Here is a 56,094-nt window from a genome sequence, read left to right as displayed (position 1 = left end):
GCCCAGCAGTGTGTAGTCCCCCAGTGCGTGGTCGAGGGTGTCCAGGGCCGCTTTGCGGTCAGGGCCCCAGGCAATGACCTTCGCGAGCATGGGATCGTAGTCGCCGGTGACGGAGAGTCCGGTCAGCATGGCCGAGTCGACACGGACGTGCGGATCGTTGCTCGCCCGTTCCCGGAGCGCCACGACCTCGCCGATGGATGGCATGAAACCGCGTGCGGGCACCTCCGCGTAGACGCGCGCCTCGACGGCGTGGCCGTCAAGCTCGACGTCGGACTGCGCCACCGTGAGGACCTCACCGGCGGCGATGCGCACTTGCCATTCGACAAGGTCGACGCCCGTCACCATTTCGGTGACAGGGTGCTCCACCTGGAGGCGGGTGTTCATCTCCATGAAGAAGAAGTGCTCCGGGTCCTCGTCCGAGACGAGGAACTCGACTGTGCCCGCACCGCTGTACTTGACGCTCCGGGCGGCTTGGCAGGCGGCCTCGCCGATCCGCGCCCGGACCTCGGCCCCGCTCGCCAGGGACTCCAGCAAGGGGGACGGCGCTTCCTCGATAACCTTTTGGTGGCGGCGCTGGAGGGAACATTCGCGCTCACCAAGGTGGATCACGTTGCCGTGGTTGTCGGCGAGGATCTGGACCTCGATATGCCGGGGCGACTGGATGAGCCGCTCCAGGAACAGGGTGTCATCGCCGAAGGCGCTCGCCGCTACGCGCCGGGCGGTGGCGAGCGTGGCCGCCATGTCCTCGAGCCGCTCCACGATGTGCATGCCTTTGCCGCCGCCCCCGGCCGAAGGCTTGATGAGCAAGGGGAAGCCGACGCCGGCCGCAGCCTCGATGAGTTCCGCGTCGCTGAGTCCCGGTTCGGCGATGCCCGGGACGCACGGAACGCCGTAGGACATGACGTGGTTCTTGGAACGGATCTTGTCGCCCATGATCTCGATGGCGTCAATGCCCGGACCGATGAACGCGATACCGGCCGCGTCCAGGGCCTTCGCGAACTCCACGTTCTCGGCGAGGAATCCGTAGCCCGGGTGGACGGCTTGGGCGCCGCTTTGCTGGCAAGCCTCGATGATCGCATCTATCCGCAGGTAGCTGTCCGCCGCCGCGGCTGTACCGATCCGGAGGGCATCGTCTGCTTCGCGCACGTGGCGGGCCCCGGCGTCGGCGTCTGAATATACCGCTACGGAACGGATGCCCATGGCCTTGAGGGTGCGGATGACGCGGCAGGCGATTTCTCCCCGGTTGGCGACGAGGACGGTATCGAAGGAGTTGATTGTCATGGGGTCACATCCGGAAGAGGCCGAAGGAGGTTTCCGGCAGGGGTTGGCGGGAGACGGTATCCAAGGCCATGCCCAGGACGCGCCGGGTGTCTGCGGGGTCGATGATGCCGTCGTCCCAGAGCCGGGCGGTGGAGTAGTAGGGGCTGCCTTGGTCCTCGTACTGCTGCTTGATGGGGGCTTTGAAGGCTTCCTCGTCTTCGGCGGACCATTCCTCGCCGCGGGCCTCGTACTGGTCACGTTTGACGGTGGCCAGCACGCTGGAGGCCTGGTTCCCGCCCATGACCGAAATCCTGCTTGCCGGCCACATCCACAGGAAGCGCGGGGAATACGCCCGGCCGCACATCGAGTAGTTTCCGGCGCCGAAGGAACCGCCGATCACCACGGTCAGCTTCGGTACGCGGGCAGTGGCCACGGCGGTGACCATCTTGGCGCCGTTCTTGGCGATGCCGCCGTGCTCGTAATCCTTGCCGACCATGAAGCCGGAGAGGTTCTGCAGGAAGACCAGCGGAATGCCTCGTTGGTCGCACAGCTCGATGAAGTGCGCGCCTTTGAGGGCGGACTCGCTGAAGAGCACCCCGTTGTTCGCCACGATGCCCACGGGGTGGCCGTGCAGCTTCGCGAATCCGGTCACCAAGGTGCTGCCGTAGTTCTTCTTGAACTCGTGGAACTTCGAGCCGTCCACGAGCCGGGCGATGACTTCGCGGACGTCGTATTGCGCGTTGACGTCGGTGGGAACGGCGCCATAGATTCCGCGCGGATCAACCACGGGCTCGACGACGGTGTCCACTTCCCACGCGGGGGCCGCAGGCCCGGGCAGGGTGGCGACGATGTCGCGGACAATTTGCAGGGCGTGCTCGTCGTTTTCTGCGAGGTGGTCCGTCACCCCGGAAATCCGGGAGTGGACGTCACCGCCGCCGAGTTCCTCGGCCGTGACGATCTCACCGATGGCGGCCTTCACGAGGGGCGGTCCGCCCAGGAATATGGTGCCTTGGTTGCGGACAATGACGGTTTCGTCGCTCATGGCCGGCACGTAGGCGCCACCGGCCGTGCAGGATCCCATGACCGAGGCGATCTGCGGGATCTTCGCTGCGGACATCTTCGCCTGGTTGAAGAAGATCCTGCCAAAGTGCTCCTTGTCCGGGAAAACCTCGTCCTGCTTGGGGAGGAACGCTCCCCCGGAATCCACGAGGTAGACGCACGGCAGCTTGTTCTCAAGGGCGATTTCCTGGGCCCGGAGGTGCTTTTTCACCGTCATCGGGTAGTAGGTGCCGCCCTTGACCGTGGCGTCGTTGGAAACCACCATCACCTGGCGTCCGTGGACCAAGCCGATGCCCGCGATCACGCCGGCCCCCGGCGAATCATCGTTGTACATTCCGTTGGCCGCCAAGGGGGCGATCTCCAGGAACGGGCTGCCCTCGTCCAGCAAATAGTTGATGCGCTCGCGCGGCAACAACTTGCCCCGCGAGACATGCCGCTCACGCGACTTCTCCGGGCCACCGAGGGCGGCCACGGCAAGTCGCTTCTTCAGCTCGTGCACCAGTGACAGCTGCGCTTCCTCGTTGGCCGCGAACTGATCGCTGCTGCTGTCCAGCTGGCTGGCGAGTGTCTCCATCGACTGTGTCCCATCCCGGCCCGTGGCCATCTCAGTTAGTACCGCATAACTGGAATTTAGGTTAGTCTCTATTAACTGTGTTGTCCATCACCCCGGCACTGGGCCCGCCCCGGAACCGGCGCTGAACCGGACGCGTGCAAAAGGAGGAATTGTGGTCACCTTCCAGCGGAGCTCCCAGCAGGACGGCCCCACCCCGCGGAGCCCCAAGCAAGAGAGCCCGACCCAGCGAAGCCAGGCCAAGGAAACCCGGCGCAAGGCCCTCCTGACTGCTGCAGCCGGGTTGTTCGCCGCCGACGGTTTCAACCGCGTGTCCCTTGAGGACCTCGGGGCCGCGGCCGGAGTCAGCGGCCCTGCGGTGTACCGGCATTTCCCGGGGAAACAAGCCGTGCTGGCCGAACTGCTGTTGAGCGTGAGCCGGAACCTGCTCGACGGCGGCCGCACCGTGGCGTCCGAATCCGCCGATGCCGAAACTGCGTTGCGTGGACTGGTGGAGTTCCACGTCGACTTCGCCCTCAGCAATCCCGATGTCATCCGGGTCCAGGACCGCGACTTCAGCAACCTCAGCGACTCCGACCAGGCCGAAGTCCGCACCCTGCAGCGGAACTACGTGGAGCTGTGGGTTGGAGTGCTCGGAGAACTACATCCCGACACGGATCCTGCCGAGTTGCGGGTCCGTGCCCACGCAGCCTTCGGCCTCATCAACTCAACGCCCCACTCGGTCCGGCACCACGGCCGGCGCATGGCGGTCAAAAGCGCCCGGCCCATCCTCGAACGCATGGCCCTCGCGGCCCTGACGGTGGAATGAGCTCAGCGGGCGCCCGTTTCGACGGTTCCCCGCACACTCGATGTTCGCGAACACCGTATGCGCAGGGAACCGTCTAAACGGCGGGAAGCCTTAGATCATCGTCATGACCATTGCCGGATCGGACAGGATCGCGCCCAGATCGGCCAGGAATTTCGAGCCTTGCTCGCCGTCCACCAGCCGGTGGTCGAAGGACAGGCTCAGTGACATGACCTGGCGCACCGCGAGTTCGTCGTTGTGCACCCACGGAGCTTTACGCACCGATCCCAGCGCGACGATGGCAGCTTCGCCCGGATTCAAGATGGGGGTTCCGGCGTCGATCCCGAACACGCCGATGTTCGTGATCGAGATGGTCCCGCCGGTCAGATCCGCCGGGGAGGTCTTGCCTGAACGCGCCGTGTCCGTGAGTGCGGACAGGGCCGTGGACAATTCCAGAAGCGTCATCCTGTCGGCATCTTTGATATTGGGAACAGTCAGTCCCCTGGGCGTGGCGGCCGCGATACCCAGGTTGACGTAATTGAACTGCACGATCTCCTGTGCGCGGTCATCCCAGCGGGAGTTCAGTGTCGGGTTCCTGCGCAGGGCAATCAACACCGCTTTGGCCGCGATGGTCAACGGCGTGAGCTTGTAGCCGGCAAACTCGCGCCTGGCTTTGAGCCGCGTCAACAGTTCCATGGTGGGAGTGACGTCGACGGTCAGGAACTCCGTCACATGCGGCGCCGTGAATGCACTTTGCACCATGGCGGCGGCCGTGAACTTCCGGACACCCTTGATCGGCGTGCGCGTCTCACGTTCGCCGGAGGCCCCGACGGCGGCCGCGGCGTGGACCTCGGACCCAGCGCCTTGCGCCTGTGGCCCGGCCGCGAAGTCCTGGACGTCCGAACGGGTAATGAGTCCCCTTGGCCCGGTTCCCTTGACCATCTCGAGGTCGATTCCAAGGTCGCGTGCCAGCTTGCGGACCGGCGGCGTGGAGCGTGGACGCTCCTTTTCCGCGGTCCTCTCGCCTTGAGCCGCGAACGGTGCCATGGACTCGACGGCGGGGAGGGCTTCCGCGGCGGAAACAGGTTCGACGGCGGCCTCGACGGCGGGCTCGACGGTGGCCTCGCGTTCGGCGACGCCTCCGGCAAAGGTGCGCTGGCGCCGGGCCGGACGCCCGGACCTTTCGACGACGGCACCGTAGCCTACGAGGTTCGGTTCACGCTTCGCCGCGGTCTCCGCCGGGTTTTCCGCGGAAGCGCCTTCACTGGTAGCGCCCGCACCGGTACCGCCAACACCGGAAGGTGAGGCTCCGGCGTCGTCGACTTCGAAGGAAACGATCGGCTTGCCGACCTCCACAACCGAACCAGCCTGTTCATGCAAGGCGGCGACGGTTCCGGCGAAGGGCGAAGGCAACTCAACCACGGCCTTGGCCGTCTCGACCTCGGCAATGACCTGGTTCAGGGTCACGGTGTCCCCCACCGCGACCTTCCAACTGAGAATTTCCGACTCGGTGAGTCCTTCGCCGAGGTCGGGGAGCCTGAATTCCTTGATCATGGTGGCGCTCATCCTTCCAACCCGCTCAGGGAGTTGCCGCGGCCGAGTGCGCGGTCCACGCCGTCAAGGATCCTGTCGAGATCCGGCAAGTGGTGCATCTCGAGCTTTGAGTACGGGTACGGGATGTCGAATCCGGTGATCCGGACCGGCGCCGATTCGAGGTAGTTGAAGCAGCGTTCGGTGATGCTGGCCGCGATTTCGGCGCCGAGCCCGCCGGACTGCGCGGCCTCATGGGTGATGACGAGCCTGCCGGTCTTGCGGACGGACGCCTCCACTGCCGCGAAGTCGATCGGAGCGAGCGAGCGCAGGTCGATCACCTCCACCGAGACTCCTTCGTCGGCCGCGGCCATCGCGGCGTCGCTCGCGGTCTTCACCAGCGGGCCGTAGCTTACCAAGGTGACGTCGCTGCCCGGGGTGACCACCTTGGCCTTCTCCATGGATAACGCGGTGGAAAGATCTGCGCCCTCATCCACTTCGCCCTTGTCGTGGTAGCGGCGCTTTGGTTCGAAGTACAGCACCGGATCGTCCGAGGCGATGGCCTGCTGGATCATGGTGTAGGCATCCTGCGGGTTGGAGACGCTGATGACGCGCAGGCCCGAGGTGTGGGTGAAATAGGCCTCCGGGGACTCGGAATGGTGCTCGGGTGAGCCGATCCCGCCGCCGAAGGGAACGCGGATGGTGATGGGCATCTTGACGCGGCCCTGCGTCCGGTAGTGCATCTTGGCGACTTGGCTGACGATCTGGTCGAATGCCGGGTAGATGAAGCCATCGAATTGGATTTCGCAGACCGGCCGGTAGCCGCGATAGGCCAAGCCTACGGCGGTACCGATAATCGCGGATTCAGCCAAGGGGGTGTCAACCACGCGGTGTTTGCCGAAGTCCTTTTGGAGACCGTCCGTGACCCGGAACACGCCGCCGAGCGCCCCGATGTCCTCACCCATGAGGACAACTTTGGGATCGTTTTCGAGGGACTTGCGCAGGCCGGCGTTGATGGCACGGGCGAAGGTCAGCTTGCTCATCAGAGTGCACCTTCCTGGGTTGATCCGCTGAAGCTTTCCAGATAGCGGGAGTAGTGGTCCTTCTGGCGTTCGATCCAGGAGTTGGGCGTGCTGTAGACATGCTTGAAGAGGTCCAGCGGGGCGGGATCGGGCATATTGATGACTCCGGCGCGCAGGCTCCTGGCCACCTCGTCCGCTTTGGCCTGGGTCTTGGCTTCGACCTCTTCGGTCAGGAGGCCCTTGGTGCGAAGCAGCGCCTTGAGCCGGGCAATCGGGTCCTTGGCCGCCCAGTCCTCAAGCTCGTTGGCGTCGCGGTATCGGGTGGGATCATCCGCCGTCGTGTGCGGGCCCATCCGGTAGGTCACCGCTTCAATGAAGGTGGGTCCTCCGCCCTTGCGGGCCCGGTCCAGCGCAATCCGGGTGGCCGCCAGGACGGCCAGGACGTCGTTCCCGTCGACCCGCGTGCTGGGGATACCGAAACCCGAAGCACGGTCGGCGATCTGGATGTGGGACTGAATCCGCACGGGTTCGGAGATGGCCCAGTGGTTGTTCTGGCAGATGAAGACCACGGGCACTTGGAAGCTCGCCGCGAAGACCATTGCCTCGTTGACATCGCCTTCGCTCGTAGCGCCATCGCCGAAGAGGCCCACTGCGACGGAGTCCGATCCGTCGTACTGGATGCCCATCGCGTAGCCGGTTGCGTGCAGCGACTGCGAGCCGATGATGATCTGCTGGGTGGCGATGTTGTAGCGGTACGGGTCCCAGCCCGCCGAGGCGTTGCCGCGCCACGCGCGGACCAAGTCGGTTGGCTCCACACCGCGGCAGTAGGCAACGCCGTTGTCCCGGTAGCTCGGGAAGACAAAGTCGTCATCCCGGAGGGCCCGGCCCGAACCGATCTGGGATGCTTCCTGGCCCAGCAGCGGCGGCCACAATGCCAACTCGCCCTGGCGCTGCAAGGCTGTAGCTTCGGCGTCGATGCGGCGGATGACCGTCATGTCCTCGTAAAGCGAGCAGAGCTGCTCATCGGTGACATCGCTGACCCAGAGATCGAACTCCGGGTGGCTGATGCGTTCCCCCTCGGGGGAAATCAATTGGACCAGGTCCCCGCCGGTCCTGCGCGGGCTTACTGCACTGATTCCGGGATTCGATGCCTGGTAGGCGTCCTGGCCGGGTTTGTCCGTCAACACAGTTGATCGCACCTTTCAGCTCGTGCTCGCAAGCCTTTGGAGGGACTTGTGATCCGCCCGCGGGCCAGCGTCCGGGCCTCGTCGCCTGGACTAATTGTGACCCTACTCACAATGCTCATTGGGTACAACCACCGTTGAAGATTCTGCGCATTCTGCCCTATCCGGGCGGTGCGCACCGTGCTAACGTTGCGCATTATGCAAGCTTTGGATGGCACCGACACCCGCCTGCTTTCGGCCATGGCGAAGGATCCACGCGGCACGGTTGTGGCCTTGGCGCAGAAGCTGGGACTGTCGCGGAACACGGTCCAGGCGCGGATGGCCCAGCTGGAAAAGAAGCATGCGTTCCTTTCCTTCGAACGGCGCATCAACCCGGCCGCACTTGGCTATCCCCTCATGGCATTCATCTCCGTGCACGTGCAGCAGCAAAAGCTCGGACAGCTTGCCTTGGACCTCGCCGAAATCCCGGAAATCCTGGAAGGGTACGGACTCACCGGATCGGCCGACCTCTTGCTGCGGGTGGTGGCGCTCGACGCCGAGGACCTGTTCCGGGTCAACGGAAAGATCCTTGCGTGTGACGGCGTGGAACGAACCGACACCGCCATGTCGATGGGCGAATTGATTCCTTTCCGGGTGCAGCCGTTGCTGAACCGGAATACCAAGAAAGCGCTCCGCGCCGGCTAAGCCGGACAAGCTGGCAAAAAATTCGTCCCATCGGACCCATCCGTAGCCGCGGGTGGTCCGAATCTCTGGTTGAGAACCCCGTCCGGGGTTACGAACACAGGCCGGATATACCACCGGCCATACCGGAAGGTTTGGACCATGCGCACTTCGCCCAACCGCCTGATCGCCACCATCTTTGGAGCCGTCTACCTGCTCGTGGGTGTCGTTGGATTCTTCGTCACCTCGGGAATTGGATTCTTCGCCACCGAGGGTGCCAATCTGATCATCTTTGCGGTAAACCCCTTGCACAACATCATCCACCTCGCCATCGGCGCCGCGCTGCTCTACTCAGGCATGAACAGCACCGTGCTGTCCAAGACGGTCAACACCACGGTCGGTGCCGTCTACCTGCTGGTCGGCATCCTCGGACTGTTCCTCGTGGGCTCCGCCCTGAACATCATCGCCCTTAACGGCGCAGACAACGTCCTGCACTTGGCCAGCGCCGTGGTGCTTCTCGGCGTCGGCCTCTCGCAGGACAAGGTTCAGGCCAATACCGCCCGGGCCCACGCCTAGAAGCCCCCAAAACCGGGAAGGAGCCGTCCGTGTCAGCTCAAGCAGCGACGTCCGTTGGACCCACCACCGGTGCTTCCGTCACCCTGTTCTCGTGTTTCGCGGGAATGGGGGCGGCCCTTGTGGAGCTTTCCATCGCCTCGAGCTACATCTCGGGCCGGGGACCTCTTGCGTGGACGGGCGGCATCTTCGCGGCATGGGGCCTGGCGCTGCTCGCCAGCTCGGTTGCCAGCCTCCAACGGGGGCGGCTCCGGTTCCGTAAGCCAACAACCATAGGCCTCCTCGCGGCAGCGCTGGTCCACGTTGGATTGCTGATGGCCGGTATGACCCAAAGGGTGCTCGACGGCGGCCACCTGGCCGCCCTTTTCCTGGTGCTCATGGCGCTGGGATCCTCCGCTTGGCTCGACCGACGATACCCCGACGACGGTGGAACCACGGTGGCTGCCCCAAGGGCCGGCGCGCTTTTGGCGGCCACCTTCGCCGCCGCCGTCGTCGTCGCAGCAATCACGACGCCGGGGCTCGCCGCCTCGGTGGCCGGAGCGCACGCTGTCCCGCATGGAGAGCACTCCCTGCCGGGCGGCCACAACCACTAAGCCAACAGAATCCCGCCACCAAGCAGCAATCCCTCCCACACTCAGTGCGGGAGGGATTGCTGCTTAATGGGCTTGATAGCAGGAAAGCGTGGAACCGAAGCGATCCCCCAGCTGCCTGGTCCAGTCAGTCGATGGCTGCCATGAGTTCGACCACGCGGTCGAGGAAGGCATCAACCTGCGCCTCATCGTAGCCGTCGCGTCCCCGGGCCTCGGAGAAAGCGGCCCTGCGCACGTTGTCGACACTCAGCGGTTTGTCGTTTTCCAGGTAACCGATCAAGGAGACGCACAAGGCATCGACCTCTGCGATGTTGTAGCTGCGCGCACGCTTCTTGTCCGGCCGGCGGAAACGTTGGCCATCAGGCCTGTGCAAACGGCCGCGCAACACTCCGGAGAGTTTGCCGATCTTCAGCAACCAGGCGTCCTCGCCTTCAGCCGCTATCAGCTCGTCACGTTCACGGCGGGCGAAGGCGTCTTCGAGGCGGTCCAATGCGGCGTCCACCGTGGTGGCGTCGTAGCCGCCTTTGACAGGATCAAATGAAACCGCACGTACATCGCTGCTGCCGATTTTTTCGGCGGGCTCGGCCCTGTTTTCGAACGACTTCCGGGCGCGCTGGAAAAACTGGTCCACTTGCTTTGCGTTGTAGCCGTATTTGCTGTGCGCCACGCGCTCAAACGCTGCGGGTATCTGGCGACGAATGTCCACTGCCACTGCTTTCCTTCTGGGTGGTTGTCAGGCGCCGCTCAACAGCGCGTAAAGAATAAATGCTGCCGGAGCCGCGAAGACGATCGAATCAAGGCGGTCCATGACCCCGCCGTGCCCCGGCAGGATGCTGCTCATGTCCTTGACGCCAAGTTCGCGTTTGACCATGGATTCCGCGAGGTCGCCGGCAGTAGCCGCGGCAACCATGCCCACGGCAAGCACCGCGCCGACCCACCACGGCCTGTCCAGGACGAAGATGCTGGCAAGGATCCCGACCACCATGGCACCTGCCACCGAGCCGGCGAATCCTTCCCAGGTCTTTTTGGGGCTGATCTTGGGAGCCATCGGATGCTTGCCGAACAGCGAGCCCACGAGGTACCCGAACGTATCGTTGGACACCACCAGCAACAACATCACGGCGATCTGCCAGGCACCCGCCGGAACCTGACCGGAGGGCCAGGGACCCGCCGTCGTCGCTCCCCCGCCTGCATGGAGGGGCAAGATGGCAAAGCTGATCAGGAAAGGCACCCAGGCAAGCGTGAAGATCCCGGCGAATACGCTTCGCGGAGCTCCCGCAGCGCTTTCGAGGGAACGCCAGAGCAGGACGGCCGTGCTGCTCAGCACCATCGCGAAGAGCAGGCTTTCGGTGCCGCCGAAGTAGGCCGCCAGCGGCATCGCCACCGTACCCGTCAACACGGGGATGATCGGCATCCGGGTGCCTTGGCCTTCGAGCGCACGGAAAATTTCCCATACACCGAGGACAGCGAACGCCGTCGTCAGGAGAACGAACCCCAGCGGCAGGAACAGCAGCCCGCCGAGAACCGCGAAGAGCATGGCGAGCCCGACGCCGATGGCGGCCGGAAGATTCCGGCCCGCCTTGGGCATCGGGTTGCCTGGTTGGCGCCTGGCGCGTGAGGGAATACCCTGCGCGGGCGCCGGCTCAGCCTCGCTCATCAGACCTCGAGCAGCTCGGCTTCCTTGCGCTTGAGGAGCTCGTCGATACCATCGACGTGTGCCTTGGTGATGGCGTCGAGCTCCCTCTCGCCACGGGCACCCTCGTCTTCTCCGGCTTCGCCGTCCTTGACGAGCTTGTCCAGGGAATCCTTGGCCTTGCGCCGGATGCTTCGGATGGTGACCTTTGCGTCTTCACCCTTGCCCTTGACGATCTTGACGTATTCCTTGCGGCGTTCCTGGGTCAGCTCGGGAATGGTGATCCGGATGACGTTACCGTCGTTGGACGGGTTTGCCCCGACCTCGGAGTCGCTCAGGGCCCTTTCGATGTCGCGCATGGCGGTCTTGTCATAGGGCGTGATGAGGATGGTCCGGGCATCCGGAATAGCGAAAGAGGCCAGTTGCTGGAGCGGGGTGGGGGTGCCGTAGTATTCCACGATCACCTTGTTGTACAACCCGGGGTTCGCACGGCCCGTACGGATGGTCGCGAAATCCTCTTTGGCTACCTCGACCGCCTTGTCCATCTTTTCCCCGGCTTCGAGCAAGGTTTCTTCGATCACGGTTTCTCCTCAGAAATAGTCGCGCCCCGGTCCGCGGGCCGCAATGCACAATAAATTTCCGCCCCTGGGGGCGGAAGACTCCTAGAAATATCCTAGCCCTTGCTACGGGGTGACCAGGGTGCCCAGCTTTTCGCCGAGGATGGCCCGGGTGACGTTCCCTTCGCCTTCCATGCCGAAGACAACCATGGACAAATCGTTGTCCTTGCACATGGTCATGGCGGTCTGGTCCATGACGCGGATGTCACGGCGCAGGGCATCGTCGTAGCTGAGTATTTCGAGCTTCTCGGCCGTGGGGTCCTTCTTGGGGTCCGCGGTGTACACGCCGTCCACACCGCTCTTGGCCATGAGCACCACGTCGGCATGCACTTCGAGTGCGCGCTGGGCGGCCACGGTGTCGGTGGAGAAGTACGGAAGACCTGCGCCTGCACCGAAGATGACTACGCGGCCCTTTTCCATGTGGCGGATGGCACGGCGCGGAATATAGGCCTCGGCCACCTGGCCCATGGTGATGGCGCTCTGAACGCGGGTCTCGACTCCCGCCTGTTCCAGGAAATCCTGCAATGCGAGGCAGTTCATGACGGTGCCGAGCATTCCCATGTAGTCGGCGCGGGAGCGGTCCATGCCGCTCTGGGACAGTTCGGCGCCGCGGAAGAAGTTACCGCCGCCGACGACGATTGCCACCTCGACCTCGGAAACAGCGGCGGCGATTTGCTTGGCGATGGCGCGGACGGTTTCCGGGTCCACACCAAGCTTTCCGCCGCCGATGACCTCGCCGGAGAGCTTCAGCAGCACACGACGACGGGTCTTCTCCGGATGGATTGCAGTGTTCTCGGTTTCCATGGTGCCTTCCCGTTTGTGGACTCTGGCTAGATTATCTTGCTGGGGGCCGGGCAGAAAGCTGCCGGCGGTGGAGGCAACCGGTACGGGCCTTCCGTTGCATGAAAAAGGGGCGGCCACCGAAGTGACCACCCCTTTTTTATGTCTGACTAGTTTCCGACGCGGAAACGTGCAACTGCGGTTGCCTTGACGCCGGCCTCTTCGAGAACCTGCCCAACAGTCTTCTTGGAGTCCTTGGCGAATGCCTGGTCCAAGAGAACTTCGCCCTTGTAGAAGCCCGTCACGCGGCCTTCGACGATCTTGGCGAGAGCGGCTTCCGGCTTGCCTTCGGCCTTGGCGGTCTCTTCGGCAATGCGGCGCTCGGACTCGACCAGTTCGGCCGGGACGTCTTCGCGGCTCAGGTAGTTCGGGGCCATTGCTGCAACGTGGACGGCAACGTCGTGTGCTGCGGTTGCAGCGGCGTCGCCCTCGCCCTCAACGGCGAACAGGACGCCGACCTGGGCGGGGAGGTCCTTGGAGGTCTTGTGCAGGTAAGCGTCAACCGTGCCGCCTTCAATGCGGGCGATGCGGCGGACAACAACCTTTTCGCCGAGAACTGCGCCTTCTTCGACGACGACCTCGGAAAGGGGCTTGCCGTCGACGTCGATGGCCAGCAGGGTCTCGAGGTCGGCAGCGCCGGACTCGACGGCTACGGCCAGGACCTTGTCGGCCAGCTGGATGAACTTGTCAGCCTTGGCGACGAAGTCGGTCTCGCAGTTGACCTCGATCATTACGCCAACGCCGTCGGTGACCTTGGCTGCAACCAGGCCTTCGGCCGTTGAGCGGCCTTCACGCTTGGTAGCGCCCTTGAGGCCCTTGATGCGGATGATCTCGATGGCCTTCTCGGCGTCGCCGTTGGCCTCGTCGAGAGCCTTCTTGACGTCCATCATGCCGGCGCCGGTGCGCTCGCGCAGGGCCTTGATGTCAGCAGCAGTGTAGTTCGCCATGTGAACCCCTCTGTCTAGAAATTTTTGTGTTTACGGACTGACAGGACGGCAGCCCACTGCGTGGGCCGCCATCCTGTCAGTAACTCCCCGCACCGAAATTGGTCCGGGAAAGGTCCGGATTTACTTGTCTGCTTCGGCTTCGCCGGCAGCAGCTTCGGTAGCCTCGGCGGCCGGGGCTTCGGCAGCTTCCGCAGCCGGAGCTTCAGCAGCTTCGGCCTTGCTGCCTTCGAGAAGCTCGCGCTCCCACTCAGCCAGCGGCTCTTCCGGAGCCTCTGCGGCACCGGTTGCGCGCTGGTTACGGGCGATGAGGCCCTCAGCAACGGCGTCGGCGACCACGCGGGTCAGCAGGTTTACGGAGCGGATGGCGTCGTCGTTACCCGGGATCGGGAAGTCAACTTCATCGGGGTCGCAGTTGGTGTCCAGGATGGCAACAACCGGGATGTTCAGCTTCTTGGCCTCGTCAACAGCCAGGTGTTCCTTCTTCGTGTCGACAACCCACAGAACGGAAGGAGCCTTGGTCAGGTTGCGGATACCACCGAGGTTGGTTTCCAGCTTGGTGAGTTCACGGTTGAGGAGCAGGAGCTCCTTCTTGGTGTAACCCGAGCCTGCGACGTCCTCGAAGTTGATCTCTTCGAGTTCCTTCATGCGCTGGATACGCTTGGCAACGGTCTGGAAGTTGGTGAGCATACCGCCCAACCAACGCTGGTTGACGTACGGCTGGCCAACACGGGTAGCCTGCTCAGCAATTGCTTCCTGGGCCTGCTTCTTGGTGCCGACGAACAGGACGGTGCCGCCGTGGGCGACAGTAGCCTTGACGAACTCGAAGGCGCGGTCGATGTAGGACAGCGACTGCTGAAGGTCAATGATGTAGATGCCGTTGCGCTCCGTGAAGATGAATCGCTTCATCTTCGGGTTCCAACGACGGGTCTGGTGTCCAAAGTGGACGCCGCTGTCAAGCAGCTGGCGCATGGTTACGACGGGCATGCCGACGCTCCTTCCGGCAGGTCATTCATGAGAGAGCCACACGGGCGCTCTTACCCTGCCAATAGTTGACGGTTAGTTAGCCGGACCCGAACGGGCCTTGGCTCCTGGCATCCATTGCACCTCTCATCCGGCCAATGACTCGCCGGACCGCAAGAGGCACAATCCTTCGCAGCACTGAATCCATGAGGATTCGCATTGGAGGGTTGGATACGCGTAGTCAGCCTGGGACCCCCGCGCAACTGAATGAGAAGCGCTCCTGAATTAGCCTGAGGGCACAGCAAACTGCTCCACCAAGTGTACTACAGCGCCTTGAGCCTCATGACCGCAAACACCCGGGGTCCGGCGTCCATCGCGCAGCAAATTTCGCGCGGCTTTTCCACATAGCCGAGCTTTCCACATAGCCGAACTGGGAACTTTCGGGACCTGCAGCGCCAGCCAAGGCTTGTTCCATGGGAACCGCACATCTTCTGGCTTGCATTCTTTTGCTCGTCGCCCCTATTGCTCCCCCTGCCGTCGCATCGACGTCGGACACGGGCGCCCCGCCCGTCACCCACCCGGGCTGGACGTGGCCCCTCTCCCCCAAGCCAGCGGTTCTGCGTGGTTTCGACCCACCGGAAAGGCCGTGGTTGAGCGGGCACCGCGGCGTGGATCTACAAGCAGCCGACGACGGCGTCCCGGTCGCCGCCCCCGCCGGCGGCACCGTGGGCTTCGCGGGCGTCGTGGTGGGCCGGCCGGTGATCACCATCGACCACGGGGACGGACTACGGAGCAGCTTTGAGCCCGTGGACAGCGACCTCGCAGAGGGGGCCACAGTGAACAAGGGCCAATCCATCGGCGTAGTCAGCACCGGCCACTGCGCGGAATCACCATGCCTGCACTGGGGAATGCGGCAGGGTGCGGACTACGTCAATCCGCTTGCCTTCGTCACGGATCTCAGGCCATCCGTGTTGCTGCCGCTAGACGATGGCGGAAATCCCCGTGATGGCCCGCCCCGTGACAAGGGTGTTGATTTCATGGGTGCCTTCGTAGGAATAGATCGCCTCGGCGTCAGCGAAGATCTTGGCCATCTCGTAGTCAGTGACAATGCCGTTGCCGCCCAGGATGCCACGACCCAAGGCAACGCTTTCGCGCATGCGGGCTGTCGTGAAGGCCTTCGCCAGCGCGGATTGTTCATCCTTGGCCGCGCCGGCGTCTTCAAGCTGCGCGAGACGAACCATCATGCCCATGGAACTGACCGTGTTGCCCAGGATCTGCACGAGCTGTTGCTGCACCAATTGGAACGATGCCACGGGCCTGCCGAACTGCATCCGTTCAACCGCGTAGCGGCGGGCAACGTCGAACGCCGCAAGCTGCTGACCCACAGCCTGCCATGCGACTGACAGCCGCGTGACTTTGAGGACCTTGTTGGTGTCCCTGAAGCTGTTGGCATTGGCCAGTTTGAAGAAGTCCGGGACCACCACGTTTTCAAGGGTGATGTCGGCATTCTGGACGGTCCGCAGGGAAATCTTGTTCTCGATCTTGCTGGCCTTGAATCCGGGGAGGCTCGTGTCCACAAGAAAGCCCTTGACCTGATTGTCATCGAGGTCGCGGGCGAAGACCACAACCCAGTCGGAGAAGGTGGCGTTTCCGATCCAGCGCTTGGCCCCGTTCAGGATCCAGTTTCCACCTTCCCGGCGCGCAGTGGTCCGGGTGCCGCCTGCGACGTCCGAGCCGCCCAATGGCTCGGTCAGTCCAAAGGCGCCGATTTTCTTGAGCGAGTAAATGTCCGGCAGCCAGGCGTCCCGCTGTTCTTGAGATGCCAGCGCTTCGATGGAACCCGTGAACAAGCCGTCGTGAACGCCCATGAACGTGGCAATCGAGGCATCGGCGCGGGTTGCCTCTGCGTGGACAAGGCCAGCGAACACGTTTGAAAAGCCTTGCCGCCTTACTGGGCTGACCAGGTCGATCTCAGCCAGCTTGGGGATCAGGTCCATCGGAAATTCTCCGCGGTTCCAGCAGTCGACCGCAATCGGCTTGACCTCACGGGCCAGGAAAGCCCGGATCTCAGCGAGCCGGTCCCGTTCCTTGCCCGTGAGCAACTGCTCAAAGCCATAAAAGTCTCCGTCAGCGTACGGGAGATTCTCGAGGTCTATAGCCGCCTTGGACATGGCACTCCTTCACGTAAGTTACTGATGAGTAACTTATCGCAATGACAGTTCTCCGCACAAGCACCTCCACACAAGCTCCTCCACACAAGCAGGTGGGTGCACGACGGATGGCAAAAGGCGTCCCGGAGGCCATCGCCAGAAGCCCGAAACAGCCACCGTTAACCCCAGGGTCTTCGGATGTTTGCCCTTTGCACGGTTCGTTCCCAGCCCGCCTCCATAGTTTGGCAGGGACATCGTTTCCCCAATCAAAGGACGATCTTCAATGCCTGTTTCACCCAACAAGCTCAAGCGGACCTCGATGGCAATGGTGGGCGCAGCCGTTGCTGCCGCCAGCCTTGCCTCCGTTGGCTTGCCGGCATCCGCGGCTGAGGAACGCGAAGAACACGCCGCGGGCGCCGGATTCACCGTGACGACCTTTGCCCCGGTCGGCACCGAGTCGGCACGAGCTTCTCGACCCTCAGCCCGGACCAGGCGAAGCCGCTGACCACATACACGTATTCGGGCCTCACCCACGGTGGTGGCACCGACGCCGTGTCTGTCGTGAACGGCAAGATCCTCGTCAGCGTTTCAGCACCGGTTGATACATCGGGCCCGGCCGCCTATTCCGTCGCATTGGAAGGCACCATCGCCAAACTGCCGCCCCTCTTCGGCGACAGCGCTACGGCTACCGCAGCCAATGGTCCCCAGGCCGGGAAGCCGACCACGCTTGGCCTCACGGACCCGGACTCGAACACCCAGGTTCCCGCCGCTGCCCCGCGGTTCAAGAACTCCTTCATGCTTGACGCCCAGGCAGACCAACAGTTGATCTTCGCCTCCAACCCCGGCACCGCCAAGCAAGCTCTCCAGGTGCTGTCAGTCGGCCAACCCCTGGATGACACCGTGTTCGCGGCCCACTCCAACCAGGCTCTCCTGGTCACGGACCCGACGGACAACAAGGTGTTCTCCATCAGCGGCCCGTTCAAAGCCGGCGAAGCCTTCTCCACCGTGGTACCCGACGCGGGGCCCGCCTACCTGGCAAACCTGGACCTGGGCACGGGCAGCCTCACCCCGGTCAAGGAACTTGCCTCCATCCACCCCAAGGGCTTGATGTTCACCGGCGGCGCCGGAGAGAACTGAAGCGCGGCCAACTCACACGACGGCAAGCGCTTTGAGTAGCGGCCACCGCTGAAAGAGCCCCTGACCGCGCGCTTCCGCGCGTCAGGGGCTCCTTCTGTTCCTGGCCGAAATTCAGCCTGCCGGGCCCAACTGCGTCCGAAGCCATGCGTCGATGTGCCCGAGCGCGGCCCTCGCCATCGGCGTCGCGTGTCCGGTAAACCCGTGGGGGGAGGCGGGATAAATACGCAGATCAACCTCGACGCCGGCGTCCGACAACCGGGTGGCCATGGCGAGATTGTCTTCCAGGAGGATGTCATCGGTGCCGATCACGATCAGGATCGGCGGTAGGCCCGCGAGGTCGGCGAAGAGAGGCGAGAGGTCGGGATGGGTACGGTCCGGCGTGGCCCCAGCGTAGGCCTCAAGAAAATACTCGTCGGCGATCAGGCGTCCGGCCTGCGTCTTCGCGGCAAGGTCATAAGTGCCGAACTGCAGCACGCCGCCTCTGAAGGCCGGGATCCCGCGATCCCGCAGCCGCACAAGCGTGGATACCGCCAGCGTCGCACCGGCAGAGAAGCCGCTGATGGCTAGTTTCCCCGTGCCAAAGCGGGCTCCGGCTTGCTCGACCAGCCACAGTGCGGCCGTCTCGCAGTCCTCGGGCGCGGACGGCCATGGGTCTTCGGGTGCGAGCCGGTAATCCACGCTGACCACCGCAACGCCCAGCGCGTCCGCAAGCCGCCTGTTGCGAACGTCGCTCCCCGCGGCCGAGCCCATGTAGAAGCCGCCGCCGTGGATTTCCAGCAACACGCCCGCCGCCCGAGTTCTGACCGGCATGTGGATCCGCACCGGAACGGTCCGGCCAAGCGCGCTTGCCAGCTCGGCGATTGGGTGTGGATGACACGGTGCGGGTTCTGCCGCTCGCGCTCGGAATGCGAGCAGCTCCTCCCGATTGCGGGGCCCGCGGCCGGACGCCCGGCCGGAGTAGAAAGCGCGGGATTCATCGACGAGCGACCACAGTCCCGGATCGATCAGCGACGGCAATTCGGAACTCACAGGACAACTCTAGGCTGCGCATCGGGCGAGCGGACAAGGCCGCCCGCCGTGGCGCGTTCGGTACGGGAGGAGCAGTATGGAGGGATGAACGCTCCCGGCGCCGATAGTCCGGCGCAGGGTGGCTCCGTTGGTTCCGGGGTCGGCCTGCACCCGTGGAGCCGTTATGTGGCCCTGGGTGATTCGTTCACCGAAGGGGTAGGAGATCCGGAGCCCCGCAGCCCGGGAGGCCTGCGAGGCTGGGCGGACCGGGTCGCGGAAGAACTGAGCGCCGGTCACCAGGATTTTGCTTATGCGAATCTGGCGGTCCGTGGACGGTTGCTCCATCAGATCCTGGACGAGCAGGTAGGTCCAGCCCTGGCCCTGCAGCCGGATCTGATCACCCTCAATGCCGGCGGAAATGACCTGATCTTCCGCAGGAGCGATCCCGACAAACTTGCCGTCCGGATGGACGCCGGCGTTCAGCTCCTGGCCTCCACCGGCGCAACGATCGTATTGTTCGCCGGCCCGGACTGGGGCGCTACGCCCGTGCTGGGACGGACCCGCGCCAAGGTGGCGATCTTCAACGAGAACCTGCGCACCATCGCCGCCCGCCACGATGCGGTAATTGCCGACCTCTGGGCGTTGCGTCAACTCACCCACCCACGCATGTGGGATCCGGACCGTCTGCACTTCTCCCCCCTGGGTCAGCACACCATCGCCATCATGGTGCTCGATACCCTGAATGTCCCCCACACCTTGGAACCGATGGCACCGAAAGATTTGCCCGGACGCAGTTGGCGCGAGGCAAGGGCCGACGACATCATCTGGGCACGCGAGCATTTGTTCCCGTGGGTCCTGCACCGTCTCAAACAAGGAATCTCCGACGACGGACGGCACGCGAAGCGGCCGGATCCGGGCCCCGTGTTTGGCGCGTGGATGCCGCCAGGGACGCTCCTGGGAAACGATCCACCAAACTAGGCGGACACGGAAAAGGCCGGATGCTGTTTCCAGCACCCGGCCCCTCAGCAGGACAAACCGCCGATCATGCCGGCGTTCTGGCCTGTTGCGTTTGGATCCCTACACTCGTGACCTGCCACGGATGAAGTGGAAGATCAGAACGATGACGGCAACCACCAGAAGCAGGTGGATGAGACCGCCGCCGATACCGCCGAGCAAGCCGAGAAGCCAGAGAACGGCAATGATGATGGCTATCCAAAGCAACATGTGAGTCTCCCTTATTTGTTTGCGTGCCCTGGCCGGCGGCCTGGGCATTCGTTCGTAAGTATACTTACTAACGGAGGTAAGCGTGTGATTCAGTGTGGTTTTTCCATCTGGAAGCCGCACCTGCACCTCAGTACCCGGCTGCGGAGGTAGGCGCCAAGGAAGTCCGCTGGCCGCGGCTGGGTCGAGAGCGGTATTAGTGAGTTTCTCAGGTCCGGGTCGCTCAGGGTCATGGGTTCCCCGCAATGGATGTACTCGGCTCCCAGATGGAGGACGTCATTATTGTTGCTCGACCGGGCAAGGACTGCGGCGACGAAGCCAGCAGTAGTGGACAGGACACGCGAGCCCCCGCATCCGGCACAGCTGAAGGCCACGGCGAGCGTGTCGCTAATGCGGTCCATGATGGCGATGGAGTCCACGACGAGGTGCAGATCAGTGTCGCAAGTCGCGCACCAAGGCTGCTTCCCCCGGGGCTGCTGCGCATCCCGGGGGAAGTAGGTGCTCGAGATGGTGCTCAACGGATCAGCCCATGCCCGGGTAGCTTGCCAGGATATAGTCGGCGGCGGCCGGGCCCGTCATGGCCAGCCCGCTGCCATCGGGATGGATGCCCTTGGTCCTCACCGCCGCCCAAAATACGTTCTCGGGCAGCGGCACGGACCGGTTCAGCAAACACCAGCTCGTGTACAGGCCGTAAAAGCAATCCCGTCCGAGAGTGGATCGGTCGTGGGTGGTGATGGTGGCTTCTTCAAGGAATTGGTCGAATTGGATACTAGCCGTATTAGCCATGGGGGGACCTTTTTGCAGGTGCGTCGTGTGCTGCCATGTGGCTATAGCAGCGGAGCCCAGATGCGTGCACACGGCACCGGAGCGTTCGCCCGGTTCTGTGGAACTCTGCGGCTCGGGCGGTCCATGCGTTGTGCGCAGTCACGGTCTTCTGAAACGGAACGCACGGCCCGCGGCCGTGCGCGGAAATCCACTTCGTCAAACCTGTGTAGAAGCTTGTCTACGATGTAGACTTTACGCGTAGACTACAAAGTACGCAAGGTTTTCCCAAGAACCAAACCAGCGATGACGCGATCAGATCAGGATGGAAACCGTGCCGCCCCCAAAAAATCCGATCAATTCTTCCCCAGCCGGGGAGAAGCCACGGCTGAGCCGCGACCTTGTATTGACCACTGCGCTCGCCCTGGTGGACGCAGAAGGACTCGACGCGCTCACCATGCGGCGCTTGGGGCAGGAATTGGGCCGGGATCCGATGAGTCTCTACCGGTACGCCGCCAATCGTGCCGCGCTCTTGGACGGAGTGACGGAACTGGTTTTGAAAGAGCTTTCCATTTCCCCGGGACTCCCCGATTGGCAGGCACAGCTCCGGCAGATGGCCCATGGACTCCGGCTGTTGGCGCTGCGGCACCCGAACGTCGTGCCATTGCTTGTGACCCGCCCGCTGTCCACGCCCTTGGGATTACGCCCGCTCGGCACCCTGCGCCCGCTTGAGCAGATCCTGGCGTTGCTGATCGACGCCGGTTTCTCGCCGTCGGATGCGCTGCACGTCTACCGGGCCTACTACGGGTTCCTGTACGGCCACATCCTTAATGAACTGCAAGAGTTCGTCGTGGATCCGGAAGAAAACGAAGCGCTCCTCCGCCTTGGCCTGCACCGCCTTCCCGCGAAGGAATTTCCCCGCCTCCGCGCCCTCGGCCCGGTCCTCGCGGACTATGACGGCGCGGCCGAGCTGGATCAGGGCATCACCATCCTGCTCAACGGACTCGCAGTCCCCCTCGTGCACGAAGAAGCCGCTCCAAAACACTGACCAGGACACGGGCGGGGAGCAAAAACGAGGGTGCCCCATCACTACGATTCCGCAGTTCAGGGGCACTTTTCGGGTAGGGCTACTCGGACTTGAACCGAGGACCTTAGGAAAGAGATTTCGCGCTTTTCGTCAGTTTCCGGTGGATGCCAAAAATGCCTAGATTCTGCGGCAGAATGGCCCAAATCGGGTGACTGACATGTCATTATTTGCCGTCACGCGCCGTTGTTTCCGGTGGTTAAGCGGTGGACGACATGCGTTATGAGGTTCAAGCTCGGGCCTACCGTCATGCCGGTTGGTTGCTCCGTTCCCATGAATGGAAATAAAGCCGGTTCCCCTTCCCGGGCCGCGCGATCAACCACAGAGTCGATGGAGACACTCATGACAACAAGGCCAGAAGCCAACAGCACAACGGGGGCTACCGAGGAACAGTGGCTGACCCCGAAAGAGATTTGCACCCGGTTGCAGATTCCGGAGCAGACGTTCTACCAATGGCGGGTCAAGCACATCGGCCCCCGCGCTTACCGAATCGGCCGGCATCTCCGGATCAGCCGGAGCGACTTCAACGCGTGGTTGTCCTCGCGCCTAGAAACATAGAGGACACCGCTTGCCCGGATGTCGGGGAATTGAAACGGATTTTTGGGGCCCAAATGGCTTCCACGGGAGCCAAAAACCCCGGAAAATCAAGGATCCTGCCACGGAACTGCCGACTAAAAACCGCTTCGAAGAGGCAAAGTGTTGACTTTGTCGACAAGGGGTTCGCCCACTGAAGGTCGGTCCGGCCGCGGCTGGACTCCCTTCGCGGCCTCCCATGTATTCTCCGCCTACGTCTGCAGGCTTGTACACAGCCCGTCCTCTCCCCTGCACAAACCGAACCGGCAGACATCTCCGGATCAGCCTAAGCGCCTTCAACCCCTGGTTGCTCCTCGCCGCTCGGAAACAAGGAGGACACCGCATCCCGGCCCAAAATGTTTGCCGGCCCCGACGCTCAGTCAAGGGCGCGTTCGCGTCACTTACGTGATGGGCCTACGGCCCACCCCTGACGGAGCGTCACGGACGGACACGACGGCCGTTATCGAGATGCGGGCAAGACTGACTCCAGACGCAGCAACCGCGGAACCACCGGGCGGAAAATCAGCGGTGCAGCTTCCTTCAAATCGATGTTGCAGGCGGCGATCCCAACCACCAGATTGAATCCCTCGTCGGTGGTGAAGTCGTGCCGGTACTCGTTGCACCACAGCAAGAGCACCATGAGAGTCCACCCCGTGCGCTAGTTGCCATCACTCAGCGGACGAAACCGGGCCACAGACTCCCGCAGCGAAGCGGCCTTCATCGGCAAGTCCGGTAGGCGTCCGCGCCCTTGACCGTCGTAGCCGGCCTGATCAGGGCCGCGGCGAGCATGCCGACATCCCGGACATGGAATCCGTAACGGGCAACTACCTGGAGCGCGTCCTCGATGTCCAGGTACGCGGTCACGCGTCCTCACGACGAGTGACCAGCTCCGCATCATGGCTCATCACAAAATCCAGACCCTCGCTGAGTTCACGCCGACGCGCATGACGCTGCAGAACCAGCTCAGCCCACTGAAGCAAGAGAGCAGACTTGGACGTGTGTTTCTCGACTGCAAGCTGCTCAAGCCCCCGCGGTATGCCTGGCGCAGTCCGGCCCAAGACAACGCGTGCCGCTTGGAATGGGCTGGACTGGTACGCGACTTTCGGCATCGACGATGGCTAACACTCTCTGGACGACAGTCAGCGCGTCGAAGTGCTGATCTCCACCAGTTTTTCGACGAGTGGAACATGGCTGAGGTCTGGGTGGGTGCCCAAGAGGACGATCACCAAAGCGATTAGAACGAGTCGAATGAACTTGCTCGCAGCGCTCCGAAGCCAGCTGGGAATGTGGAGTTCGAACCAGATGTTCTCTTACCGGTCGTGCCTACTCCGCGCCAAGGATACTCCTCTGCCTGCATTGGGAACTGACAAACACTGCCGTTCGACTTCCTCTATGCGTCCCGATCGCCGGCGGGCGCGTCCACACTTGATCCGGGGCAAGTCCGCCTTGGCGGCCGGTAATAGGTACCACAACAGCCTGAAAGTCGACTAGTGACGAGAAGTGCCGGGGTTGACGGCGGGAAGAAGGCCGAGGAGCAACGCTGGGATCTACGCTCATGGGCTACCATTCCCGCCCATCGTCGGGCGCATCCTCCGCCAGTTCATAGGCAATGTCCCGCTCGGCTGACTTGGCCATTTCGCTATAGAACCGTTCCTCAAGAGATCCGGCGGGTAGATGCTCCGCCATCCTCCGAGAGCGATCCCGCTGTTCGATCGTTTCGGGATACGGTTCACCGGGCGTGCCTGAACGAAGTCCCGAAACGGTGGCGCTCCACAGCGCGCCCGTCATCTCACAACGAACCTTTTCTCCGAGTCGCTGAGCCGCGTGCAGCGCCGTTCGTACGAAGTCAGGCTGATCCCAGATAAAGGTTCGAGGCGCTTCGTGGAGCACGGCAGACACGGCTCGCGTCATCTCCTCGGAGCCAAACGCCAACGCTGTGCTCAAGACGTCGGCCACATGGCTGTCATAGCTGACCGCGACAGCTGCGAAGACCTCTGCGCCCATCCGTCGCCGGATCCAAGAGTCCAGGCCATCCGCGATCCAAACTAGGATGCCGTTCAAACTGGCGACCAACCCGGCGGTCTCGCGGATGCGGAGTCGGTTGTCCCAATGGAACGGTGTCGCCCGATAGCCATCAAGGCATTTAAGTTTCTCTGCGCGTTCGACGCGAGCTTGCATTAACCGGATGACCCACTCGGGTTCTGACGCAGACCTTGTAGCGAGGGCTTCGCTGACTGAATACCCACCGATGTCTGCCAGCGCTAACAGGTCTTTACGGATCACCTCTAGTTGGCCTTCGGAAAAATCGCTCCACGAGATCCCGAGTTGGGACCGGAAGCACATGAAGATGTCCTCGGCCAAGTCCCCAGAGTCCGCGAATCGGACGGCGGCGATGAGACGGGTGACTTCACCGGTATGCCCCGAGGCCAGCATCTGGGCCGCTCGAGCGACACAACGTCGGATGCCCTGGTCCGGGTCGGACGCCAGCTGAAGTAAAAGGTCGATTTCCTCGGTGCGAGGTTCTCGGGTACCGCGATTCCAGCTGAGTGCCTCGGCAACGGCCCGACGGCGCTCGACCGGCCCGCCGGCTAGGAGATCTCGGGCGGCGTCCAAGGCCGCCCTAGGGTCATCCTCGGCAAGCGAGGCAAGTACAACCGGCAGCACGGGATCGAGATCCGCAGGCCACGCTGTTGTTCGAATGTGTTCTAAGAGCGCATGCGCCAGACCTTGCCGAGCCTGGATCAAGCTGGCCACGACAGGGCCCGGCTGCCCTACCGTCGGACGGTTGACCTCGTGGTCCGATCGAAGTCGAGCGACAAGCAGTTCAACGATTTGGCCGTCGGTGTACAAGGACAATCCGGTGACGACCTCCTTCATGAGCTCGAGGCGCTTGGCCTCCATCACTTGATAGTCGTCATCAGGGTCGCGAAGCAGATGGCCCCAGCCATCATGGACTACAAGAGCAAGCAGAGACTCCACTCCGCGAGGGAGCGACTGCACGGCATGTTCTGCCGCCGTCCGGGTAGCTGAGTCCGAGTAGTTCTCGTGCCAGAAAAGTGCGTCTCGGATTGCGACGAGAACCGCCGGATCAAGAGCCCCTTTCGCAGCTGTCGCACCAAGCCGCTCGATCGTGTCGACAAATCCAGGGGTCCACCCTTGCCGCTCATCCGTCGAGACCGGACGGCCAAAGGTGCCCACCGGGTAATGCAACGCCGACTTCAGGAACCTGACCGCGGCGCCTGCACGCCCAAGATCGGTTGAGCTGAGCTCGTCGAAGGCCAGATCAATTACTTGCTTTCGGACCTGGATCACGCTTGATGGATTCAACGAGTAGGGCCGGAAGGTGATTGTGTGGCCGTGAGAGCTCGACTCATCGCCTTCGGTCGCAAGGAGCGGTTCCAGAACCTCGAACGGCGAAATGCGCAGACCCTCAGCAAACCAAGTGGAGACAATGTCAACGATCCTAGAGTTGAAAGCGATGGGCTTCGCCCGATCTAATTCCGCTAGTTCGCGAAGGATCCGCACCGCGTGCTGGGGATGCTGGTTAGTCGGACGTTCATCGATGCACGCGAGTTCCCATAACTGCCCAAGGGCATCAGGAAGGGTGTCCAGGCTCAGCGCAGCGAACTTGAGCGCCGGCGCTAATGCGTGAAGGACTTCGGTGTAGCCGGGTGAGACATGGCCTCTCCAAACGGCGTTCCCATCGCCAATATGCTCAGTCGGATTGTCAATTAGCCAACGAGTAAGCACTAGCGCGCGCTCAGGCTGGAAGTAGGCCACCTTCGCCAGAAGGCCGACCAAGTCACGCCGGCCGATCAGATCAGCGTCCTCTATTCTCTTCTGAAACACAGCCCAAAGTGAGTCGGCAAGGCTTGGTGCCTCCGGCCGCTTGTTGCGGACCTGCCAGTCCACCCGGTTGACGTTCACGAACAGGTGTTCGGCGCTGGTGCCATCGGCCAACGGTTCGATGCGGGCCAGGTACCCAGTTCCATGGACGTCGGATTCGCCGAAAGCCGCATCAGCCAGGATCACGTCACCGAGCAAGTCAGGCACAATCCGAAGTGATTCGCCGCGGCGCCTGAGGATGCCTGCGTTCTCAAGGCTGCGCAGGTGCTTGTGCAACTCGTCGTAGGGCTTTCCAACTATCTTGCTGAGTGAGTCGCGTGCGCTCGCATCGTTGGTGCGAACCGGCTGCAGAGCCGCGACTGCGTCGAGAACGGCGTCGCGCGTAGGTGGATCGTCAGCGAGCGGGTCCTTCACGAGTGCGTCACGAAATCCGCGCATGATCTGGTCCCGCACGTTGTCGTCCTGCTCCAGCGCTCCGGGGTCAAGCTGGCCCCGGCTGATCAGGATGCCGCCAATGACGGTGGCGAGAGGCGAGTCAGCTGTCAGCACGGCCAGCCGCCGCGCGACCGTCTCTGAAACGTCGTCACCAAGGGCTTCCCGAGCAAGGGTCGCTGCGTCCTCGAAGCTAAGCTCACGAAGCTCAACCACCTTCCTGTCCGCCGGGAGAAGCCCTGCTCGTGCCAGCCCATCCCTCAGAGACCTCAGGCCGTAAGGCCTGGTGGCGAGTACGATCTTTGCGTCGCGGTTGTGGCGCCATATGCCAGCGACCACAGAGGCAATCCCTGTGAGCTCGTGGGCGTCGTCAATGATGAGAGTCAGCCCTCCTTGATGTGGAAGTCGTTCGAAATCTGCACCGGCGACTTGGGCGTCACCCGGAAGGACGCGGACGGGATAGAGTTGCGATGGTGCCGCGTCCGCCAGCGCTTTCAGCATGCGGGTCTTGCCGACGCCGCCAGCGCCGACAAGGAAGACGAGGTTCGCGGACGGCTGGTACGCGGCAGCCACTAACGCGTCCAACTCCTCCCGTCGGCCGGAGAGAGTCCACTCGTGGTTGAACATTGTGCTGCGACTAGCATCAAAGTGCTCTTCAGGGGGAAGCCACGGACTTGGCGATGCTACTCCGAGAAACGACTCCCGGTGCCCCGGGAAATAGGTGTCAACGATGCGGACTGCTCGATCGCTGGGCAAGTTTCGAACGTATCGCGAGATGTCTTCGCCGTCCCAGAGCTCCCAGTCGGAGTGCTCTGCGGCCGCCAGTCGAGCATCAGGAGTGGCGATCAGCCGTGACAGGAACAGGTAGTTCTTTCCCGCCGCGACCGTAACCTCCCCGATCGCCTTGCGTACGGCTGTTGGCCCGAACTCGCGGTGCCGCTTGCACTGCCCGGTCGCAAGATTCCTTCCGCTTTCTGTAACAAGAATGTCGATCCCATACTGTTTGTGACCTCGACCTCCGAACCGGCTGGCGTGGCCATCTGGAAACATAGATGCCATCACGTCCGCGATGAAATCCTCGAACCGGTCTTCGGGAAGTTCATCCATGGGAAGGGCGCGAGTCAACGGTTGGAGCGGGCTCCGAACAGTCGATGCGGACGACCGATACCCGCCAGCATCTATGAACGCATTTTCGTCGGCAGAGAGCACTTTTGCCAGGTGCGTGAGCATTGCGCGCCGTGGGCGCGACCGGCCGCGCTCCCACCCGCTGACTGCCTGTTGACCGATATCGAGCAGCGCCGCGAGTGCGGCCTGGTCGAGCCCGAGCGCCTCGCGGCGCTCCCGAATCACCCGTCCAAGTTCAGTGAACATGAAGTTCATCATACGCAGCAACTACGTGCGACGAAAATTTCGCACGCATTAACTACGTTTGCAGATGTGTTTCTCGGGTTGGGCGAAAATATCGACCCACCATTACTGTCAGTTTTCGGAATCGTCTGCGCGAATGATCGAAGTCCTTTACACAGACCTCCATCCGAGATGGAAGCCGCCCAATTGGAGATCCCTTCGCTTGGGCGACGGGCACCGAAGTTCATTGCATGCGAACGTTACACGCCCCGGCGGGGGTACGTGACGGGGACGTGGCCGTCGGCCGAATGATGGGCCGCGGCGCCCCGCCGCGACCGCTCATCTGGCCGATGGGTCTCCGCGCTCGGTTAGTGCCTTGCGGGCCGCGGTCAGGGCTTTCTCGGATATCGGGAAGCCGGATGTGGCTCGCGCGATCACGAGTGCGCCGAGCATGGTGGCGAATCGGACGATGCCGTCGTCGGCGCCGGTGTCGAACCAGGCTGCGGTCTCCTGGACCCGTTCGGCAAAGACTCGGCGAGTCTCGTCGTCGCCGTGACCGCGGGCGATATCGACACCAAGCCCGGCGATGGGACAGCCGCCCGCCGGGTTGTCCCGGTGCTCGGTGGACAGGTAGGCGTCGATGAACGTGTGCTGGGCACCATCCCGACCGGCGGAGTGCTCCAGAGCGGCCTCACGTAGCCGGGCGTCCTCGGCGAAGGCGTGGACGGTGGCCTCCCTGATGAGTGCTTCCTTCGACGCGAACTGCTTGTAGAAGCCCCCGTGCGTGAGGCCGACCGCCTTCATGAGGTCGGAGACGCTGACATTGGTGCCCTGTTCACGGAAGAGCCGGGAGGAAGTATCGAGAACCCGTCTGCGGTTTTCCTGCGCTTGCGCCTGTGACACGCGACCCATGGGGATCCCTTCTTGATGTCGATCATCATCTATTCTACACTCGGCAATAGATTATTGTCGTAATCTATCCAGCGGGCCCGGAACCGGGCAAGAGAAAAGGAGACATACATGGAACTGAACGGCGCTATCGCGGTTGTCACCGGAGCGAACCGAGGCCTGGGCCGCCATCTGGCGACCCAATTGCTGGAGCGTGGCGCTTCGGTCTACGCGGCGGTCCGGCGACCTGACGAGCTGGACCTGCCCGGCGTGACGCCACTCCGACTCGATGTGACCGACCACGAGTCGATCCAGGTCGCCGCCGAGATCGCCACTGATGCGACCCTGCTCATCAACAACGCCGGCATCTCCACCTACGTGCCCTTGCTCGGCGGCGATATCGACGTCGTACGCCAGGAATTGGAGACGAACTTCTTCGGGCCGCTCGCCGTTACCCGGGCCTTCGCCCCGCTCATCGCAGCCAACGGCGGCGGCGCGGTACTCAACATCCTTTCGGTGATCTCGTGGATGCACCCGGCACAGGCCGGTGCTTACGCGGCAGCCAAGGCTGCCGCGTGGGCGCTGACCGACGCCGCGCGCGAAGAGCTTGAACCACAGGGCATCACGGTTTCCGGGCTCCATGTCGGCTTCATGGACACCGACATGACCGCCCAGCTCACCGATGTACCCAAGGCAGATCCCGCTGACGTCGCCACTCAAGCGCTGAACGGGATCGTCAACGGCGCCCAAGAAATCCTGGCCGACGACATCACCCGTCAGGTCCGCCAGGGCCTGGCGCACGGTCCCATCCCCACCCGTCTCGCCTGATCTTCGATGCACCAACCCAGACAGGAGATCACCGTGAACCCACCCGAAGCACCCACGACCCGCCCGTCCCCGTCGTACCAGAACGCGCCAACCCAGTCTGTGCGCGTGGCCAGCGACGACTTCGTCTACCGGGAGCTCGGCCCGCGCGGCGGAGTGCCGCTGGTCATGCTGCACCACTTCGCCGCCAACCTGGATGACTGGGACCCGCGCGTCGTCGACGGTCTCGCCGCCAACCGGCACACGATCGCCTTCGACAACCGCGGCGTCGGTGCATCGACCGGCACCACACCTGACACCGTCGAGGAAATGGCCGCCGACGCGATTGCGTTCATCCGAGCGCTCGGGCACGACCAGGTCGACCTGCTCGGCTTCTCCCTGGGCGGTTTCGTCACCCAAGCCATCGCTCAGACCGACCCCGGGCTTATCCGCCGGATCATCCTTGCGGGCACGGCCCCGGCCGGCGGGTCCGGCATCGCCAAGATCCGCCGAAGCAGCGTTCTCCCTACCATCAAGGGCATCCTGCGCCGTAGGCACCCGAAGTACTACCTGTTCTTCACCGGGACCACGAACGGAAGGCGAGCCGCGCAGGCGTACCTCGACCACCTGACCGCGCGCCGCAAAGACCGCGACCAGCCCGTTGCATCCTCGGCATTCAACGCGCAACTGAAGGCCATCCTCCGATGGGGCAGGCAATCGCCGCAGGACTTGGCCGGTGTCAGGCATCCGGTCCTGGTCGCCAACGGCGAAACCGATGTCATGGTGCCCAGTCAGAACACCCTAGACCTCGCCGAACGCCTACCGAACGGCGAACTAGTCCCGCTCTACCGCGACGCCGGCCACGGCGCCATCTTCCAGTACCACGGCGAGTTCGTCGCGTCAGCGCTGGCGTTCCTCGAACGAACGAACTGACTCCGGGCACCTGCACGGGGTGGACGGTCATGCAGCGGGCCGGCCACGCAACACCCCTGCACAGAGCCGGTAGCCTGGCCGATGATGGGGTCCTCGCTCTGCGTGGGGGGTGCTTGTTAGATGCTGCGGTTCGTCCGTTCGAACAGCTTCTTTCCATCTGAGCGGAGTTCGCCGGTCGGTGAGATGTGGCGGTAGAGGGTTTGCCGGGTGATGCCGAGCTCTTCGCAGAGGTCTCCGACGCGGGTTTCGGGTTTGCCCATTGAGGCCATGGCGAGGCGGAGCTTGGCTGGGGTCATTTTGGGTGGTCTTCCTCCGACGCGGCCACGGGCCCGTGCGGAGGCCAGACCAGCGATAGTGCGTTCTCTGATGAGCTCGCGCTCGTACTCGGCCAAGGCTGCGAAAATGCCGAAAACGAGCTTCCCCGTGGCGGTGGTGGTATCAATGGAGGCACCTTGGCCGGTGAGGACCTTTAAGCCGACACCGCGCTCAGTGAGTTCATGAACAATGTTGACCAAGTGTCTGAGGTCACGGCCGAGCCGGTCAATCTTCCAGACCACCAGCACGTCGTCAGCTCGAAGAGCCTTGAGACAGGCGGCAAGCTCGGGCCTGTCTTCCCGTTTGCCTGACGCTTTGTCCTCATACAAGGATTCCGACCCGACACCCGCGGCCAAGAGCGCGTCGCGCTGCAGATCGGTCGTTTGTGATCCGTCAGCCTTGGACACCCGGGCATACCCGACGAGCATGGTTTTCCTCCGTCACTTATACGGCCGATTGCGTGACAACCGGTTCTCCAGCGGGGATCGCCCGATGATTGTCACTTTACCCGTTACTTATTCTACGTAGTGTAAACGTTGTAAGTCCCCTTATGTGATGGACTGGAGCTTTATGGTCTCCGGTCGTCGGAGTCTTCGGGGTCGGGCGGGAGGTTGTGTACGGGGATCCCCAGCATGATGAGGTCCTCTCGCACGCTGCCGAACCTCTTCGAACCAGGGTTCGGAGCCAGAAGTGCCAACAGCCTGTGCGCTTCGAGGGGGTCAGCCCTGGCGGCCGCGAGAGCGTCCTCGAGAGCATGTACTAATTCGGCGGCCCGGACGGTCTCGGGCTTCCTCCCATCAGGCACAGGCTTGTGCGGCTCAATGGTCAACAGCGAGGCCAGGGAGCCCTCGGTTGTGATCTCGCGCGTCTCGATGAGGTGGAGGGCTGCGGCTGCTGCTTCGAGGGCGGCCTGCTGGCGTGGCCAGGGGAGGCTTTCGTACGTTCGCCAGGCTACGCTGACGCCGGCGCGCGGCCTGTGCCCGGCGGCGTCCCAGATGCGTACCACGGCGCGTTGGGCTCGCCGCGTCAATTTCGAAGGAGGAATGGAGATCTCGTCGATGAGGGTGCGGAGCAGGCGGAACCAGACTCCGGCATGCACGGCCCGTCGGGGCAGGGTCACGACCCCAGTGCGCAGCGCAGCGTGAGTGAGCCGGTCCATGGGCACCACGGAGGACGGCACCGCGGCCGACACCGTTCCGGACTTCTCCCAGGCAAAGTACGCTCCGGGCGCGCCGAACGCGGGCTCGAGCCTGCACCGATGGCCGGGGCAGCTGAGCGTCAGCGGCAGCTGGGAGACCAGGGTGAAGCCTCGAAGGGCTGGCGGGGCGACTCGGATGCAAATCGGGCAGGCTCGGCGCATCGGCGCCTGCTTGGGGTCCATGGGCAGCCATGGCCGCCAGCCGGGCACGCTGCGGCGCCAGCTTGTTGTCCTTCGGCCCCAGCAGGACGGAGTGCTGCCCGACGAAGTTCTCGAACGCCGCGCCGGGCTCGCCCTCCGGCTCGGCGGGCTCAATGACCCATGGCTCCCAGCCCGCCAGGGTCATCCGGCGAATGCGATCGTGGGGCACTGCGGTGCGTTCGGCCAGCATCCGCAGCAGACCTTCGTCCGGGGCCAGGTCAATGTTCGCCCCCGCCACCGCCGCAGCAGCGCATACACGTGCCGCCGTCCAACGCCCAGAGCAGCAGCGGCCGCATCCACCGCAGCGTGGCCGACCTGCTCGGCCTCGGCAAGTGAGCCGATCACCTCAGCGCGACGGACCGCCTCAGCCCACACCGACTCAGACGCCGACACGAGGCCCCGTTCACGCACCCTTCCGGCATCGACGATCTCCTCGTCCATAGCACCATGAAACGACGACCGGTCGTGCACACGAGTTCGGACACGCCGCATGACCAAAGTCGACGGCACCCGAGCGAGTGTTCACAGGTCGGTGCGCAGACGACTTCGAACATTGACAATTACCAGGCGCGCCAAGACCGCGAAGGCAGGCCGACCCCGGGCAGAGGGATGCTTGCCCGCCCCCTCAAGATAGTAACCATGTGGCGGGAAATCAGCGATGCAGCACCATTCAGTTCAATCTCTCCCGCGGCAACGCCAACGGCCACGGCGAATCCCTCGTCGGTGGTGAAGTCGTGCCGGTAACCGTTGATCCACAGCAAAAGCACCATGAGGGTCCACGCCGCGGTTCTCACTTCGACCACCAACGCGTCCTATGTGGATCCAAAACTGATCAACCCGCGTGCGAAGCGTCTCGTGAAGACGTTCAAGGACGCCATGATCCGCATGCGGGATGAGGACGGACTGACCATTGAAGACCTCGACAAGACCGCATCCGTGTTGATGAGGGTGCAGCAGGCCACGGGCGTGCCATTGTCTCTCGCCGCCATGCATGTTCTTCGGATCAGCGTCCGCCTATCCAGGAAGGCTCGCGCAAGTACGGGCCTGACTCGCCCGAGTGACGGTGGGCCGAGCACTGATCTGCATTGCCGCTAATCCCGGTTTGTCGTTGCTGTCAGATGCTGCGTGGGGACGCGGTCGCGATCATAGGTGACCTCGGTGTAGCCATGTGGTTCCGGCTTACCGGCCGAGTCGACGTTGACGAAGATGATCTGTTCGATAGTGAGGATGCTCTGGCGGGTGACCATATTGCGCACCTCAGCGCGCATGGTCATCGAGGTGCGGCCGAAGCGCGTTGCCGTTAAACCCATCTCAATCAGGTCACCCTGCACGGCCGAGCTTACGAAGTTAATCTCGGAGATGTACTTGGTAACGGCCCTTCCATTCCCCAACTGCAGGATGGCATAAATGGCAGCCTCCTCGTCAATCCACTTCAGCAGACTGCCGCCAAACAGCGTGCCGTTCGCGTTGAGGTCCTCGGGCCGCACCCATTTGCGGGTACGAAAAGTGATGTTAGTTGTTTCCATGGGGCCCTTCCGGCATCGATGAAAGGGTTCCGGCGCTCCCGGATCGGAACCCATACCCACAAAAACATTCGTACTGGCGTTAGCCCGGATGCTAGACCGCCCCTCCCCGTGCTATGTCGGCGCAATCAAAAACACCCAAACACTTCGCCTAGATTCATAGTAGATACACTGACCTGTGGTGCGGCCATTTGGCCAATGATATTGAGTGATACATATATCAGCGCGCCTCATGCCCTACTTATGCATGCAATTGATCCGTACATCACGTACAATCATTTGTTGTTTATTACACGACACCTAATAATAGGGCTCAACACAGTCCGAATTGAGTCCAATTCGACCTAACCAATCGCGGCACCACCCAATGGACGCCAAAGGACATGGCCGACTATTACACGGACAACACAGTAGATCTATTCACGGACTTGCCTCATAACCACGTGTCCCCAAAGACGGGAAAATCCAGATTCTGTCCACCGGTTGAGATTACGAAAACTCGCTCGGTATCACCGAAAGGAACAACTCGTGTCAGGCAGTCTCGACGGCAAGGTGGCGATCATTACTGGTGCAGCTAAAGGGCAGGGATTATCCGCCGCACGAATCTTCGCCGAAGAGGGTGCTCGCGTGGCGATGCTGGACGTCGATGACGCTGCGCTGGCCGCGGCTACGGCGCAGATCGGATCCCCACGCGTTCGCGTTTTCGCGTGCAACGTCGCCTATGCCGACAGTGTTCAAACAGTGGTTAAGGCTGTCGCTGATCAGTTCGGCCAGATCGACGTCCTTTACAAAAACGCGGGAACGAACTTCCGATGTTTCGGCCCTCGGGATGATTCTCAGGACGGCGGGACTCACGAGGTGACCGAGCAGCTCTGGGACCTCTCAACCCGCGTGAATCGGAAGAGCGTATTCCTGATCGGTAAGCACGTACTGCCATACATCCTTGAGCGTCGCCAAGGCTCAATTATCAACGTTTCCTCGGTGGCAGGACCGTTCACCGGCGCGCCGAACCATGTCTATGCCACCGCGAAAGCCGGCATCGTGGGGCTTACGAAAGCGCTTGCCCAGACCTATGGCCCGGACGGAGTGCGGGCTAATGTGATCGCTCCGGGGGTCGTTGCGACGACGATGATGGATCGAGTTTTGAACGATCCAGCGGCGAAGGAGAGCGTGGAGAACCGGAATCCCTTGAGGCGACTCGGCGAACCTGAGGACATTGCGCGGGTAGCACTGTTTCTGGCGGCAGATGATTCGGCATACGTGACCGGATCGACCATTGTCGCCGACGGTGGCTACTTGGTCTTTTGACAAACCAGACATAATCCTTGGAGGGAAGTGGTATGAACGACGGCACCGAGTTGTCTGACGCAGCTAATGTTGGAATGAGGTTCGCGGAGCTCGCGGCAAAAGTCGAGTTTGACCATCTGCCTGGTAAAGCTGTCGAAGCCGCCAAGAAGACGTTGCTGGACTCATTGGGCGTGATGCTGGCGGCAAGCGGAACCGAACCGTCGGTGCGACCTGTGGTCGATTTGGTGCGGGAGGGCGCCGGGCGGGAGGAGGCATCCGTTCTTGGGTTCGGTTTCAAGGTACCCGCGACGTCTGCCGCATTCGCGAACGGCGCGATGTCACACAGCCTCAACTATGACGACTATCTTCCATGGGGCCAACATTGCTCATTGTCCCTCGTGCCCACCGTATTGGCCGTCACTGAATATAAGCAGGGGGTTTCGGGTAAGGATCTCATCGCCGCAGTAGCGGTCGGTCAGGACATTTTCACCCGGCTGCGTTGCAATGTGGACTGGAAGAAGGACTGGAATGTATCCACGGTGCTGGGCGTTTTCGAGGCTGCTGGACGGGTGCTAGGACTCAGTGCACATCAGATCAACCAAGCATTTGCCATCGCAAGTGGCGAGGCCAGTGGAGTGATGGATGTTGTCTCCGGAGCGGGCAGCGAATTGGGGGCCATCTATGGCGCCTTTCCCGCAAGAGGCGCCACGACCGCGGCGCTCCTTGCGGCGAAGGGAGTGGTTGGAGTCGACACGGTTTTCGAATCCAAGACAGGAGTCTTCGACACCTACTTCAATGGGGAATACGACAGGGCGGCCATGCTCGCAGACCTTGGTGTGGACTATCAAGGATCGACGACTCTCTACAAGCCCTGGCCGGCAATCGGCACCGCTCACAGCCACATCCACGCGACAATCGGACTCGTCACCGACCACGAGCTCGATGTCGCAGACATCGCAGAACTTCGGGTGTTCGTGGGCGATGCTCACGAAATCCTTTGTGTGCCGCCAGAGATCCGCAAAGCACCGAGCACGCTCCTGGAGGCCCGGTTCGGCTTACCTTTCCTTGTCGCACTTGCGGCAGCCAAACGCTCGCTGTCTGCAACGGCATTGACGATCGAGGCATTGAACGATCCACAAGTTCTGGACCTGGCGCGAAAGGTCGTTGCTATCCGGGATCCCGATCTCGACTGGAAGTTCGAGTTACCGAACGGCATAGTCGAGATCGTGATGGGGGACGGCCGGAAATACGTTCGTGTCGGCGAAAACACCCCAGGAAGCGCTGATGCGCCGATGACGTGGAATGAACTCGGCCAGAAGTTCAAGGAATGTGCCGCAGCCGCGGCGATCCCGGTTCCAGGAGAAGGCGCGCGACGAGCTCAGGACCTCATCGCTAACCTCGAGCTCATCGATGACGCAGCTGACGTGTTGGAGTCGGTTTCAGGTGAGCTTTGACCTTGACCGACTGAATGAATGAATGAATTTTACGTAGTTTGCGATCCGAGCAGACCAACGATCAACTAAGTGTTGAAGAGGGAAAATCTGTGGCACGCCAGAAAGTGAGACGAGAGGGCTGGGTTACATCAGCGTGGAAGACGCAGGCGCGCCGCAGTTGGGCGCCGATAAATGAGGATCGGAAGCCTTGACATCCTGCCAATCGTCGACGGCACAGCCCGCGAGCCTATAGAGGCAGCGGTCTCGCATCCTGACGGCAAGGTCTGGGATTGCGCAGATCATCCCGCCGATGAACACGGCCGTCTACAGTTCGATATTGGTGCATTTCTGATTCGATTTGACCAGCGAACGGTTCTAGTCGACGCCGGAGGCGGGGTGTTCTCCGATGAGCGAGCCACGACGGGGCAGCTACTAAATAATTTGCGTCCAGCCGGCGTTGAGCCCGGTGATGTCACCGACGTTCTCTTCACGCACATGCATTGGGACCACATCGGGTGGTCCACAACGGACGGGAAAGCCACATTTGAGAACGCGACGGTTCGCGTCCATCAGGATGATTGGGACTATTTCATGACGGGTCCCACAGCGTACCCGTCGTTCGGGAAGTAGTTTATCCTCTTGCTGACCGTGTCAAGACGTTCAACGCAGAACTGGAGTTGCTTCCTGGGATCATTGCCCGGCCGGCACCGGGTCACACTCCAGGCAGCACGGTTTATCTGATCCACAGTGAGGGCAAACGTGCACTCTTGCTGGGAGATACCGTGCATACCATAGGCCAGTTGACGGAGCCCGAGTGGATCGGCATGTGGGACATCGATCCTGTTGCGGCCAGCGCAATGCGGATCGAATTGCCAAGGAACTGGCCGAATCGGCTGATGTCTTCGCCCCGGCTCACTTTCGCGGGCTCTCCTTCGGCAGATTGGTGACTGCTGACCGAATGCGCCAATTCCGCTGGGTTTCATAGGCGTCTCGTTGAGCGGAGCCGCTGGCGTTTTCCCCGGTTTCGGTCAGTATGGACCACGGCAAATTGTTCCGATTCCGCGTCCACAGCGTAGAGCTTCCGCCCGCCGCTGCTGATTTTGATGACGTCGTATCCGGCCTGGACGAGGCGTGGCAGGACGAATGTATCCGTGGGACCGCTGGCATGGAGGATGGCGTCAGCGATTGCGGCGGTGATTGAATCTGCGGAGCACGACGGCCGAACAGGCCTGCCGCTGCGAACCCGAGGACCCCGGTGGCGGTCGCGCCGGCACCGAGGGTTGTGGCGGCCGTAACCGCCGAGAGGAGCATCGGACCGCAGGTGGACCCGGCGTCTGCCATGAACCGCCAGAGGCCCAAAAACTGCCCACGGCCCCGGTCCGGCGAGAAGTCGGCACCCAGCGTCATCACCAGGCCGGAACTGATCCCGTTGCCGAAGCCGATCAGCAGCGCCACAAGCAGCAGGCTGGTAAACCCCGCGGTAAGCGGGATGAACTCCAGCGCCGCGCCCATGATCACCGAGGAGGGAATCGCCACCCATTGCCGCCCGCGCCGGTCCATCACCCTGCCCGCCGGATAGAAGACCAGCATGTCGATTGCCCCAGAGAGTCCATAAACCAACGAAGCATGCGTCGGATCCAGGCCCAAGTGGCCGGCCCACAGCGGAATGACCACCTGACGGGATGCGCGTAGGGCGCTCAACAGCAGAATGCCCGCGCCCGCCGTCAGGAAAACGCCGGAATGCGAGACAAGCACGGCGCGGAGGGTGGGCTCCGGACCGGTCTTGCACTCGGACCCCTCCCCCAGCACCGGGTCCGGGACGCTCGCCGCCAGCACGCCGGCAGCCGACATCCCTGCCACACCCACCCAGTACGCGCCGCTGGTGCCGACGAGAGTAATGACTGCGGCGCCGATGAATGGCCCGATAAACGTGCCGATACGAATCACGCCCCCCAGCGTGGACATGGCGCGGCCTCGGAACTCCACCGGCACCGCCTCGGTGAGGTACTTCTGCCGGGCCAGAGTGAAGACGGCGGTAGCCATCCCGACGCCGGTCATCGCCACCGCCAACAACCAGAGCCCGCCAATATACGACGACACAGCGGCAGCCACCATGGCAAGCGCTCCGGCGGCGGCCGCACTGACAATGGACCAGCGTTCACCGAACTTCAGGGTGATCATGGACGCCGGTAGGTTGAAAACCCACGAGCCCAGGCCAATCAGGGTGACGATTACAGCCGCCATCGCAACGGAAGCCCCAAGTTGGAGGGCAGACAGCGCCACCACCGGCAGGATCGCGCCCTGTCCAAGACTGAACAGGAGGCCGGGGCCGAACGCCGGAACAGCAATGCCACGGATGTTAAAGAGCGGCGCACTGTTCGGAGGAGTCAGTCCCTTCCTGTTCCGCCATGGTCGGACGGCCTCCCTGGAAACGACGGCAGGATCACAAACCTCGTGGGCCACAACGCTGCCGTTCCGACCTCGACTTTGGCGGAACGAAACTACGGCAACCTGTTCTTGGGAGCCTTTTCGCCCGGCCATTCATCCGGCAGCGGCAGTGTACAGACGGCCGTCGCAATTTCACGCCGTTGCATTCCTCCCGTTACGCACGATCAAAGTTGCATGTAGACACTCTTGGTGTACAGGTAGGTGTCCATATGTGCAGCGGTGCCCTTGTAGCCGTACCCGCTTAGCTTGGTTCCGCTGAAGCCGACCAGAGGATCGATGTAGCCGTAGCAGTTCACCCACATCGTGCCTGTGTGCACTCCCTGGACCACCCGTAATGCAGTGGAAAGACTTTGTGACCACACTGCTCCCCCCAGGCCGTATTCACTGTCATTTGCGATAGCAATGGCCTCGTCCACGTCGTCGAAAGGCATAATCGACAAAACAGGGCCGAAGATCTCTTCGCGGGCGATCCGCATCTCGTTGGTCACACCACCAAAAACGCTCGGCTGCATGAAGTATCCGCTGCCGAGTTCCCCCTCCAGCCGCTGGCCGCCGCAGAGCAACTCAGCCCCTTCGTTCTGGCCGATATCGATGTAGGACAGCACCGTGTCCAACTGGGATTGGGAGATAACCGGGCCCAATGTCGTGGCGGCGTCCAAGCTACGCCCGACCCGCAGGGTCTCCATGTATGCCAGCAGCCGCTCTGTAAACTCATCGACGATGGACCGCTGAACCAGCACCCGGGTGCCGGCGAAACAGATCTGGCCGGAGTTGGCAAAAACACCCATCGCGGCTCCGGGTACTGCTTTTTCCAAATCCGCGTCTGCGCACACGATGTCCGCCGACTTGCCGCCCAGTTCCAGTTGCAGCTTTTTGATGTTCGCGGTTGATGCCTGGATGATGCTTCGGCCGGTTTGGGTTGATCCGGTGAAGGCGATGCGGTCGACGTCGGGGTGGGCAGCCAGCGCGTGTCCGGCTTCTTTGCCGGAGCCAGTGACGACATTGATGACTCCAGCAGGCACTCCCGCTTCATGCAGGATCTCGGCCACACGCAGCACCGACAGAGAAGCTTCCGAAGCCGGTTTGAGCACGGCAGTGCACCCACTGGCAAGCACGGCACCGACGATCCAGAACTGACCATTGAGTGGACCGTTCCAAGGGATGATGCCCCCAACGACGCCAACCGGCGCCTTCAAGGTCATCGTGGTGACGTCGCCGGGGAGGCCGTTCATCAGTGTCTCGCCAGTGATGCTCATTGCCTGTGAGGCGAAGAACGACAGCATCTTCATCAAGGTGGCCTTGGTGTTGCGCAACCTCGAGACCGGGGCGCCCATGTCCATGGCCTCGATGTGGACCAGTTCCTCGAATCTTTCGTCAAGTACCTGGGCGACGCGCATCAGCAAGGCTTGCCGCTCGTAAGGCGTCCAAGTGCTCCACTGACCTTTGAACGCCTTGCGTGCAGCCAGGACCGCCCGATCGACGTCGGACTGATCGCCGGCAGCAAGCCGCGCCAACACCTCACCGGTCGAAGGATTGAGGGTGGTCATCGTCTTCCCGGACGTGGCCGGGACCTTCTCACCGTCGATGAAGAGATGGTGCTCATCGCGGGACAAAAAGCCCTGGGCTTGTTCGCTCGGAGCGAGGTTCTGCTGGGATGTGGTGGTCATTGTTTTTCCTCTCACCTGACCTTTGACATTCCGTCAATCGAAAATTAGGACGCCGTTGCCACTCTGGCTTTGATCGCTGTTCAAGGGCGGGTCGCCGAGATCTGGATGGCCACGATAACCGCCGGCACGTCCCCCTTGTTTCGCCAAGCGTGCTTGGTGCCCCGCTGGACGAGCGTGTCACCGGGCGTGAGCAGCGTCTCGCCGGTCTCGAGAATGGCCCAAAGCTCACCGGAGAGCAGCGTGACAATGTCAACCGTCTCCGTCGTGTGCATGCCGGGAATGTCCTGGTCGCTCGTCGACTCGGAGGCTGCCGCGTTTGCCAGAGCTTGCGCGTAGCCAGCCTCGTAATCCCACTCATGATCTGGCGGGAACGCCGTGATGTTGTAGGTGTAACCCAGTGGCGGAGGTGGGATGACGGCGACCTCGGCAAGACTGTTCTCCGCCAGGGCTGAGCCGGGGACTTCCTTGGCCTGCCATAGGTCATTGCGCATGAAAGCGTCAGTGACGAGCCTGGTATCGGTGAGTGCGTCACTTACGATTGTTGACCGACCTTGGTCGTCCAAGCCTGTCACGATCCGTCGCGCACGCAGATCGCGGTATTCGCCTGTCATAGTGCTTTCCTTTCGGTAGTTATGTGTGGGTTTCAAAACCGACTTACGGTACTTGGTCGGAGCGTTCACCCCGACCGCCCAATTAGGCTTTGAGCCTCTGTTTCGAGCTAAGGGGATGACGCTTCCCAGTTCGGCCTCGGCCACTTCGCACGCGCTCCACTCCCGCATAGGCGGCGACGGCGATGACCAGGATGGCTCCGTAAAGTGCTTGCTTGGCTCCGTCAGGAATGTTGAGCAAGGGCGTCGCATTGTCGATCAGAGACAGGAAGACCGCACCCAGAACGGCGCCAACGAAGGAACCGCGGCCCCCCGTCAGCACGGCACCGCCGAGGAAAACTGCGGCGAAGCACGGTAGGGAATACCCAGCACCCACATCATTGGTACCAATTCCGGTGAGAGAGGCGAGGCAGATGCCGCCCGCTACTGCTCCCACTGCACAGACAATCAGACTTGCGGAGCGAACAAGAACCGAACGCCGCCCTATGCGGTCGCTGGACTGAGCGTTGAAGCCGACCGCACGGAGTGCCAGTCCACCGCGCGTGCGGTACAGCCAAATCTCCAGTGCGATCGTGAGGACCACGAGAATTGCAAATGGTGCCGGGATGGAGCCCAATCCCAAACTGAAGGCTGTGCCCAGATCAGGCGCGATCATTCCACCTGGTTGAGGGCGAAGGACGATCGCGATCCCTTGAATGATTCCAAGTGTCGCGATGGTCGCAACAATGGGATTGACTTTGAGCGGCCCGATAAGTAGGGCATTCACAGCTCCGACGGCAACCGCTGCTAGCAGCAGCAAAGGCACGGTGAGGAGCAATGATCCAGCGCTCAGATCTGGAAGCGTCATCGACGCTAGGACCACAGTGAGACTCATTGTGGCACCCACGGATATGTCGAAGCCTCCCGACAACAAGGTGAATTGTTGTCCGAGCGCGACGAACGCGAGCGGCAGGCTCAGGAGCATCAGGTTGGCCAGGTTTGGTCCGGTCCAAAATACAGGCGAGTGAGCGCCCGTATATATTGCCAAGAGCGCCGAGAGCAGCAGCAGCACGATGACTGGGACGTAAGAGGTCAGTTGACCGAGCGACCGTGTAAACCTCGCCGGGCCGGTGAGTTTCGTGTCCGGGCGCTCGGCGATTCCCGCGGCGCTCACAAAGCTTCGAACGATCTCCGTCTCAGTGGTCGGGCCCACTAGTTCGGCGCTGATCTCTCCACGCGACATGACATAGACGCGGTCACACAGCCCCGCCAATTCAGATGAGTCAGAAGAGTTCACCAGGACTGCAATACCTTCGTCGGCAGCATCTGTGAGCATCCTGTAGATGTCCATCCGAGCGCGTGCGTCAACGCCTTGGGTTGGTTCGTCAACAACCAGCACTTTCGGTGTTCGCAAGGTCGGTCGTGCAAGAACGATCTTTTGCTGATTACCCCCGGAAAGCGCGCTGATCGGCTGGAACGGAGACGCGGCGACAATACCGAACTGCGCCGCGGCGCGGCTAAACGCGCCTTTGAGCCGACTGAGCACAGCGAGACCGCCCGGCCCATTCGCTGCGCCGGACTGAATTGTAAGGTTATCCATCACTGGAAGCGGGCCGTAAACGGACTCCGCGGCCCGGTCCCCACTCTGGAAGCTGATCCCGGCATGCAGCGCAGTACTTGGATTGTTCCGGGTGAGCACCCCGCCATCGACAGCGATGTCTCCGTCGCTTTGACCGATTCCGATGAGACCACGCAGCAAAGCGCGCTGGCCGTTGCCCTCCGCGCCGGCGATTCCGACAATCTCACCACCCCGGACCGACAGTGAAACAGGGCCGAAGTCGGACCCGGCGAGGCTGCGGACCTCGAGGCGAGGCTTTTCCGACAGCTGATTGCCACGCTGAGGAAACTCCAGCTCGGTCTTCGCGCCCACCATCAGCTCCACGATGTCGTCGACATTCCAGTCGCGGGAGCTGTAGGTCCCCCGGATAACACCGTCGCGAAGAACGGTGAGCCGGTCGGCAAGGCGACGGACTTCCTCCAGCCGGTGGCTGACGTAGACAATGGCAGTGCCTTCGCCACGGGCGGTTCGCACTAGTTCCTCGAGGTGAGCGGCCAGCTTCATGTCCAGCGCAGCCGTGGGCTCGTCAAGAAGCAACACGCGCGGGCGGTGACACATCGCACGCGCGACCTCAAGGAGTTGACGGGCCCCTGGGCCAAGCGAGGAGACGGTTGCTGACGGTTTGAAGGGCAGTTGGTAGGCCGCCAACAGGGAGTTCAAGTCGCCGGGCCGTTTTTCGCCAACGGCGTCAAAGGACAGGGCGATATTGTCAGCGACCGTCAGCTCCGGAACCAATGAGGTGTCTTGGTATGCGGTCATAAGTCCGAGGCCGCGCGCCTGTCGGATGCCACCTCGCGACAGCGAACGTCCTTCAATGAGCACTGAGCCGCTATCCGGAATCAGGACGCCTGCGGCAATCTTGATCAGCGTCGACTTTCCTGACCCGTTCTCTCCGACGAGGGCATGGACCTCGCCGGCCTGGCATTCAAAGTCGACCTCTGCGAGTGCTCGGACACCAGGAAACGACTTTGACACATTCGTCAGAACGAGGGCCGGGTCAGAGCTCGACGATCCGCGCGTCTCGCCATCTGAGGTCACCATAATTTGTTGCTTCGTCATTAGTAGTTCTTCCCTACGTGGATAGGTCCACATGGTTGTTTGGGTTGCCGGTTGAGGTCCGACGGTCCGAACCCCAACCGGCACCTGGACTAACGACTCAACCGGCGGAGAGGGCCAAGTTGGCCAACTCAGGGTTGAGTAGGGTAGGTAGCGGCACGTTTGCAGGCATCCCCGATACGTTTTGATCCTGGATATCGGCGAGCCCCACCACCGGGACGGGAGCGAGAACCTTGTTAGGGACATTCACGCCGAGCTTGCTCTCGATCCCTGCAGTCACTCCCAGACGTCCGTACCAAACGTGCCCATTGGACACATAGTTCTCTGCTTTGAGGCCAGCCTTCTTCGCGTCGTCGTAGACATTGAAGGCGGAATAGTTGGCTGTGTCGACGAATGAGGCCGGCGGAGTCTTTCCTGCAGCGATATAGGGCCGCAGGAAGGTATCGCTGGAGTAGTCGTAGAGCATTGCGGAGACGTCCTTACCCGAGGCGAGAAGCTCATTCGCGGCCTGGGTCTCCCCCTGTGGTGTCCACTGTGTGAATCCAGAAACAGCCTGCTGCCAGCCAGCCGCTTTCAACGCTTTCTCTGCACAAGGCTGCCACTCAGCGGCATCCGCATTGCCTGGGACCCCGGTGTAGAGGGCGTATGACTTCGACGCAGTTCCCGCCCCGGCCGTAATCTTCTGGACAGCACCGGTGCCCATAGCGCACAGGTCATAGGGGAGCTGCGTGGTGACCGATGCCGTCGCCTCGTTGGGAAGAGGCGAGTTCTCGGTTACAAAGGCGATGCCCGCGGTAAGCGCCTCCTTCGCAGCCGGAAGAACTGCTGGACCGAAAACCGGATCCTCGACAATAATGTCGACCTTCTGGGCTATAAGGCTTCTCAAGTTGGAAAGAACCTCAGCAATATTCCCACTGGACGAGCTGGTAAAGATGATCCGCTTGACCTGGGGGTAGGCGATCGCCTGGGCTGTGGCCTCTGCACGTCGGACGCTCCACCACGGGTTGTTGGTGAAGTCGGCGTTGATCGCAACGGTCAGCGTTCCGTGTCCGGTGTCACAGGAGCGCGCTCCCAAGCAGGTCTTGAGCTGCTGCAGTTGCGCATCAGTGAGGGGTTTTGACGCTACCGCGAACGTGTCTGCCACGACTGGGGGAAGTTGAGCGACCGGCACATCTGCCAAGAGCGCCTTCTTCGCCGTCGCCGCAAGCTGAGTGGGATCCACTGAGGACGCTGTGATCAGATCCGTAGGCACGCCATGAGAGGCGTTGTCGGAGGTGTTTGCCCCCGTCGTGGTGGAACAGCCCGTGAGAATCGTGGCAAGCACAACCCCCGCCACAAGTGGCAGTGAGGGGCGATCCCGTCGGAATCCGGCCCATCCCGCGCGACTAGTATTCATATTGTCTCCTTGATATTGAATGATGGGGTCGTCTTCGACCCCACACCTTGTTCAGGGTTTCGTCCGCCGCCTCGATGGATACCGCGATTGCCCCAGCGCAGCCCGGAGAGCGCGAACTGCCCGAGGGTGATCGCCGATACCGCGAGCACAAGAGCCACGCCCTGTGCCACGACCCGAGGGCCGGCGGCGAACCCGTAAATCGAAAGTGCCTGATCGAGCAATTGCAAGAACAAGCAAGCACACACCACACTGGCGGCGCTGGACGGGCCGCCGTTGAACGCTGTACCCGCAATAGCGACCGCGGTGATGGTAGCGAGTTGGTACGGCGTGCCCACCGACGTATCCGGCGTCACGACAAAGCCCGCCACCAATACGCCCGCGAGACCGTAGAGGAGTCCCACACCGCCGAAGGTGAAGAATTCGATGCGACGGACATTGATGCCGTGAAACCGCGCGGCACGCCTATTTGATCCGATGGCGGCGATTTGCCGCCCGCCGCGGGTCTTGGATAGAACCAGAGCAATGATCACTCCAACCACGACCGCGACAATGAAGCACGCGTTGAGACCCAAGAAGGACCAGTGGGTGAAATTTTGCATGTCCGTCGGCGCCAGACCAGTCATTGAGAACGACGCACCGGTCCACAGCACGACCGCGCCAGTAACGATTCCAAAGGTCGCCAACGTAACGATGATGGCGTTCAGGCGGATGACTGATATGAACAACCAGTTCAAGAGGCTGATCACGACGGAGACTGCCAGTGCTACGCCGACAACTGCGAGAAGATTCGCCCCCTGTGTTCCGTAATGCACCACTACGCCCGCGGAGCATGTGATTACCGCAGGAACCGAGAGATCGATCGCACCCAGCATCACGACGAGCATCTGCCCGAGGGACGCGAGTGCGAGCACTCCAGCCAGCGCAGTCGAGACCCTGAGCCCATCCGGGCGGAGTGTAACCGGCACAACGAGGGCTATGACCAAAAGGGCAAGCGCTAAAGCTCCCCAACTTGCTATGTATCGGCCAGGAAACCGGTACTTTAGATCGGTGATCAGGCCGGATGGCGCCTTTTCTCGGCCCGGCCCGGACACCGGATTTTTCCAGCCCCGTTGCTCGGTAGCTCCCGAGATCTGTTCGTATTTACGCAAAACTTTACCTTTTCTTTTCAGCGTCAATCGCTATGCGGACGAGTCTCGGGTAGTGGCGCCGAGTTCGCGAAGCGGCAGGAGACTTCGGCGTCCCTAGACTGAAATTTTCGGTTGTGAAGATCTGATGAACGGGGTCGACTGGTGCCATCCTCACCTTGGGCTAAGGCTGGGCGTGCCAGGCTTAGCGCATCCTGGGCCGTAATCGGCGAATGTCAGGCGTTTACGGTCTCAGCTTGCTCAAGTGCGGCGGATAGCGGTGCATTGTCCACATAGATCCGCTGGTCCGTGAACTTACCGTCGACCACCCTGCACACTGAACAGGCCGGTATAGTGACGGATCTGCCATCTAGGAGTGTCCAGGTCGCGACCGACTCAAAGATCAGGACGTCATCGTCCTCCTCCCAAGCAGCGACGACGTCATGATGAAGCGATTCGATCTGTTCGAGTAGGCCTGAAAGCGTTGCGACGAAGGCATCCGCGCCCTCGAGCGTTGGAGCGTTGGCAAAGGTGGCTGTCATGTGGTCCGCGAAATAGGCACTGTAGCGCGCCGTGTCCTTCGCCTCCATAGCGGCGTAATACTCGGTCAGAAATTCGATTGTTGATTCGTTGGCACGCACCAGGTTCTCCTTCCATTAGGTTCGGCAGTTTCCTGCGATTAGTACCGGCTTGGTCTATATGTATTTCAGCGTTCGCCGAAATGACCCGTGATCATTCCCCCATCGACCGACAACGCATGGCCGATGACGAAGGATGCAGCGTCGGAGCACAACCACAGCACGGTGTTCGCGATCTCGTCGGGGCGACCCATGCGCCCGATGGGCTCCATTGCGATATTTGCAGCGCGCCCCTCGGACGTACCGCCCGTCACCCGGTCCATCATTGGGGTATCGACGATGCCGGGACAGATTGCGTTTACCCGCACTTTTTCCGGCGCATAGTCGAGGGCTGCTGACTTAGTGAGGCCCACAATGCCGTGCTTTGCTGCGGTATAGGCCGCCTGCCCTCTGAATCCAATCAGCCCAGCGGCGGATGAGTTATTAACAATGGCGCCACCACCGTTGGCACGCATGACCGGGATCTGATACTTCATGCTAAGGAAGACCCCTTTCAGGCTCACGTCTACGATACGGTCGAACTCAGCTTCAGAGATCTCCGCCGTGGCTATGAACCCATGCTCGAGGCCGGCGTTGTTGAAGGCTGCATCGAGACGTCCATAGGCTGCGACCGTCGCTTCCAATGCCGCCTTTAGATCCTCGCTCCGGGTTACATCGCACCGGACGGCAATAGCTTCTCCGCCCTGTTCCTTAATGAGATCTACGGTCTCTATGCCTGCTTCCTCCGACAGGTCGACAACCACAGTGCGAGCCCCAGCTCCTGCAAACGCGAGGGCGGTGGCACGGCCCATCCCGCTCCCGCCACCTGTCACCATCGCGACCTTGCCTGAAAAGTTATTGTTTTGGCCAGTCATACTGTTAGCTTCTCCGTTCACTGCCGCCGCTCCCACCGAGGACGGACCGGCGTACTCGAATCATCGGGAGGTCTGATGCCTTCAACACTTAGGTGACCCGAGTCACAGCCTGTTGATATCCATCATCTGACGTGAAGTGAGTGCCCCGCAAATGATCATTTGTGATGGGTCCATGCCCTGCCCGCATTCTTCCCGGGCCGGGTCTGCAGGAGTCAACCGACGTTCCAACGCCATGTGCCCACTCTTGGGGCGAGGGCTGAAAGCAACGTGCATTGGGCATGTGATGGGGTGATGCCGGCATCACCGAATGTTATTTGAAAAGTCCGGTATCACTGGGCAGTATGGCTGCAGTGGGTCATACACGCGGCGATAAAGACGTGGTGTCGGGCACGGAAGCTGACACCACGACGGCTGCATGGAGTGAGCTTCCAGCAAGGTGAAATCATTTCGCGCCGCGGCTCGTTCCGTCCCACCGCTGTCTTCGTAAAGTTTAGGTCCAGGAGGAACAATTGCGAGCCCTTGTGAAGAGTAAAGCCGCCCCCGGCGGTGTGGAGCTGCGCGATATGCCGGTTCCTCAGGTCGGAGAAGACGAAGTTCTCCTGGAGTTGATCTACGGTGGACTGTGTCGAACGGACGTGTCCTTCGTCCAGTGGAATGCAGCCGCGCAAGCGACCTACCGGCCCAATTTTCCGCAAATCATCGGACATGAGTACCTGGGGCGAGTCGTTGCATCAGCCCCAGGAAGCGGACTCCCGGTTGGCTCCAGGGTAGTAGGCTCGGGGCACGTCGTGTGCGGCACATGTCCCCCTTGTCTGGCAGGCCGGTCGATGCTCTGTCAGAATCTGAAGGTTCTAGGGCTGGACATCGACGGAGTGTTCGCTGAACGGTTCGTTGTCCCTCGGCGCAATGTCGCCATTGTCCCTGATGAGGTCCCCGATGTCGTCGCGGCCCTCGCGGAGCCCTTCGCGGTTGGCCTGCACGCACTAAAACGCGGTTCAGTTCAGGCTGGCATGAAAGTAGCAGTAATTGGTCCCGGATCGGTCGGTCTCATGACAATCGCGGCGCTTGGAGCAGAGGACGGAGTGTCGACCACCGCCATCGGCACTGAAGCCGATCTCAAACAATTGGAACTTGCGTCCTCGATGGGCGTAGACGAGATCAGGGTCGTCGGTCGCGACACCAATGCGGTAGCAGGCGCATTCGACGTTGTGGTCGAGACGGCCGGCCATGAGTCCGCCGTGTCGCTAGCGGTTGAGCTCGCCGCACCAGGCGGGACTGTTGTCTGCGTGGGACTGCCTGCGGACCCTGTCCAGATCAACTCGGGCCGGCTCGCCATGACCGAGAAAAGCCTTGTCGGCGCACGTGCGCACGACATTTCGGACTGGAAGGACGTACCCCAAATGCTAGCCAAGGCCACCGGGCTCGCAGCGATAGATGTCAAGACCGTCGGGCTCGGCGAGCTTGACCATGCCATCCACCTCACCGCAACACGCCAGGCCTCCAAGGTCTTGCTGGCCCCGTAGTCCGCTCGGCACGTGGCACTGGTCAGCAGGGACGGCGAAAAACGCGTCGAACGAGCGGCCGGTGCCACGTCAAATGGCGGGCCCCGGCAAGGTCCCCCAAAGTTGATGCCCTAGCTCAACCAAATTTGTCGGTTGGCCTTCGGCAGTCGTATCTCCTGGACACAACTCCCGAACCAAGGAGTCACATGGAAATGAAACAGCTCGTAGCCATGGTGACCGTAGCCGAGGCCGGGAGCGTCACACACGCAGCCCAAATGCTCCATATCGTTCAGCCTGCAGTGACGCGGCAGATCAAAACGCTCGAGGACGAGCTCGGCGTCGTACTCTTCGACCGGACACGCCAAGGCATGGTCCTCACCTCAGCCGGTGAGGTCTTCCTTCTCCGTGCCCGCCGCGCGCTTCAGGAGATGGAACGCGCGCGCACGGAACTGACGCCGCAGACAGGTGACGTCACCGGACTTGTGTCTGTGGGAGTATTGGAGAGCTTGCTTGACGTAATCGTTCCCCCGCTTGCCAGCTCAGTTGCCAAGAGATTCCCCGGCGTGGAACTCCGGATCATGTCGGGGTTTTCCGGCTACCTGCAGAAATGGCTGGACGACGGTGTTGTCGACATCGCAGTACTCTACAATCTGGCCGATACGCCGGCGATGCGCGTAAAGCCGCTGCTCTCCGAACGCCTCTGGGCCGTCGCTCCTGCCGACGCAGGACTGCTGCCCGCAGAACCTGTCACTTGGGACCGGGTACTGAGGGGACCGTTGATTCTTCCGATTCTGGGACACGGATTGCGTACGCTCATCGACAAGGCGCGGTTTGATATTCCAATCGAGCCGAAGATCTCTCTCGAGACAAACTCCATGAGCGTTCAAAAACAAATGGTCCTCGCCGGGCGCGGTTGGACCATCCTGCCCGGCGCCGGCGTCGCTCGAGACATCCAAGAGGGCACGCTCAGCGGTGCACCCTTGGCCGAGCCAAGGCTGTCACGCTCTGTCGTAGTGGGATTGCAGCGGGCCGCCCGCATTCCGCGTGCGGTCGAAGCCGTCAACGCCGAACTGCTGCGAGTCTCACGCAACCTGGTGGTCTCGGGCGCATGGCCGTCAGCCACACTCGTGGACGCCCCTAAACAGTGACTGCTCCTAAACAAATAAATTCTGCACGAGAAAGGAATCATCATGGAATACCGCAATTTGGGACGTTCAGGGCTGAAAGTCTCCACCATCACCCTCGGGGCGATGATGTTTGGCGGTCGGGGCTTTTTCGCCTACGCCGGCAGTACCGGCCTGGATGAGGCGAGACGACTACTTGATGTCGCGCTGGATCACGGGGTGAACCTGGTCGATACAGCGAATGTGTACTCGTATGGCGCGTCTGAAGAAATGCTGGGGCAGGCGCTTAAAGGTCGACGCGACCGGACACTCGTCGCTACCAAGGTGCGCATGGCTATGGGAGACGGTCCTAACGACGGCGGACTGTCGCGCCATCAGATCGTCGCCCAGGCCGAGGCGAGCCTACGTCGTCTCGATATCGACCACATCGACCTGTACCAGGTACACGAATGGGATGGACAGACACCACTCGAAGAGACACTCGAAGCACTCGACTCACTCGTGCGCTCAGGCAAGGTGCGGTACATCGGCAGTTCAAACTACGCGGGCTGGCAGCTTATGAAAGCCCTCGGCGTGTCCGAGCGAAACGGATACCAGCCGTTCGTCTCACAGCAGATTCACTACACCTTGCAGGCTCGCGAGGCCGAGTACGAACTGCTCCCGATCGCTGAGGACGCGGGCGTCGGAGTGCTGGTTTGGAGCCCGCTGGCGGGTGGTCTGCTGTCGGGCAAGTACCGGCGCGGGCAGCAAGCACCGGAGGGTTCTCGTAAACTCGCCGAATGGAACGAGCCGCCGGTCCGTGACCAGAACGCCCTGTATGACATCGTGGACGAACTCGTCGCAATCGGCGATGCTCGCGGGGTCTCGGCCGCCCAGATCTCGCTGGCGTGGCTGCTGGGCCGGCCAGGCATGGCGTCGCTCGTCGTGGGTGCCAAAACCGAGCAACAGCTCTTGGACAACCTCGCTGCCGCAGATATTACCCTCACCGAAGAGGAGCGATACCGCTTGGACAATGTCTCCGCACCGCCGCTGATCTACCCGTACTGGCACCACGCGAAGTCCGCTTCAGACCGGCTTGGCCCTCACGACATCGTTCCCAACGAGGCACTCCGAAACACCCGGGAACCGATGGAAATCTCCATTTAAGTAGAACAGGCTCGAGTCCTGCACTTCACCGTACGACCCGAGCTTATTCTCTGTTTACCGCAGTTCGCCGTGGACGGCGTCAAACGGCGGGTCTGCGGGGCCCGATCGAAGTGGCCACCGCACCGGCGGCGTCGTCGCCGTGCTCAGCAGGGTTGCGGAAACGCCGCGGCGGTGTCGCCGTTCTGTGGGTAAGAGTTGTGGTCTGTCGAATGTCTGGAGGCGCCGGCGGAACAGGTGAGAAAGCACGAGGAAGGAACCGAGACGAGCTATGACTTCACGGGAAAAGTCGCATTCGCCACCGGGTGCGCCTGCCGGGATGCGAGCTGCCTTCGCCCAGAGCTCTGCCAGCGAGAAGCCGACGACACTCCACGTGGTCATCCCCGTCCTCCGGAGGCTTGGCTTGGAGGCTTCCGTTGACTGAGCCGCGCTCGCGCCTGATGACAACTCTGATCTACGCGGCGCTCTCCTCAGCTATCGTGAGCTCGCTAGGAATGCTGTTGGTGCCCTCCGTCTCCCGCGAGATGGACGTGTCGGTCAGTACGGCGCAGTGGATGCTCACCGTCAACCTCCTTGTCGGCGCTGTCGCGACCCCCGTGATGGGACGGCTGAGCGACGGACCACACAAGAAGCGGCTCTTAATATCAGCCCTGGCGATCATTCTCATCGGTTCGATCACGGCGGCGCTGGCGCCCAACTTCACGGTATTCTTGCTCGGCAGGGCGCTTCAGGGGCTGACCTACGGGATTGTCCCGGTGACGATCGCTCTTGCCCGCCGTTATGTGCCTGCCGGCAAGGTCCAGTTCTCCATCTCTAGCCTCTCGGTGACCGTTTCAACCGGTATCGGGATCGGCTATCCTCTGACGGGAGTCATCGCGGGACTGTTCGACTTTCGGTTCGCGTTCTGGTTCGCCGCGTTATTCGTGGTCACGGCCATCATTTTCGTCTTACGCGTCGTCCCGGCAGGACCTGACGAACATGCGCCGCGGGTGCCCTTCGACTACGCCGGGGCTGTCCTGCTCGGTCTCGGTCTCGGAACCCTGCTCCTGGGCATCGGCGAAGGAGCGAACTGGGGCTGGGGCTCCTTGTGGACTCTTGGGGCCTTCTTGTTCGCCGCAGCCGTCCTGACGACTTGGATTCGAACTGAGCTGGGCACCCACCATCCGCTGATCAACCTTCGGGTCCTCCGGAACGGTGAGGTCCTGCTGGCCAACGGCACGGCAGTCGGGCTCGGCGCCGCAATGTATATCGGCCTCTCGATTTCCAGCCTCGTAGCCCAGGCCCCGACCTCCACCGGCTACGGCATCGCGCTGCCGATATTCTGGGCAGGTTTCGTTATGTTCCCGCTGTCGGTGGGCAGTTTCGGCGCGAACCGTCTAGTGCGCCGATTGGCACGCCAGATCCGTCTGGCGACGCTGCTGCCGATCGGCGCCAGCATGATCACTGCGGCCGGCATCCTGCTCTGGTTTGCCCACGCCGAACTCTGGCAGATCTTGATCGGGATGCTCGTGTTCGGTCTGGGAACGGGGTCGAGCTACGCCGCCATGCCGGCTCTGATCGCCCGGAGTGTTGCAGCAGACGAGTTGGGCAGTTCCGTTAGCTTCAACCAGGTCCTTCGCACCGTGGGAAGCTCCTTCGGCACCGCGGTCTCCGGCGCGGTGCTCGCCGCGAACCTGGCACCGGATCTTCACCCCACCGGTTCCGGGATCAGTGCAACATTCGCGATCGGGGCAATTCTTTGCCTGACGGTGTTCGTCTTCCTACTCATGCACACCCTCCTGGCACGCTTCCGCAGGGCAGCCGACGAACAGCATGTTAAGTAGTTTCGGGGGCCAAAGGGAAACACCGGCGCCTTCGGGAGGCCGTGTTTCATTTTGGGTCCGGGCGCGTTGACCCGGCAGCGATTGTTACTCGGTGAGGGCAAGTCCCCCGGTCCAACCAACCTTTTCGCCTGCTGCGAGGATGATCTGGGGGAACCGACGGCCTTGACTTCGCTGGCGCACTGCAGGGATCCGGCGTCGACCGCGGGCAGACCGCCGACAGAGACTGATGTTCCGCACGTCCGAAGTCGACGTTGCCGTCAGCAGCCGTGAAACATATGACGAGTCACCTTCGTCGACCTTCTTCCCGACCAATACTGTGCGATGGAACCGAGGAACCACAATCTCGCATCCAAACCGGACGTCAAGCGGTTCGACCTAGCCAGGGAATGCTCCGTGATGTCGGACCTGCACAAGCACCCATTTGAGTAAGACTCGTCGGGGCAAATGGGGTGGCCGCCTGCGCAGGGGCGCCGCCGCTTACCAGCCCGGCACCCGCGAGGGCTCCTCGACGGCATCGTCGCCTTCATCTCCTGCCCAGGAGGACGGCAATCGCGTCTCCGGCGGAGACGTTGTCACCTTCGGATAACTAAGATTCGCCCGAGTGCGCCGGCGAACTCCGCCGTCAACTCAACGGTCGCCTTCTCGGGTTCAACCTCCTCGATGGGCTGGTCGACGACCAGCGTGGAGCCCGACGAGACAAGCCAGGTCTGGATGGACGCCTCGGAGGCGTCTGCGAGTACTTCGGGCATACGCGGAATCTCGGCCATTAGCTAACTTCGAATCCTTACCGTCTCAAGGGCGGTGACGATGTCTTCTGTCCGGGCGATGGCGGCTCGTTGGAGCACTTTCGAGATGCTCGGGACGATTTGCGGCGAGGTCAGAGCCTATTGCTACATGCGCCAGTGCGGGTAGGACCATCCCAACCGTTAGACACCTATCTGCGCAGACAGGCTCGAACCGAGGCAGGGTGTCTGGAACCGCGGCCATCGGTCTCCACGCTCCGCTACATGGCCTCTTCGCGGTTCCGAAATGAGTCGGAACTCCTACGCACCCTTACGTTTGGCCTCGCTTGGTCGCTTCGGTATCGTGGCCTGCTGCGCCAACTCGGCAGCCCTCGGCCGGATTCCATGGTGGAACTGGATTCCGTCGGGTAGTCCCTGAACAGTCGCAACGGAATCGGCGATGTCTATGGTGATCCTGCCGTTCGCCATGGGCGCGTTAGTAATGTGCAGATCTCCGAAGGATGCGGGGAAGACCGGATCCAACCACACGCCGCCCCGGGCTACATCGGCGTAATAGCCCATCAGGTTCTTCACCAGTTGGATGGGGGTGGTTGCGGCCCAGGCCTGTGGTGAGCAGGCCGTGGGATAGGGGATGGGTTCGTCGAAGTGCTCGCGGCTGAAGCCGCAGAACAATTCGGGCAACCGACCGTCCGTGTACTCTGCCGCTTCGAACAGGGCTGTAGAGATCCGCTGCGCTTGCTCTACGAAGCCGTAGCGAATGAGTCCGTTAGTAATGATCGCATTGTCGTGGGGCCAAACCGATCCATTGTGGTAGCTCGCAGGGTTGTAGGCGCCCATGTCGCTGGCCAGCGTTCGTACACCCCAGCCGCTGAACATTTCCGGGGACATGAGCCGATCGACAATAAGAGGAGCTTTGTCCTCGTCCACAATGCCAAACATCAGGCATTGGCCCATATTCGAAGTGCACGCATCGACGGGCCGCTTGTGGCCGTCCAAGGCGATGGCATAGTAGCCGCGGTCGGGCAGCCAAAACTGTTCATTGAACTGTCTCTTTAGCTCCGCCGCGCGATCCCTGTATTCGGCAGAGAGTTCCATCTCGCCGGCATCGAAGGCTATCCAGGACCGCGCAAGATACGCGCTGTATACGTACGCTTGCACCTCGCATAAGGCGATCGGAGGCTCGGCCAACGTCCCGTCAGCAAAATTGATGCCGTCCCACGAGTCCTTCCAGCCCTGGTTGATCAGCCCACGCTCATTGAGCCGGGAATACTCAACAAAGCCGTCGCCATCCTTATCTCCATACTGGCGGATCCACTCCAGCGCCCGGTCAACGTGCGGCAGCAGGGTTGATACCGTTTCTCTGGCGAATCCCCAGCGGCTGACCTCGCCGAACAAGGCCACAAAAAGCGGGGTGGCATCCACGCTGCCGAAGTACGTTGATTTGCCCCCCAGCGCTAGTCCGCTTGAGACGTCGAATCTCACCTCATGCAAAATCTTGCCCGGTTCCTCTTCGCTCATCTCATCCACGACGCTTCCTTGACGGTCCGCCAGTGTCTGGATGGTGCCAAAGGCCAGGGAGGGGTCCACCGGAAGTGCCATGAGGGACGCCCAGAGCGAGTCGCGACCGAAAAGAGTCATGAACCAGGGGGCTCCGGCGGCGACCATCACGCGCTCCGGGTGGTCAGGATCCTCGATGCGAAGCGCACCCAAGTCATCGTAGCTACGCCGGAGGGTCCTCTCGATTGAGCGGTTGCCGATGTGCAGCACAGGAATCCTGGACACCCACTCCTGACGGCGTCGGTCGCGAGGGGACATTTCCCCCTTCTGCGGCCGGTCGAATCCCGCCAAGGGAGCGCTTCCGTCGGTGAGGGGCACCGCGCTCACTGTGGCGCTCCACTCTCCGTTCGAAGGGACACTGATCCGGTAAATGAGGCCGTCAAGGGCGATGTCGGCTCCGGCTGCCGATAGCAAAACACCTTTTCGAATCTCCCGCCAGGCA

The 56,094-nt window shown here is 62.1% G+C and carries 57 protein-coding genes and 2 pseudogenes (2 of these 59 running past the window's edge); 23 read left to right on the top strand and 36 right to left on the bottom strand.

Annotated elements, in window-relative coordinates; genetic code table 11:
- Both J2S96_RS11240 and J2S96_RS11235 read right to left on the bottom strand, forming a co-directional pair.
- A protein-coding gene (locus J2S96_RS11240) for an acetyl/propionyl/methylcrotonyl-CoA carboxylase subunit alpha (protein ID WP_306863089.1) crosses the window boundary here: on the bottom strand, nucleotides 1-1,281 show its 5' portion. It extends 813 nt beyond the left edge of the window; the window shows 1,281 of its 2,094 coding nt (coding positions 1-1,281); it begins with the start codon at nucleotides 1,279-1,281; its stop codon lies beyond the left edge, outside the window.
- A 4-nt stretch (nucleotides 1,282-1,285) separates the two neighbouring features.
- Nucleotides 1,286-2,893 carry a carboxyl transferase domain-containing protein gene (locus J2S96_RS11235; RefSeq protein WP_306863088.1) on the bottom strand — a complete coding sequence of 536 codons (1,608 nt, stop codon included), beginning with the start codon at nucleotides 2,891-2,893 and terminating at the stop codon, nucleotides 1,286-1,288.
- 151 nt (nucleotides 2,894-3,044) lie between these two features.
- Between J2S96_RS11235 and J2S96_RS11230 the strand changes: the two genes are divergently transcribed.
- A complete protein-coding gene (locus tag J2S96_RS11230; RefSeq protein WP_306863086.1) occupies nucleotides 3,045-3,698 on the top strand; it encodes an SACE_7040 family transcriptional regulator in 654 nt (217 codons plus the stop codon).
- 90 nt (nucleotides 3,699-3,788) lie between these two features.
- Here the strand turns inward: J2S96_RS11230 and J2S96_RS11225 are convergent, their stop codons facing one another.
- From J2S96_RS11225 to pdhA, 3 genes are read right to left on the bottom strand one after another with little or no spacing between them, the layout of a single operon-like run.
- The gene (locus J2S96_RS11225) at nucleotides 3,789-5,240 is read right to left on the bottom strand and encodes a dihydrolipoamide acetyltransferase family protein (RefSeq protein WP_306863083.1); all 1,452 of its coding nucleotides are present in this window, start codon (nucleotides 5,238-5,240) and stop codon (nucleotides 3,789-3,791) included.
- A complete protein-coding gene (locus J2S96_RS11220) occupies nucleotides 5,237-6,247 on the bottom strand; it encodes an alpha-ketoacid dehydrogenase subunit beta (protein ID WP_306863079.1) in 1,011 nt (336 codons plus the stop codon). Before J2S96_RS11220 ends, J2S96_RS11225 begins: the two co-directional genes overlap by 4 nt.
- Entirely contained in the window at nucleotides 6,247-7,413 is a 1,167-nt protein-coding gene (gene pdhA, locus J2S96_RS11215; RefSeq protein ID WP_370873080.1) for a pyruvate dehydrogenase (acetyl-transferring) E1 component subunit alpha, read from the bottom strand. The genes J2S96_RS11220 and pdhA overlap by 1 nt, the downstream gene beginning before the upstream one ends.
- A 195-nt stretch (nucleotides 7,414-7,608) precedes the next feature.
- On the opposite strand from pdhA, the gene J2S96_RS11210 reads away from it, so the two are divergent.
- The 3 genes from J2S96_RS11210 to J2S96_RS11200 all read left to right on the top strand — a co-directional run bounded on the left by J2S96_RS11210 (nucleotide 7,609) and on the right by J2S96_RS11200 (nucleotide 9,236).
- On the top strand, nucleotides 7,609-8,094 hold the full coding sequence (locus tag J2S96_RS11210; RefSeq protein WP_306863077.1) for an Lrp/AsnC family transcriptional regulator: 486 nt from the start codon (nucleotides 7,609-7,611) through the stop codon (nucleotides 8,092-8,094).
- Nucleotides 8,095-8,232: 138 nt separating this feature from the next.
- The gene (locus J2S96_RS11205) at nucleotides 8,233-8,646 is read left to right on the top strand and encodes a DUF4383 domain-containing protein (protein ID WP_306863075.1); all 414 of its coding nucleotides are present in this window, start codon (nucleotides 8,233-8,235) and stop codon (nucleotides 8,644-8,646) included.
- A 29-nt stretch (nucleotides 8,647-8,675) separates the two neighbouring features.
- Complete coding sequence (locus tag J2S96_RS11200) at nucleotides 8,676-9,236, top strand: hypothetical protein (protein ID WP_306863073.1); 561 nt, start codon at nucleotides 8,676-8,678, stop codon at nucleotides 9,234-9,236.
- Nucleotides 9,237-9,360: 124 nt separating this feature from the next.
- Here the strand turns inward: J2S96_RS11200 and J2S96_RS11195 are convergent, their stop codons facing one another.
- The 6 genes from J2S96_RS11195 to rpsB form a co-directional block, all read right to left on the bottom strand.
- A complete protein-coding gene (locus J2S96_RS11195) occupies nucleotides 9,361-9,945 on the bottom strand; it encodes a DivIVA domain-containing protein (protein ID WP_306863071.1) in 585 nt (194 codons plus the stop codon).
- Between the two features lie 21 nt (nucleotides 9,946-9,966).
- On the bottom strand, nucleotides 9,967-10,890 hold the full coding sequence (locus tag J2S96_RS11190) for a phosphatidate cytidylyltransferase (protein WP_306863068.1): 924 nt from the start codon (nucleotides 10,888-10,890) through the stop codon (nucleotides 9,967-9,969).
- Nucleotides 10,890-11,447, bottom strand: a complete 558-nt coding sequence (frr, locus tag J2S96_RS11185) for a ribosome recycling factor (RefSeq protein ID WP_306863065.1) — start codon at nucleotides 11,445-11,447, stop codon at nucleotides 10,890-10,892. Before frr ends, J2S96_RS11190 begins: the two co-directional genes overlap by 1 nt.
- Before the next feature lie 102 nt (nucleotides 11,448-11,549).
- Nucleotides 11,550-12,287 (bottom strand): UMP kinase, encoded by a 738-nt coding sequence (pyrH, locus tag J2S96_RS11180; protein WP_306863064.1) that lies wholly within the window; start codon nucleotides 12,285-12,287, stop codon nucleotides 11,550-11,552.
- A 146-nt stretch (nucleotides 12,288-12,433) separates the two neighbouring features.
- Nucleotides 12,434-13,270, bottom strand: a complete 837-nt coding sequence (tsf, locus tag J2S96_RS11175) for a translation elongation factor Ts (protein ID WP_306863061.1) — start codon at nucleotides 13,268-13,270, stop codon at nucleotides 12,434-12,436.
- Between the two features lie 120 nt (nucleotides 13,271-13,390).
- Nucleotides 13,391-14,254, bottom strand: coding sequence for a 30S ribosomal protein S2 (rpsB, locus tag J2S96_RS11170; RefSeq protein WP_306863058.1), 864 nt, complete (start codon nucleotides 14,252-14,254; stop codon nucleotides 13,391-13,393).
- A gap of 449 nt (nucleotides 14,255-14,703) precedes the next feature.
- Between rpsB and J2S96_RS11165 the strand changes: the two are divergent.
- A pseudogene (locus J2S96_RS11165) lies at nucleotides 14,704-15,108 on the top strand (M23 family metallopeptidase); the annotation flags it as partial.
- Between the two features lie 102 nt (nucleotides 15,109-15,210).
- Here the strand turns inward: J2S96_RS11165 and J2S96_RS11160 are convergent.
- Nucleotides 15,211-16,401, bottom strand: a complete 1,191-nt coding sequence (locus tag J2S96_RS11160; protein ID WP_306863055.1) for an acyl-CoA dehydrogenase family protein — start codon at nucleotides 16,399-16,401, stop codon at nucleotides 15,211-15,213.
- Between the two features lie 262 nt (nucleotides 16,402-16,663).
- Here J2S96_RS11160 and J2S96_RS11155 point away from each other — a divergent pair, with 262 nt between their 5' ends.
- Entirely contained in the window at nucleotides 16,664-16,885 is a 222-nt protein-coding gene (locus J2S96_RS11155) for a hypothetical protein (protein WP_306863052.1), read from the top strand.
- Between the two features lie 47 nt (nucleotides 16,886-16,932).
- Entirely contained in the window at nucleotides 16,933-17,517 is a 585-nt protein-coding gene (locus J2S96_RS11150; protein ID WP_306863050.1) for a hypothetical protein, read from the top strand.
- 111 nt (nucleotides 17,518-17,628) lie between these two features.
- On the opposite strand, the gene J2S96_RS11145 is transcribed toward J2S96_RS11150, so the two are convergent.
- Nucleotides 17,629-18,546, bottom strand: coding sequence for an alpha/beta hydrolase (locus J2S96_RS11145; protein WP_306863048.1), 918 nt, complete (start codon nucleotides 18,544-18,546; stop codon nucleotides 17,629-17,631).
- A gap of 84 nt (nucleotides 18,547-18,630) precedes the next feature.
- On the opposite strand from J2S96_RS11145, the gene J2S96_RS11140 reads away from it, so the two are divergent.
- Nucleotides 18,631-19,503, top strand: a complete 873-nt coding sequence (locus tag J2S96_RS11140) for an SGNH/GDSL hydrolase family protein (protein WP_306863046.1) — start codon at nucleotides 18,631-18,633, stop codon at nucleotides 19,501-19,503.
- Between the two features lie 99 nt (nucleotides 19,504-19,602).
- On the opposite strand, the gene J2S96_RS11135 is transcribed toward J2S96_RS11140, so the two are convergent.
- The 3 genes from J2S96_RS11135 to J2S96_RS11125 form a co-directional block, all read right to left on the bottom strand.
- A complete protein-coding gene (locus J2S96_RS11135; RefSeq protein ID WP_306863044.1) occupies nucleotides 19,603-19,749 on the bottom strand; it encodes a lmo0937 family membrane protein in 147 nt (48 codons plus the stop codon).
- Nucleotides 19,750-19,838: 89 nt separating this feature from the next.
- Nucleotides 19,839-20,264 (bottom strand): hypothetical protein, encoded by a 426-nt coding sequence (locus tag J2S96_RS11130; RefSeq protein WP_306863042.1) that lies wholly within the window; start codon nucleotides 20,262-20,264, stop codon nucleotides 19,839-19,841.
- Nucleotides 20,265-20,268: 4 nt separating this feature from the next.
- A complete protein-coding gene (locus J2S96_RS11125) occupies nucleotides 20,269-20,532 on the bottom strand; it encodes a hypothetical protein (RefSeq protein ID WP_306863039.1) in 264 nt (87 codons plus the stop codon).
- Nucleotides 20,533-20,842: 310 nt separating this feature from the next.
- Between J2S96_RS11125 and J2S96_RS11120 the strand changes: the two genes are divergently transcribed.
- Complete coding sequence (locus J2S96_RS11120) at nucleotides 20,843-21,556, top strand: TetR/AcrR family transcriptional regulator C-terminal domain-containing protein (protein WP_306863037.1); 714 nt, start codon at nucleotides 20,843-20,845, stop codon at nucleotides 21,554-21,556.
- 378 nt (nucleotides 21,557-21,934) lie between these two features.
- Nucleotides 21,935-22,150 (top strand): helix-turn-helix domain-containing protein, encoded by a 216-nt coding sequence (locus J2S96_RS11115; protein WP_306863035.1) that lies wholly within the window; start codon nucleotides 21,935-21,937, stop codon nucleotides 22,148-22,150.
- Nucleotides 22,151-22,625: 475 nt separating this feature from the next.
- Here J2S96_RS11115 and J2S96_RS11110 read toward each other — a convergent pair whose 3' ends face one another.
- The 4 genes from J2S96_RS11110 to J2S96_RS11095 form a co-directional block, all read right to left on the bottom strand.
- Complete coding sequence (locus tag J2S96_RS11110; protein WP_306863034.1) at nucleotides 22,626-22,805, bottom strand: hypothetical protein; 180 nt, start codon at nucleotides 22,803-22,805, stop codon at nucleotides 22,626-22,628.
- A gap of 77 nt (nucleotides 22,806-22,882) precedes the next feature.
- On the bottom strand, nucleotides 22,883-23,029 hold the full coding sequence (locus tag J2S96_RS11105) for a hypothetical protein (RefSeq protein ID WP_306863031.1): 147 nt from the start codon (nucleotides 23,027-23,029) through the stop codon (nucleotides 22,883-22,885).
- Nucleotides 23,030-23,725: 696 nt separating this feature from the next.
- Entirely contained in the window at nucleotides 23,726-27,814 is a 4,089-nt protein-coding gene (locus J2S96_RS11100) for an ATP-binding protein (protein WP_306863029.1), read from the bottom strand.
- A 315-nt stretch (nucleotides 27,815-28,129) separates the two neighbouring features.
- A complete protein-coding gene (locus J2S96_RS11095; protein ID WP_306863026.1) occupies nucleotides 28,130-28,702 on the bottom strand; it encodes a TetR/AcrR family transcriptional regulator in 573 nt (190 codons plus the stop codon).
- Between the two features lie 108 nt (nucleotides 28,703-28,810).
- Between J2S96_RS11095 and J2S96_RS11090 the strand changes: the two genes are divergently transcribed.
- Together J2S96_RS11090 and J2S96_RS11085 are read left to right on the top strand one after the other, a co-directional pair.
- Nucleotides 28,811-29,506: an SDR family oxidoreductase gene (locus J2S96_RS11090; protein ID WP_306863024.1), complete on the top strand. Its 696-nt coding sequence runs from the start codon at nucleotides 28,811-28,813 to the stop codon at nucleotides 29,504-29,506.
- 33 nt (nucleotides 29,507-29,539) lie between these two features.
- On the top strand, nucleotides 29,540-30,415 hold the full coding sequence (locus J2S96_RS11085; protein ID WP_306863021.1) for an alpha/beta fold hydrolase: 876 nt from the start codon (nucleotides 29,540-29,542) through the stop codon (nucleotides 30,413-30,415).
- A gap of 116 nt (nucleotides 30,416-30,531) precedes the next feature.
- Here J2S96_RS11085 and J2S96_RS11080 read toward each other — a convergent pair whose 3' ends face one another.
- Complete coding sequence (locus J2S96_RS11080) at nucleotides 30,532-31,158, bottom strand: recombinase family protein (protein ID WP_306863019.1); 627 nt, start codon at nucleotides 31,156-31,158, stop codon at nucleotides 30,532-30,534.
- A 140-nt stretch (nucleotides 31,159-31,298) separates the two neighbouring features.
- Nucleotides 31,299-31,889 (bottom strand): hypothetical protein, encoded by a 591-nt coding sequence (locus J2S96_RS11075; RefSeq protein WP_306863015.1) that lies wholly within the window; start codon nucleotides 31,887-31,889, stop codon nucleotides 31,299-31,301.
- Here J2S96_RS11075 and J2S96_RS11070 point away from each other — a divergent pair.
- Nucleotides 31,888-32,580: a hypothetical protein gene (locus J2S96_RS11070; protein ID WP_306863012.1), complete on the top strand. Its 693-nt coding sequence runs from the start codon at nucleotides 31,888-31,890 to the stop codon at nucleotides 32,578-32,580. The genes J2S96_RS11075 and J2S96_RS11070 overlap by 2 nt on opposite strands.
- Nucleotides 32,581-32,689: 109 nt before the next feature.
- Here the strand turns inward: J2S96_RS11070 and J2S96_RS11065 are convergent, their stop codons facing one another.
- Entirely contained in the window at nucleotides 32,690-32,932 is a 243-nt protein-coding gene (locus tag J2S96_RS11065; RefSeq protein WP_306863010.1) for a hypothetical protein, read from the bottom strand.
- A gap of 13 nt (nucleotides 32,933-32,945) precedes the next feature.
- On the opposite strand from J2S96_RS11065, the gene J2S96_RS11060 reads away from it, so the two are divergent.
- A complete protein-coding gene (locus J2S96_RS11060) occupies nucleotides 32,946-33,224 on the top strand; it encodes a hypothetical protein (RefSeq protein WP_306863006.1) in 279 nt (92 codons plus the stop codon).
- Here J2S96_RS11060 and J2S96_RS11055 read toward each other — a convergent pair.
- Nucleotides 33,221-33,655, bottom strand: a complete 435-nt coding sequence (locus J2S96_RS11055) for an acyl-CoA thioesterase (protein ID WP_306863004.1) — start codon at nucleotides 33,653-33,655, stop codon at nucleotides 33,221-33,223. The two genes, J2S96_RS11060 and J2S96_RS11055, sit on opposite strands and share 4 nt — an antisense overlap.
- 525 nt (nucleotides 33,656-34,180) lie before the next feature.
- Here J2S96_RS11055 and J2S96_RS11050 point away from each other — a divergent pair.
- The 4 genes from J2S96_RS11050 to J2S96_RS11035 all read left to right on the top strand — a co-directional run bounded on the left by J2S96_RS11050 (nucleotide 34,181) and on the right by J2S96_RS11035 (nucleotide 37,319).
- A complete protein-coding gene (locus J2S96_RS11050) occupies nucleotides 34,181-34,960 on the top strand; it encodes an SDR family NAD(P)-dependent oxidoreductase (RefSeq protein WP_306863001.1) in 780 nt (259 codons plus the stop codon).
- A 32-nt stretch (nucleotides 34,961-34,992) separates the two neighbouring features.
- A complete protein-coding gene (locus tag J2S96_RS11045; RefSeq protein WP_306862999.1) occupies nucleotides 34,993-36,393 on the top strand; it encodes an MmgE/PrpD family protein in 1,401 nt (466 codons plus the stop codon).
- A 171-nt stretch (nucleotides 36,394-36,564) separates the two neighbouring features.
- On the top strand, nucleotides 36,565-37,002 hold the full coding sequence (locus J2S96_RS11040) for an MBL fold metallo-hydrolase (RefSeq protein ID WP_306862998.1): 438 nt from the start codon (nucleotides 36,565-36,567) through the stop codon (nucleotides 37,000-37,002).
- Nucleotides 36,951-37,319, top strand: coding sequence for an MBL fold metallo-hydrolase (locus J2S96_RS11035; protein WP_306862993.1), 369 nt, complete (start codon nucleotides 36,951-36,953; stop codon nucleotides 37,317-37,319). Before J2S96_RS11040 ends, J2S96_RS11035 begins: the two co-directional genes overlap by 52 nt.
- On the opposite strand, the gene J2S96_RS11030 is transcribed toward J2S96_RS11035, so the two are convergent.
- From J2S96_RS11030 to J2S96_RS10995, 8 genes are all read right to left on the bottom strand, one after another.
- Nucleotides 37,285-38,835, bottom strand: coding sequence for an MFS transporter (locus J2S96_RS11030; RefSeq protein ID WP_370873078.1), 1,551 nt, complete (start codon nucleotides 38,833-38,835; stop codon nucleotides 37,285-37,287). The genes J2S96_RS11035 and J2S96_RS11030 overlap by 35 nt on opposite strands.
- A gap of 149 nt (nucleotides 38,836-38,984) precedes the next feature.
- Nucleotides 38,985-40,487, bottom strand: a complete 1,503-nt coding sequence (locus tag J2S96_RS11025; protein ID WP_306862991.1) for an aldehyde dehydrogenase family protein — start codon at nucleotides 40,485-40,487, stop codon at nucleotides 38,985-38,987.
- 80 nt (nucleotides 40,488-40,567) lie between these two features.
- Entirely contained in the window at nucleotides 40,568-41,098 is a 531-nt protein-coding gene (locus J2S96_RS11020) for a hypothetical protein (protein ID WP_306862990.1), read from the bottom strand.
- Between the two features lie 82 nt (nucleotides 41,099-41,180).
- Nucleotides 41,181-43,751 carry an ATP-binding cassette domain-containing protein gene (locus tag J2S96_RS11015; protein ID WP_306862988.1) on the bottom strand — a complete coding sequence of 857 codons (2,571 nt, stop codon included), beginning with the start codon at nucleotides 43,749-43,751 and terminating at the stop codon, nucleotides 41,181-41,183.
- Between the two features lie 97 nt (nucleotides 43,752-43,848).
- Nucleotides 43,849-45,144 carry a sugar ABC transporter substrate-binding protein gene (locus J2S96_RS11010; protein WP_306862984.1) on the bottom strand — a complete coding sequence of 432 codons (1,296 nt, stop codon included), beginning with the start codon at nucleotides 45,142-45,144 and terminating at the stop codon, nucleotides 43,849-43,851.
- On the bottom strand, nucleotides 45,141-46,319 hold the full coding sequence (locus J2S96_RS11005) for an ABC transporter permease (RefSeq protein ID WP_306862982.1): 1,179 nt from the start codon (nucleotides 46,317-46,319) through the stop codon (nucleotides 45,141-45,143). The genes J2S96_RS11010 and J2S96_RS11005 overlap by 4 nt, the downstream gene beginning before the upstream one ends.
- Before the next feature lie 185 nt (nucleotides 46,320-46,504).
- Nucleotides 46,505-46,909, bottom strand: a complete 405-nt coding sequence (locus tag J2S96_RS11000; RefSeq protein WP_306862979.1) for a nuclear transport factor 2 family protein — start codon at nucleotides 46,907-46,909, stop codon at nucleotides 46,505-46,507.
- Between the two features lie 65 nt (nucleotides 46,910-46,974).
- Nucleotides 46,975-47,760, bottom strand: coding sequence for an SDR family oxidoreductase (locus J2S96_RS10995; RefSeq protein WP_306862975.1), 786 nt, complete (start codon nucleotides 47,758-47,760; stop codon nucleotides 46,975-46,977).
- Nucleotides 47,761-48,323: 563 nt separating this feature from the next.
- On the opposite strand from J2S96_RS10995, the pseudogene J2S96_RS20205 reads away from it, so the two are divergent.
- A pseudogene (locus tag J2S96_RS20205) lies at nucleotides 48,324-48,626 on the top strand (alcohol dehydrogenase catalytic domain-containing protein); the annotation flags it as partial.
- On the opposite strand, the gene J2S96_RS10990 reads toward J2S96_RS20205, so the two are convergent.
- The gene (locus tag J2S96_RS10990) at nucleotides 48,612-48,740 is read right to left on the bottom strand and encodes a hypothetical protein (protein ID WP_306862972.1); all 129 of its coding nucleotides are present in this window, start codon (nucleotides 48,738-48,740) and stop codon (nucleotides 48,612-48,614) included. The pseudogene J2S96_RS20205 and the gene J2S96_RS10990 overlap by 15 nt on opposite strands.
- A 30-nt stretch (nucleotides 48,741-48,770) precedes the next feature.
- On the opposite strand from J2S96_RS10990, the gene J2S96_RS10985 reads away from it, so the two are divergent.
- The 3 genes from J2S96_RS10985 (at nucleotide 48,771) to J2S96_RS10975 (ending at nucleotide 51,532) form a co-directional block, all read left to right on the top strand.
- Nucleotides 48,771-49,283 (top strand): zinc-binding dehydrogenase, encoded by a 513-nt coding sequence (locus J2S96_RS10985; protein ID WP_306862969.1) that lies wholly within the window; start codon nucleotides 48,771-48,773, stop codon nucleotides 49,281-49,283.
- Nucleotides 49,284-49,468: 185 nt separating this feature from the next.
- A complete protein-coding gene (locus J2S96_RS10980) occupies nucleotides 49,469-50,410 on the top strand; it encodes a LysR family transcriptional regulator (protein WP_306862966.1) in 942 nt (313 codons plus the stop codon).
- A gap of 42 nt (nucleotides 50,411-50,452) precedes the next feature.
- On the top strand, nucleotides 50,453-51,532 hold the full coding sequence (locus J2S96_RS10975; RefSeq protein ID WP_306862963.1) for an aldo/keto reductase: 1,080 nt from the start codon (nucleotides 50,453-50,455) through the stop codon (nucleotides 51,530-51,532).
- A 54-nt stretch (nucleotides 51,533-51,586) separates the two neighbouring features.
- On the opposite strand, the gene J2S96_RS10970 is transcribed toward J2S96_RS10975, so the two are convergent.
- Entirely contained in the window at nucleotides 51,587-51,910 is a 324-nt protein-coding gene (locus J2S96_RS10970; RefSeq protein ID WP_306862960.1) for a hypothetical protein, read from the bottom strand.
- A 35-nt stretch (nucleotides 51,911-51,945) separates the two neighbouring features.
- Here J2S96_RS10970 and J2S96_RS10965 point away from each other — a divergent pair, with 35 nt between their 5' ends.
- Nucleotides 51,946-53,352: an MFS transporter gene (locus J2S96_RS10965; protein ID WP_306862958.1), complete on the top strand. Its 1,407-nt coding sequence runs from the start codon at nucleotides 51,946-51,948 to the stop codon at nucleotides 53,350-53,352.
- A gap of 572 nt (nucleotides 53,353-53,924) precedes the next feature.
- Here the strand turns inward: J2S96_RS10965 and J2S96_RS10960 are convergent.
- Nucleotides 53,925-54,101, bottom strand: a complete 177-nt coding sequence (locus J2S96_RS10960; protein WP_306862956.1) for a lipoyl domain-containing protein — start codon at nucleotides 54,099-54,101, stop codon at nucleotides 53,925-53,927.
- Between the two features lie 294 nt (nucleotides 54,102-54,395).
- Nucleotides 54,396-56,094 carry the 3' portion of an amylo-alpha-1,6-glucosidase gene (locus J2S96_RS10955; RefSeq protein ID WP_306862952.1) on the bottom strand. It continues 482 nt past the right edge of the window, so the window shows 1,699 of its 2,181 coding nt (coding positions 483-2,181); its start codon lies beyond the right edge, outside the window; the stop codon is at nucleotides 54,396-54,398.

Origin of the sequence: Arthrobacter bambusae, assembly GCF_030812595.1 — a bacterium.
Lineage (GTDB): Bacteria > Actinomycetota > Actinomycetes > Actinomycetales > Micrococcaceae > Arthrobacter > Arthrobacter bambusae_B.
The sequence above is the reverse complement of the archived record's forward strand: the minus strand, read 5'-3'. Positions and strand labels throughout refer to the sequence as shown.

Excerpts from the sequence above, each read along its gene's own strand:
- J2S96_RS11235 (WP_306863088.1), bottom strand. The coding sequence starts at position 2,893 with ATGGAGACACTCGCCAGCCAGCTGGACAGCAGCAGCGATCAGTTCGCG.
- J2S96_RS11225 (WP_306863083.1), bottom strand. The coding sequence starts at position 5,240 with ATGAGCGCCACCATGATCAAGGAATTCAGGCTCCCCGACCTCGGCGAA.
- J2S96_RS11220 (WP_306863079.1), bottom strand. The coding sequence starts at position 6,247 with ATGAGCAAGCTGACCTTCGCCCGTGCCATCAACGCCGGCCTGCGCAAG.
- J2S96_RS11210 (WP_306863077.1), top strand. The coding sequence starts at position 7,609 with ATGCAAGCTTTGGATGGCACCGACACCCGCCTGCTTTCGGCCATGGCG.
- J2S96_RS11205 (WP_306863075.1), top strand. The coding sequence starts at position 8,233 with ATGCGCACTTCGCCCAACCGCCTGATCGCCACCATCTTTGGAGCCGTC.
- J2S96_RS11190 (WP_306863068.1), bottom strand. The coding sequence starts at position 10,890 with ATGAGCGAGGCTGAGCCGGCGCCCGCGCAGGGTATTCCCTCACGCGCC.
- pyrH (WP_306863064.1), bottom strand. The coding sequence starts at position 12,287 with ATGGAAACCGAGAACACTGCAATCCATCCGGAGAAGACCCGTCGTCGT.
- tsf (WP_306863061.1), bottom strand. The coding sequence starts at position 13,270 with ATGGCGAACTACACTGCTGCTGACATCAAGGCCCTGCGCGAGCGCACC.
- rpsB (WP_306863058.1), bottom strand. The coding sequence starts at position 14,254 with ATGCCCGTCGTAACCATGCGCCAGCTGCTTGACAGCGGCGTCCACTTT.
- J2S96_RS11160 (WP_306863055.1), bottom strand. The coding sequence starts at position 16,401 with ATGTCCAAGGCGGCTATAGACCTCGAGAATCTCCCGTACGCTGACGGA.
- J2S96_RS11155 (WP_306863052.1), top strand. The coding sequence starts at position 16,664 with ATGCCTGTTTCACCCAACAAGCTCAAGCGGACCTCGATGGCAATGGTG.
- J2S96_RS11140 (WP_306863046.1), top strand. The coding sequence starts at position 18,631 with ATGAACGCTCCCGGCGCCGATAGTCCGGCGCAGGGTGGCTCCGTTGGT.
- J2S96_RS11135 (WP_306863044.1), bottom strand. The coding sequence starts at position 19,749 with ATGTTGCTTTGGATAGCCATCATCATTGCCGTTCTCTGGCTTCTCGGC.
- J2S96_RS11125 (WP_306863039.1), bottom strand. The coding sequence starts at position 20,532 with ATGGCTAATACGGCTAGTATCCAATTCGACCAATTCCTTGAAGAAGCC.
- J2S96_RS11115 (WP_306863035.1), top strand. The coding sequence starts at position 21,935 with ATGACAACAAGGCCAGAAGCCAACAGCACAACGGGGGCTACCGAGGAA.
- J2S96_RS11110 (WP_306863034.1), bottom strand. The coding sequence starts at position 22,805 with ATGGTGCTCTTGCTGTGGTGCAACGAGTACCGGCACGACTTCACCACC.
- J2S96_RS11100 (WP_306863029.1), bottom strand. The coding sequence starts at position 27,814 with ATGTTCACTGAACTTGGACGGGTGATTCGGGAGCGCCGCGAGGCGCTC.
- J2S96_RS11095 (WP_306863026.1), bottom strand. The coding sequence starts at position 28,702 with ATGGGTCGCGTGTCACAGGCGCAAGCGCAGGAAAACCGCAGACGGGTT.
- J2S96_RS11090 (WP_306863024.1), top strand. The coding sequence starts at position 28,811 with ATGGAACTGAACGGCGCTATCGCGGTTGTCACCGGAGCGAACCGAGGC.
- J2S96_RS11080 (WP_306863019.1), bottom strand. The coding sequence starts at position 31,158 with ATGCTCGTCGGGTATGCCCGGGTGTCCAAGGCTGACGGATCACAAACG.
- J2S96_RS11070 (WP_306863012.1), top strand. The coding sequence starts at position 31,888 with ATGGGCACCACGGAGGACGGCACCGCGGCCGACACCGTTCCGGACTTC.
- J2S96_RS11075 (WP_306863015.1), bottom strand. The coding sequence starts at position 31,889 with ATGGACCGGCTCACTCACGCTGCGCTGCGCACTGGGGTCGTGACCCTG.
- J2S96_RS11055 (WP_306863004.1), bottom strand. The coding sequence starts at position 33,655 with ATGGAAACAACTAACATCACTTTTCGTACCCGCAAATGGGTGCGGCCC.
- J2S96_RS11045 (WP_306862999.1), top strand. The coding sequence starts at position 34,993 with ATGAACGACGGCACCGAGTTGTCTGACGCAGCTAATGTTGGAATGAGG.
- J2S96_RS11040 (WP_306862998.1), top strand. The coding sequence starts at position 36,565 with ATGAGGATCGGAAGCCTTGACATCCTGCCAATCGTCGACGGCACAGCC.
- J2S96_RS11025 (WP_306862991.1), bottom strand. The coding sequence starts at position 40,487 with ATGACCACCACATCCCAGCAGAACCTCGCTCCGAGCGAACAAGCCCAG.
- J2S96_RS11020 (WP_306862990.1), bottom strand. The coding sequence starts at position 41,098 with ATGACAGGCGAATACCGCGATCTGCGTGCGCGACGGATCGTGACAGGC.
- J2S96_RS11015 (WP_306862988.1), bottom strand. The coding sequence starts at position 43,751 with ATGACGAAGCAACAAATTATGGTGACCTCAGATGGCGAGACGCGCGGA.
- J2S96_RS11010 (WP_306862984.1), bottom strand. The coding sequence starts at position 45,144 with ATGAATACTAGTCGCGCGGGATGGGCCGGATTCCGACGGGATCGCCCC.
- J2S96_RS10995 (WP_306862975.1), bottom strand. The coding sequence starts at position 47,760 with ATGACTGGCCAAAACAATAACTTTTCAGGCAAGGTCGCGATGGTGACA.
- J2S96_RS10985 (WP_306862969.1), top strand. The coding sequence starts at position 48,771 with ATGAAAGTAGCAGTAATTGGTCCCGGATCGGTCGGTCTCATGACAATC.
- J2S96_RS10980 (WP_306862966.1), top strand. The coding sequence starts at position 49,469 with ATGGAAATGAAACAGCTCGTAGCCATGGTGACCGTAGCCGAGGCCGGG.
- J2S96_RS10975 (WP_306862963.1), top strand. The coding sequence starts at position 50,453 with ATGGAATACCGCAATTTGGGACGTTCAGGGCTGAAAGTCTCCACCATC.
- J2S96_RS10970 (WP_306862960.1), bottom strand. The coding sequence starts at position 51,910 with ATGACCACGTGGAGTGTCGTCGGCTTCTCGCTGGCAGAGCTCTGGGCG.
- J2S96_RS10960 (WP_306862956.1), bottom strand. The coding sequence starts at position 54,101 with ATGCCCGAAGTACTCGCAGACGCCTCCGAGGCGTCCATCCAGACCTGG.